Genomic DNA, 55861 nt, shown 5'->3' with positions numbered 1-55861 from the left:
ACTTGATGTCCACACCGGGGCGGACGGCGTTGGCGGACTGCATCGCACCGAGGTAGAGCCAGTGCTCACCCCGGGTGGTGGGCACGACTTGCGTGGTGGGCAGATTCTCGCGGGCCCACGCGATCGCGTCGCTGTTGTCCAGGTCAACGACCGTCAGACCGGCCCCGCCCGGGTGGTAGGCGACCGCCTCAGCTTGCAGCCACGCGCGGCGCCAGGGTCCGGAGGTGATGACGTGCGGGTCGGTGGTCGCGGCGGCCCATGCGTGGCACGGTCCGGGGCAAGCGCACGGTCCGGGGCTCTTCATGTTCGGCCGGCCGCCGCACGCGTTGTCCGCGCAGTGACGGCAGTTGCCGAACGGGACCTTCCCCGCCCGCAGCGGCAGCACCGGAATCTGCCAGGCGGCCAGTTCCAGGGCGGTGCGCAGGTGCTCGTTCATGCCGATGGGATGGGTCATGCTGGAGACCTCCAACAGGTCTGTTGTGGACTGGTTGGCCGGGGCGACTGCGGATCTTTGGCGAGAGGTGCAGTCGCCCCGGGCGGTGCTACTGAACGCCGTGGGCGTCGGGGCAGTAGCTCTCGGGGCAGTCGCAGCCGCCGCACTCGGTGCAGATGTCGCCCGAGCACTCGTCACACATGGCGTGGCCGGGGCATCCGTAGTCGGGGCACTCGTCGCAGTACTGCTCGTCCGCGTCGAACATGCGGGTTCCTTTCCTGGTCAGCCATGGAAGTGGTTGCGCTTGAAGACGGCTTTGCGGATGTTGACCGTGGTCCCGCCGTGGTGGCCGGTGGCGCCGAAGACCTGCACGGCGATCCAGCCGCCGAAGATGACGGCGGCGAGGATGACGAGCTGGTGGATGAGCGCGGCGAGCGCGGCGATGAACGTGGTCAGCAGGACCAGCCCGCCGCACACGGCGCCGAACCCGATGCCGCCGAGGGCGATGTTCACCGCCGCGCGGGACACGGCCGGCTTCGCCACGACCGGTTCGGGCTTGGCGGGCTCGACGGCGTAGCCGGTGACCACTCGCCCGTCGGGCAGGACGACGCTCGCCACGGTCGGCAGGGCGCCCGGCTGGACGGGAACGAGCGGCGCCGTGACCGGAACCGCGGGCTGTATCGGGGTGGGCGGGTGGACTTCCACGGCCCGCTGAACGGGCGCGTGGCCGGTGGTCTCGGGGTACATGCGGAATCCATTCCGGGGGTGGGGCAGGGAGGCAGACACACCCTCTGTGGGGGTGGCTGTGGAGGGGGTTTCAGGGGTGCTGACCTGCGGGCCTCCCTGCCTCCCTGAACGATCATTCGTGCAGGTCAGAGCCAGGGAGGCGGGCCAGGGAGGCATTCAGGGAGATCTCCCTGCCTCCCTGACCCGCGGGGGGTTCGACTCCCTCTACTCGGAAGCAGAAGCGGAACCCTCGCCGTCGCGGTTGGCGAGCGCTTGGGCGACGCGGTCGCGGCCGACGACCATGCGGCCGTCGGACTTGTACGGCTCGGCGCCGGCGTCGTCGAGAACGCGCTTGAGGTCGATGAACGACCAGCCGCTGTAGGCGTCCGCGTTCAGCGCGGCGAGGCGGGTGATGACTTCCTGGGTGCGCACGCGGGCATCGATGCCGAGCACGGTGGCGATGTCGGCGAGCGGGTCGCGCTTCTCGCCGCGCTCGATGGCGTGCAGGGTGGCGACGGCGTTGCCGCGCAGGGCCTTGGCGCGGTCGGTGATGGCCTTGGCCTGGTCGTCGTCGATGTAGTGCGTGCGCACCGTGATGGACGACTGGCCGGCCGGGATCTCGATCCCGTCCGAGGCGACGACCAGCGTTCCCTTGTCCAGACCCTGGCGCAGCAGGTGCGGGGCGGCCCCGCCGTCCACGGCCTTGTCGCCGAGCGCCATACGGGCCTGCGATTCGGTGCCCAGCGCGAGCGAGGCACGTGTGTGCGCACCCTCACGCACCAGCTTGGGAAGGTTCTGGTCGGTCGGGTCCTGGGTGCCTTCCCACAGGATCACGTCCACGGCGCAGCCTTGGTTGTGGACCTTGCGCACGGCCATGAAGTAGCGGGAGGTGGCCTTGGCGCCGCCGTAGGGGCGGCCGTCTTCGTCTTTGACCGGGCACATGAACGCGACCTGCGCTTCGTCCACGATGCCGATCAGCGGCGGGAACACGGCTTTCGGGTCGGCGCGGCGGGCGTCGATCCGCCGGTTCATCTCCTCGACCAGGCCCTCGACCATCTCGGTCGCCTCGATCACGTTCTCATCCGCCGGCCCCTGGATCAGGACCGTGGCGAGCCCGTCGAACATGGCCCAGTCGCCCACGCCCTTGAGGTCGGCGATGCGGAACTCCACCGTGCGATCCAGCGCCGCCCACAGAGCGAGCGCCCGCAGCGAGGCGGTCTTGCCCTGGTTGGACAGACCCGTGATGAGCAGGTGCCGCTGGTACAGGCTCAGCGCTGCGGCATCGCCGCGCAGGTCCTGACCCCACGGTGCCTTGCCGCTCTTGTAGTTCGCGGTCAGGGACTCGTCGGTGACCAGCGGAGACGGGCCGATCGGCTCATCCAGCGCCCCCGAGTCGGCGATCCATAGCCGCACCGTGCGGGCGGCGGTCGGGATGGTGATGAACACTTCGTGTTCGTGCCGGGTGAGGTTCTCGGCGAGCTTGCGGCGCCGCTGCTGCACCTCCACCGTCGACACCCCGGACGGAAGCGTCACGTCGACTTCGACGCCGCATCCGGCGATGGTGATCGGGGACAGCATGGAGGCGCCGGCGTCGCCCATCTCCTTGATGGCGTTGCGCAGCGCGGGCACCCCGAGATCCCGCAGGGCCTTGACCACGATGGACGGCGTGATGGGCTCACCCTCGCCGGACCGGACGTTGGCCGGGAGGGCCCAGTTCGGGGCGGCCTGCTGGTGGGCGCCGACCGACCACAGCGCGAGCAGGGCGAGGAACGGGCCGATCGTGATCAGCGGTCCCCACACCACCTGAACGATCGTGATCATCAGTCGGATGAACTCGACCACCGCCATGAGTGGGGTGACCACGTCGGTGATGTCCTTGTTGGCGATGGCGAGGACCACCCCGAGCGCGACCAGGGCGCCGATGCCCATACCGGTGCCGACCAGGGCGCCCTTGGCGGCGTCGACCGGGGAGTGGAGCAGGTCCATGCGGCGGCGGTGGCGGGCTTCGCGGAAGCGCTGCCCGCGCTCCTCCCACTCCGCGGCCACCTCGTAGTTCCCCGCGGCCTCGGCAGCGCGGAGCATGCGCTCGTAGCGGGCGGCGGTGCGGCCGTCCCAGGTACGGCGGGCCACGATCCGCGCGCCACCCCAGGTGTAGAGGGTGTGGCGGGCCACCGCGCGCGCGGCGGTCTTGGTCGTCTCGTGCGTTACGGCCGTCCGTATGGCGCGTCCGGAGCGCACCCACAGCGGCACGGGTGCGGTCGGCGCCGGGTCGGGGACCACGGTCAGCGTGGTCACGGTGGCCGGTTCGGCAGGCGGGTCGGTGTCCTTGTGCAGGTGAACGACGTTGTCGCTCATGATGGAAAGGTCTCCTGACTGCCCCGGCAGGGGCGGGAAGTTGGGGATGCCGGGGTGGCCGTGGTCCGTGGCAGGGTGCGGCCACCCCAGGGCGGCGGTGCAGGTCAGTGGCCGTGCCGGGCGCGGTTCTCCGCGCGGCTGAGCTGGGCCGGGTCGACGCGCGGGCCGTCGTACCAGCAGAACGGGCGGATGCCGCCGGCGGCCTTGAACACACGGATCGCGGCACCCTCAGGGGTGTCCGGCAGGACGTAGACGCGTCCGCCCTCCAGGGAGGCCAGCAGGCGGGCGGCGTGGTGCTCGCACCCGTCCGCCCCGGCGTTCCCCCTGTCCAGTACGGTCACGACGGGCGAGCCGTCACAGGGCGTCGGGTCGTCCGGGTGAGCGGCGGGGCAACGACGGTCCACGGTCACCACCAGCCGGACGAATTCTTGGCGGCCTTGGCGGCGGCGTGCTCGTTCACCACGCGCTGCCGCTCGGTGTGCAGGGCGGTGATCTCGGCGATGAGCCGGGTTTCGGCGGCCGTCCACGCGTTCTCCAAGCGGCGGTCGGCGCGGTCGGTGCTGCGGCCCCGTGCGATCCGGTAGGTGCCGCCGGCCAGCGCGGCGACGATGGCACGCCGTTCGGCGCCGTTCAGCGGCCACATCTCGCGTTCGCGGACCGCTTCCAGCTTGCGGTTGGTCTGCCGGATCTCCCGGTCCAGGCGGCGGGTGTCGGGCTTGCCCATGTCGGTCCTTCCGTCAGGCTGCTGAGCGGGTGAGGGTGTCGTATTGGCTGGAGGTGATCAGGCCGGACTCGCGCCATTCGGCGAGCAGATCGGCTTGTCCCTCGATGGCGTCGCACTTGGCGCACAGCCGCCCGGCCGGCCCGCGACGACGTGAGCCGGGCGGGCGTTGTCCCCACTTGCAGGCGGTCAGCCCGGCGGCTTCCGCTTCGCGTTCCAGCTCCCGCAGGGGCTTGGCGGCGTGGGGGTAGAAGAACTCGATTTCGTCGAGTTCGTCGGGCTTGGCGAATGCCCCGCACAGGCACTCTCCGGACATGTGCAGGTGAACGGTGACCTCGTTCAGCGGCAAAGCATCGGGGGTGCACAGCATGTGGTCGGCGTGCTGGTGGCGGATGGGGCAGCGGTAGCGGGCGCGGTATTCGCGCATGTGGGCGTCGGTCCAGTGGACGATCGGGGACACCCAGATCAGGGAGCCTTCGCGGTCGACCTCTTCGGCGTTGCGAAAGCGCCGGTCGGTCTCGGCCCACCGCATGCCGCCTAGGTAGACGACATTGCGGGTGCGCCCATGGCGGCCGATGATCTGTCCCCGCAGCCGCTGAAGGGGTTCGTCCTTCAGCCTCCGGTACATCACCGAGTGGCCGGCCGGGCCGGGGAAGCCCTTCCAGACTTGTCGGCCGATGTTCTTGCCGCGGGTGGACAGCACCCGTGCCAGCACGAGATCCCGGTAGGAGTGCTTGGGGTGGAGCTCGTGCAGGGGCAGACCCCAGGCGGCCACCACATCCCGCACGTGCTGGGTGGTCTCCGGGATGCCGGTCCCGGTGTTGACGTGCGCGATTGCGTCCACGCGGCGGCGGAAGAGGTGGTTGACGACCACGGAGTCATTGCCGCCGGAGAACAGCCCGATCGTGGCGACCACCGGGAAGGCGGCCAGCACGCGATCGAGGATCGCGAACGAGCGGCCGATTGCCTCATCCAGCGTCATGGCCTCGGGCTCGACGTCCGCCTTTGGCGGCCGGCCGATGATGCGGTCCGCCATGCCGGGGAACATGTCCCCGACCGGCTGACGCCGCTTGTTCCGGGCGGTCATACGGCCACCCGCTTCCATGCGGCCCTCAGGCGGACCTCGGAGGCGGAGTGGCCGGCCGCACGGAAACGGCTCGCCATCTCCCGGTAGGAGAGGGCGGGGACTTCGCTGTGACGGATCTCGTCGACCAGCGCGTCAAGCGCTTCATCGGTGAGCGCGGGGCTCGCGTCCAGCGCGGGAACGGGCTCCGTGGGACCCCACACGGGAAGCTCCCAGCGGGGCGTGACACCGGGCGTGACGCGGTTCGTCACGCTGGTCAGCGCCCTGCCGGTGTCCTCCCCGTCCCGTGCCGTCTCCAGCGTCGACCACGCCCGCGAGAGCGTCTGAGCGGTCTTCGCCTGGACGCGTGCGACGCGGGCACCGGCCTGCGTCACTGCCGTCAACCGGGTCTCCTCCGTGGCGGCCTCGGCCCGCAGCCGGGCACGGGCCACGGCCGCCTCGTCGCGAGCCTCCTGCTGGATACCGCGGATCGCGCCGAGCGCGGCCGGGGTGAGCGCGGTGCGCTCCCACAGCCCGTGCACCAGCCACAGCGCCTTGGCCGCGATCGGCAGCCACGCCACGGCCAGCCACGCGGCGCGAGCGGAGCCGTCGGCGGTGAGCGCGTGCGCCACCAGCACGCCAGCCGCGACCAGACCGAAGCACCACCCCACACCGGTCACCACGCGACTGTGGTCTCCCTGCGCGGCGAGACGGCGTTCGTAGGCGAGGGTGGCGAGCCATCCGCCGTCGATGCCAAGACCGACGACCAGGGCAATAAGCCACGGCACCGCCGTACCGAGCCACATCACGACCACGGCCAGCGTGAGGACCATGGACACCGCCGTCATCGCCACGGCGGGCAGCACGGTCTTGGCCTTCATGCCACACCCCCGATCGTGAGCAGGGCGGCGAGGATGAGCAGGGCACCCCCGGCATAGGTCAGGTCGACCGCGCGGCGCAGGCAGGTGAACTTGGCGACCGCCAAGCGGGACAGGCCCGCGATGTCCGCAGCCAGATCGCGCGAGACGGCGTCGCTGATCTCGTCGGGGGTGAGGGTGGCCCACAGCGGGAAGCCGTGCCGGCCGCGCAGGTTCGGGCGCACCGAGCGCAGCAGCAGCCCGGCGGCGGCCACCAACACCGCCATGCCCGCACCGCCGACGACGGCGGCGGGCAGGGGCAAGGTCAGGTCGTGGGCGACCGACCAGGCGCCGGCCAGCACCGCGCCGACGAACGCCAGCAGCAGCGCGGTCTTGTTGTCGGTCCGCGTGATCTCCGCCTTCACCTCGGCGTGCGCGGCGCTCAGGTTCCGGTCGGTGGCGCTCACGCGGCACCCCCGGGCAGCATCAGGCCGGCCGTGCGGTTGGCCAGGGCGCGGCGCTCGGCGAGCACCCGGCGACGGGCCCGGCGGATGCGGCGGGCGTCCAGCTCGGTCGGCGTGCGGTCCAACGTGATGATCTGCGCGTCGATCAGGTCGACCTCCGCCAGGATGGCGGGCATCTCCTGCTCGATCGCGTCCAGCTCCGCGTCCGTCGGTTCCATCCAGTCGGCGAACGCGGTAACAGCGTCCTGAACAGTGACGATGTGGTCCATTGGGTCGTGTGTCCTTCCACAGGTGAACGGCCCGAACGCGGCTCCCGGGAGGCACCTCGGGAGCCGCTCGCCGTTGAAGTCGGAACATCCGGCTCCCCTCAGCGCTGCTCGTACGAGACGAGCAGCGGAGGCAACCGGCCGCAGCAGACGAGCGGCGGAGAGGTCGATGCGCGACGGTGCGCGCGGGTCCGTCTTTTCGACTCGGGGAGACGGGGCCCACCTATGCAGTTCTCAAGGAACAACCAGCTCAGGGCCCCAACTGCACGAGCTATCCCGAACCGCACGGCATGAAGGCAGCGCAAAGAAGGCCCCTTCCGGCCCGCTGTCCTAGGGCTGCGAGCGGCCTGAGGAGACGATGGCACGCAGTCCTAGGACTGTCAACAGTCCTAGGACTGTGCTTCACTGGTTCGCGACGAGAGGAGTTCTGCGTGGCACCGAAGTGGCGCGACCTGGCGGACAGGTTCGCGGAGCAGATCAAGAGCGGTGAGTATCCGCCGGGCGCCCAGTTGCCCCAGATCAGAGACCTAGTCGAGGCAGGGGAAGGCTCCAAGGAGACCGTCCACAAGGCATACAAGGCTTTGGAGGCTGAAGGTCTCGTGACCTCCACGCGCGGACACGGCACCGTGGTGCGTCCGCGTACTCCGCTCAAACGGCTCGGCATCGCCCGGTACGACAAGGCCAAGTGGCGCGACGGCGACGAGGTCGCGTTCATCGCTGACCGCGTCGCCTCGGGTCGCGCATACAAGCGCGACGAGCAGACGCAGACTGTGAGCCGCGTTCAGGCGGACAGTCTCGTAGCGGCGGGGCTTGGCGTCCCAGTTGGCTCAGAGGTGTACGCGCGAGCACGTCTCGTGAAGGAGGGGACGCAGCCGACTCACACCCTGACCAGCTACTACAGGCCGGAGCACGTCGAAGGCACACGCATCGTCGACCCCACCCCGGGCCCTGCCGGCCGCGGGGGCGGGTACCGGGTCCTCTACGACGCTGGGTACGAGATCGACCACATGAGAGAGGCCCTGTTCGCACGCAACCCTACGGCTGACGAAGTGCAGCTCCTGCAGCTCCCCGCCGGTGAACCCGTAGTCGAGCTGCACAGGACCACGTACACGGCAGACGGCACGGTGGTCGAGTTCGCGGTGGGCATCCACTCGGCTTCTCGATTCGCGTGGGAGTACGACTTCAAGGTTCCGGACTCAGCACACGACAAGAAGGGGCAGGAATGATCTCGGCACAGGCGTGGGCAGATGCCCGGCTTCTGTGGGACTACCACCGCATGCACCACGACCCACGGCCCTGTTCGGTGGCGGTCGGTCTGGGCAGTCACGATCTAGGGGTGGCTGACGTGACGGCGGAGCTATATCACCAGGGCCTGGCGCCGGTCCTCGTGTTCACGGGGTCCACCAGCCCCACGACCCGGGCGCGTATGCCGCGCGGTGAGGCTGTCCACTACCGCGAGCGAGCGTTGCAGCTCGGCGTGCCCGACTCGGCCGTACTCCTCGAGCCGCACGCAACGAACACCGGTGAGAACATCGAGTTCACAAAAGCGGTGCTGGCAGAGGCCGGCGTCAAGGTCTCGTCCGTCCTGCTCGTGAGTAAGCCGTACGAAGAGCGACGCTCGTACGCCATGATGCGAAAGCTCTGGCCCGAGATCGAAGTAGTGTGCGCGTCCACGCCGATGGGCTTGGAGGACTACGCCGACTCCATCGGAGACGCTCGCATGGTGATCGACATGATCGTGGGCGCCCTGCAACGCGTGCTCGTCTTCCCCGGCTTGGGTCTGGCCATCGAACAGGAAGTGCCGGATTCCGTCGTTGCCGCCTACGAGCGGCTGTGTGTCGATGGCTTCACCAGTCGACTCCTGCCAGCCGACGTTGCCGCCCGTCCTGATGTGTGAGGCCAGCGCGGGCGGCAGGACTGCACCGACCGCCCGTGCGCCTCACGGGCGGGTGCCGGCGGCGAGCCAGCGGCTGAGCTACAACCTTCTTCACAGGTTCAAGCCCCGGCTGAGCTCCGCTCCGCCGGGCGCGCTCCCGGCTCCGCTGCGGGCGCCGCTCCTGCCTTCGGCCCGCTCCGCCCGCGCTGCGCCGACGCGCGCCCACATGTGGGTAGTGCCCGTGGCCATGAGTCGATCACCGCAGAGCGTCGCCCACGGTCAAGACGATGCCTCCGGCGGGGGATCGGCCGGCACCGGGATGGAGGGGGGGCGCCGTTCCTGGCCTCGGGTCCGTAGTGGCGTGCGCGGAGTGCTCCCATCCCGACCACCATCGACCCAGGCAGAGCCGAGCAGACGCGGCCCCTGGCGTCCAGGTCGTTCGTACAGTGGCGCGCTCCACCTGAACGCCATGAACCACGCCCGCTCCACGGTGTGTGGGTCTACGGCGGACGGGATGGGAGCTAGGTAGGTACGGGTGGAGGTGAGTGTCAGCATCCGCAACGACTTGGCACACGAAGCAAAAAAGATCTTTTGGCGAGCCAGTACTAGAGAAAAGGACCGGACACGCTCTCCCCTGGCGTGCATAATCGAGAGATGCGCGAACTGTGGGCAAGAAAGCCGTGGGGGGCGAGCAAGTGCCCAGGCGGACCGGAAATTATTCTTCCAGAAAAGCATGCTCGCCGACTTAGCAATTGGCTTACAAGGACAGACGCCGCCTACGATGAGGAGCACTGGGCAAGCGTCTTTACCTGGCTGACGCTAGCATCCGGCGTGCACGAATTGAAGATCGATCTCACCGTCAGCGAGCGCGCTAACTATATGTGCTCGGCAGCTTGGCCATACGAAGACGCCCAGAATGCGACCGCATCGAAAGTGCACCTGGAATTGACTCGGCTTCTATACGCATACTGTGCAGTAGAGAGCCTGACCCGGGCCATGGACCCCGCATATGGGGACGACGGCAAGCCAAGCTGGGAAAGCATGCTGGCCCGATACTCAAACGATATTCCGGCAGCGAGCCGTCACACTACCTATGCGTCGTGGACCATCTCTACGACCACTGCCGTAACGAACCGCGGCTAAATCGTCACAAGAAGCTGGAAGAGAGCTTCAATGTATCCCATGGCAAACTTCTGTTGCCACTTCAGATCGGGGTACAACTCCGCCATCTGCTGGCCCATGGAATTTTTCATCTACCTCCACCAGAAGCCAGCCGTGACGGATGGACGGCAGGCGGCACGAGCATGACATGCATGGCCCGAAAAGGTGCCACTTCCTTGCTCATAGCCATCCAGATGATGCTGAACGTCGCCCACGACGAGGGATTCATTACGTTTGACGAGGAAGAGATTGAGCTAGATGACCCAATTCCCACGTCGGACGACGAAGAAGAATGGACAGTATCTGTTACTCCCGGTGAGTATCTCGCAGCCTCGCACTTGTATCTTTACGGTGAGCTATAGCCGTCGGGGCACCGGCCAAAACGGCCCGGACCGATCATGATCCGGGCCGTTTTCTATCAGTCGGTCACGCAGTGCTCTGGAGGAGTGAGCTAGGAATGTCCACATAGGTGACAACACCGACATCGTTTCACCGATGTACGAGAAAGCTCGATCGCGCCGAGAAGCTCTACCAGGAAATTGAAGAGAGGCTGGAGCGTCAGGCCGCCAAGGATAGGGTCCCGGGGATCCGCAACACACACACCGACCCCGTGATTAATGCCTTGGAACACCTTCTCGACCAACGTGTCGGAGCTCCCTACTCGCCGCAGCGGCACGTGGAGGAGGTGCAGCGGGCCAAGGAGAGGGCTGACCAACAAATACCACCTGGCTATAAGGACTTTGAGGGTGGGAAGAAGGAGGACGAGGAGGCGGCCGGCGACTATCTGGTCTGGCGTCAGCTCATGGACGCGGCCCAGAGTCACAGGAAGGATGTGCTCTTCGTTACTCGGGATCTGAAGGAGGACTGGTGGCGGAAGGCTTCTGCTAAAGCCGTTCGGCTTCCGCGCATCGAGTTGGTGAATGAGCTGCGTGATCTCACTGGTCTGCGACTCTTCATGGTAGAGCCCAGCACTCTGATGCAGCAGGTCAGTAGGGTCTTCCAGTTGGAAAAGCAAGTCGACCGGAACTCGGTCGACGCCTTGCGGCACCTGGAGACAGTCGAAGCCGACGCCGACGAACTGCGACATGCCGCAACCCGTTCGCGCTACCGCCTAGCCAAGGTTCCCGGTGGCCGCAGCAATGACTACGTCGAGACGCTGTGGCTCATGGCTCAGCTGGTTGAGGAGAACCCTCAACTGAAGACGTGTCTTGAGAAGTTCATGGAGTTCTTTACGAGCGTCACTCTCGAACCCGAGGCGCGCAAAAGACTCATGAACTTGGTCTCCCTCGGATTGTCCGTCGTGCAAGGAGAGAAGATCCTTCTCACCGCCCATGGTCGCAAGTTCGTTGAGAACCGCGACGCGCAGTTGCTGCGTCGGCTTTTCATGGAGCGCATCCTGGGAGCCCAGGAAGTCCGCCAGATGCTTGACGAAGGAGCCTCGGTGACTGAGGTAAGGCACCTGCTGGACGAGCAGCCCGACCTTGACCTCAGCGCCACCCAAAGCGAACTTCTTCTACGGTGGATGGGAAAGCTTGACCTCCTTTCTACCTAGCTCTGCGCAACAGAAACCTGGAGCCGCGGGTTCCCTCCTACCTGTTGAAGTTCCCTGGGCTGCCCCACACCAGCTGTATGAAGCAATATGCCTGTTCAGTGCACTCAAAACCGGACCGCTGTAGAGCTGCTGGTGGAAGACTCTGCGGTGAAAAAGTGGGCTGAAGGTGCCGGGCCGGGTCGAGCGTAAGCGCTGCGGACCCGGCCGGCGCGGGGCGTTGTAGCCGCAGGTTGGGTGAGATGGCGTCGATCAGTCGGCGAGCGGGTCCGGAAGCTGGAACGTCGACTCGTCCTCGCCGCGTGCCTTTGCGACGCGCTCGCGCAGCTCCTTGATGTGGTTGGTGGGCAGCTTGTTGCCGACAACCAGGTAGGTGATCAAGTCGGCCGCGAGGTTGTAGTTCTCCTTCTTCGTCAGGATGTTGTGCGCGGAGTTGATCAGGACGTCGCGCCACAGAGGGTCCGTGATTTTCCAGTCGAGCTGGTAGGTGCGGTCCACGGCTTCCTCGAGGGTCAGGTTGGGGTCTGCCTTGAGGATCTGAGAGAGCGCCTGGAACAGCACGATGTGGGTTGCCGGCTTAAACAGCAGTCCGTAGTCGGCCTCCTTGGCGCGCAGCTCGGGGAGGAGCTTGGTGTTGTCCCGGCCGTACTTCAGCTTCGGCATGCCGTCCAGGACAGTCGCCCACCAGCCCTCGACGTGCTCGTAGCCCTGGTCCAGGGTGTCCTCAGAGGGGCGGACGTGAGTCTTCTTCTCGTTCAGCTCGTCCGCCATGTCGTAGTGCTCAGCGATGATGCGGACGGTCTCGTAGATGGCGCTCAGGGTGGTGAGCTGGGTGCTGCGTTCGGCGATCGTGTTGTTCTTGTAGTTGACCAGCGATTCACCCTTGTGGTTCTTGCCGGCCAGCGGACCGCCGTCATCCGCCAGGCGCCGGGTCAAGATGGCGAACCCGTCGTCCTCACTGGTGAGGATGTTGTCGCCGCGACTCGTGTTCTTGGCGTAGCGATTGACCTTGTTGAAGATCTTCCTGGTGTGCTGTGTGCTGATGCGCGGGACGATGATGACGGTCACCTCGTCGTCCCCGACGTCCTTGACGTACTCACCCTCCACGTTGCGCGTGATGAACACTTCGCGCAGGGCGGCGAAGCGGTGCTGGCCGTCGAGGATGATGCGCTCGCCGCTGTCAATGGTCAGGAAGCCGAAGGAGTCCTTGCCCATCGTGGACCGGTACGCCTTCGGCAGGCTCTTGGCCACCTCGCTGAGCGGCTCGAACTCCGGCTCCTCATCGGAGTCCAGCAGGAGGATGATGGCGCCGAAGAACCGGTCGGGGGAGTTGGCCAGGTACGGGGCGATCTCGGTGCGCACCCGAGTGTCGTTGAGCTCACGCTGCAACCGTTCGGTCAGGCCAGTGGTGGCCCACTCTTCCTGCTCGCTCGCCGGTCGGGCGATCTGAACGAGGTCGCTCACCTTCATGGTGGTCACGTAGTACGGGGTCGATCCCATCTTGGCGCGGATCGCCGCGTGCAGTGTCGGCATGTCAACCCCCAGGTCAGTCAGAGTGGTTCACGTCTAGTGGGTACAACTAGTATGCGGTGACAGCGGAGTTGTTTGCAAAGACAGCGCGGATGCGATGTACTGATGATGTGTCAGCGCTGTTCTGGTGCGTACGGTACGTCTCCTGGTATGCGTGCGTACGTTTCCTTGTAAACGTACGGCTAGAGTAGTCTGACTTTCGCGCTGCAAGATCCTCCCCTCAACTTGCTGGGCAGCAAGAGCTGTTCAGTGTGGCGCCCTGAAGGCCAGGGCTGGAGGAGAAGGAGGCGCGAAGTGGCAGGTTTCGATGGGAGGAAGCCCCGTCGGCCGTGGACCGGGCCCGAGAAGGCTCAGGTGGTCATCGGTGTGATCGGGCTGATCCTGGCGCTTGCCGCCATCGTGGTGCAGTACGTCTCCTGATTACAGAAGGCGCCACGCGCGAGTACGCCCGGCCGCGGCGGGCCGCTGGTAAAGCAGCGAGCCCGGCCTACTGGTAGGCGACCGGGCTCGTGTCTACTGCATGGAGGGCCTGGCTCTGGCAGGAGCCGGGCCCTTCTTCGTGTCAGGTGCCTTCCCGAGTGGGTGATGGCCCCAACAACAAAACTGTACACCAGATCAAAAGGCCTGGTTAGGGTACAATCCGCGGCTTCAATGGTGGCGCCTAAACCTGGCTGCACTGGGCCCAAGTCGAGCTTGAGTTAAGGCAGCTTTGTTCCGCGGCGCGGGCAAACATCTTCGGCCCAATGCCGAGATCTGTCGCGGTCGCTGAGTGATCACTGGGCCGTCAGACGGTCGCTCGTATCGGGGCGGCACCGGGAAGAACGCCTGCATCGTCTCTGTGGGGCCGTTGTGGGGGCCACATGCCTTAGACCCCTCGTAGGCGCAGGTCGCCTCCGACGAGTCGCGCGGGCTGTGAATCTGCCGTGCTGCCTTGGCCGGGCCGTCTCCGGGCCGTCCGAGGGCGGCCAGCATCAACCACTAACGACCAACAACGGCCGGGAGGGCGCGGCCGTCGGCCGCGCCCTCCCAGTGGGTCTGCCCAGCTAGACCCAGGTGTCCAGCCACATCCGCGCCCGCCAGGAGTCGATCGGGATCGCCGTGCCGGTGTACAGCGGCCAGAAGTAGATGAAGTTCCAGGCGATCAGGAGGACCAGGACGCCCGCCGCCGAGGCGCCGATCACGCGGCGGGTGTCGGTCGAACCCCGGGGGCCGAGGATCGCGCCGATCATCATCGTCACCGCCAGGCACAGGAAGGGCAGGAAGACGACCGCGTAGAAGAGGAAGATCGTCCGCTCCTGGTAGTGGAACCAGGGCAGGTACCCCGCCGCGATGCCGCAGGCGATGGCGCCGGCCCGCCAGTCCCGGCGGAACGCCCAGCGCCACAGCACGTACAGGATCGCGAAGCAGGCCGCCCACCACAGCAGCGGCGTGCCGATCGCCAGCACCTCCCGCGCGCACTTCTGGCCCGCGTCCACCGGGCAGCCGTCGGCGCCGGGGGAGGGGGACTCGTAGAAGTACGACACCGGGCGGCCCAGCACGATCCAGCTCCACGGGTTGGACTGGTACGTGTGCGGCTGGTCCAGGTGGACGTGGAAGTTGTACACCTCGTGCTCGTAGTGCCACAGGCTGCGCAGCCAGTCCGGCAGGAAGGACCAGGTGCCGCCCCTGCCGTCGGTGGCCGCCCAGTTGCGGTAGTAGCCGCCCGTGCCGTCGGCCGGGGAGAGGATCCAGCCCGTCCAGGAGGCCAGGTAGACCACCAGCGCCACCGGGACCGTCGCCAGGAAGGCGGCACCGGTGTCGTACTTGAGGACGGCGAGGTACGGGCGGCGCGCGCCCGCCACCTTGCGGGTGCCGGCGTCCCACAGGACCGTCATCACGCAGAACGCGGCCAGGACGTACAGCCCGTTCCACTTGGTGCCCACGGCCAGGCCCAGCATCACCCCGGCCGTCCAGCGCCACGGGCGCCACCCGAAGCGGAAGGTGTCGGCGACCCGCTCCTCGGGCCGTACCCGCCCGTCCGGCCCGGCCGGCAGCGCGGCGGCCAGCCGCTCCCTGGCCCGGTCCCGGTCGACGACCAGGCAGCCGAACGCGGCCACCACGAAGAACATCAGCACGCCGTCGAGCAGCGCGGTCCGGCTCATCACGAAGTGCAGGCCGTCCACGGCCATCAGCGCGCCCGCCAGGCAGCCCAGGAACGTCGAGCGGAACATCCGGCGGCCGATCCGGCACAGCAGCAGGACGGAGAGCGTGCCCAGCAGCGCCGTCATGAACCGCCAGCCGAACGGGTCGAACCCGAAGAGCAGCTCGCCCAGCCCGATGACGTACTTGCCGACCGGCGGGTGCACCACGTACGCCGGGTCCGTCGGGATCGCCAGGTGCCCGTGCTGCTGGAGCACCATGTCGTTGGCGCTCTTGCCGTACCGGTCCCAGCTGACCTCGAAGCCGCGGTGGACGAGCGCCCACGCGTCCTTCGCGTAGTACGTCTCGTCGAATATCACCGCCCGCGGGCTGCCCAGGTTCCAGAACCGCATGACGCCCGCCATCAGCGTCACCAGCAGCGGCCCGCCCCAGCCCGACCACCGGGTGAGCCGCTCGGCCAGGAGCGGCGGCACGCCGAGCGCCCGCCACAGCCGGGGGCTCGGCTCGGCGTACGGCGGCACCAGCCGGTCGCGCACGTCGCCCGAGGGCGCGTCCGTGGCCGGCGCGTACCCGAATCGGCGCAGCCGACGCTGCCACGACGGCCGGCGGTCGTGCGGTGCCTGGTCCTGCCGGAGGTCCATGGAGGACGCGGTAGTGGTCACCGCGCCATCGTAGGGAAACGTCCTGTGCGAGTCCCGTGCATGTGCGGTACCGGTCGGGACACGGTCGGCTCCGTCCCGCTCCCGGCCGCCCGGCGACGGCCCCGGGATCCCGGGCGGGCGGCCCGGGATTCCCTGGGAGGATGGGGGTGTGACTGGAACCCTTGTCCTGGCAGGTACCCCCATCGGCGACATCGCGGACGCGCCGCCCCGGCTCGCCGAGGAACTGGCCGGCGCCGACGTGGTCGCCGCCGAGGACACCCGGCGGCTGCGCCGGCTCACCCAGGCGCTGGGCGTCACGCCGAAGGGCCGCGTGGTGTCGTACTTCGAGGGCAACGAGTCGGCCCGCACCCCCGAACTGGTCCAGGAGCTGCTCGGCGGCGCGCGCGTGCTGCTGGTGACCGACGCCGGGATGCCCTCCGTCTCCGACCCCGGCTACCGCCTGGTCGCCGCCGCCGTCGAGCAGGACATCCGGGTCACCGCCGTGCCGGGGCCGTCCGCCGTGCTCACCGCGCTCGCCCTGTCCGGGCTGCCCGTCGACCGCTTCTGCTTCGAGGGCTTCCTGCCCCGCAAGGCCGGCGAACGGCTGTCCCGGCTGCGCGAGGTCGCCGGCGAGCGGCGCACCCTCGTCTACTTCGAGGCCCCGCACCGGCTCGACGACACCCTCGCCGCCATGGCCGAGGTCTTCGGCGCCGACCGGCGGGCCGCCGTCTGCCGCGAGCTGACCAAGACGTACGAGGAGGTGCGGCGCGGTCCGCTGGCCGAGCTGGCGCGGTGGGCCGCGGAGGGCGTGCGCGGCGAGATCACCGTGGTGGTCGAGGGCGCGCCCGAGACCGGGCCCGAGGAACTGGACGCCGAGGAGCTGGTGCGCCGGGTACGGGTCCGGGAGGAGGCCGGCGAGCGCCGCAAGGAGGCCATCGCGGCGGTTGCGGCGGAGGCGGGACTGCCGAAGAGGGTCGTGTTCGACGCGGTGGTGGCGGCCAAGCGCGCCGCCGGGTGAGCCGGGCCGTCGTACCGGCCCCCCGCGCCCCCGCGGAGCGCCGCCGCGCGCCCCATGAGGGGGCAAAAGGCTGGCGTCGATGGCAAAGCACAGCCGTCTCATTCGCGACCGTTTGGCAAGCGATGTCCAAATCGCCTCCAACACTCGACAGCCCTGCTGCGCCCGCGCCGGTGGAGGCGTCCACTGGTCGAAGGGACGCACCCGTCCAGAGGGACGCACCCGTCCGACAGGGAGCTGGCATGAGTGACATAGCAGGGCGGACCGGCCTTCGCGCCACAGCCACAGCCGTCGTTCACGAGTCGTACTCGTTCGCCTGCATGCGCTGCGGGCACGGCTGGGAGCAGTCGTACGAGATAGAGCACCACACGAACGCCCAGGGGGAGGAGTTCGTGCTGTACGTGGCCGACGGCCAGGTCGTGCCGTCGCCGCTGAGCCGGCCGTCCTGCCACAACTGCGACGGCCATGTCGTACGGATCATGCGCGCGGGCCAGGTCTCCGCGGTGCGCGGCACGGCCGAGCGGCAGCACCACCCGGTGCCGCAGGCCGGCCCGGTCGGCACGCCGCACCACTGGCACCTGTCCGACCTGCTGCACCCGTTCCAGCGCAAGGCGGGCTGAGCGGATCGCCGGCCGTTCGACGGCATGCCCCTTTCCGTAGGATCGGAGCATGCCTTCGAACGCCGGTCACAGCCCCAAGGACGCCGACAAGAACGCGGCACCGCCGCTGCCCCAGCCCTTGGCGGTGCCCGTCGCCGACTCCCACACCCACCTCGACATGCAGTCCGGCACGGTCGAGGAGGGCCTGGCGAAGGCCGCCTCGGTGGGCGTCACGACGGTCGTCCAGGTCGGCTGCGACCTCAAGGGCTCGCAGTGGGCCGCCGAGACGGCGGCGGCGTACGAGAACGTCCACGCCACCGTCGCCCTCCACCCCAACGAGGCCCCGCGCATCGTCCACGGCGACCCGGACGGGTGGTCGCGGCAGGGCGCCCGGGAGCCCGGCGGCGACGCGGCGCTGGACGAGGCCCTCGCCGAGATCGACCGGCTGGCCGGGCTGCCGCAGGTGAAGGGCGTCGGCGAGACGGGCCTGGACCACTTCCGCACCGGCCCCGAGGGCAAGGCCGCCCAGGAGCGCTCCTTCCGCGCCCACATCGAGATCGCCAAGCGGCACGGCAAGGCGCTCGTCATCCACGACCGCGACGCCCACGCCGACGTCCTCAGGATCCTGAAGGAGGAGGGCGCCCCCGAGCGCACCGTCTTCCACTGCTACTCCGGCGACGCCGAGATGGCCCGGATCTGCGCCCGCGAGGGCTACTTCATGTCCTTCGCCGGCAACGTCACCTTCAAGAACGCCCAGAACCTGCGCGACGCCCTCGCCGTCGCCCCGCCGGAGCTGGTCCTGGTGGAGACCGACGCCCCCTTCCTCACCCCGGCGCCGTACCGCGGACGGCCCAACGCGCCGTATCTCGTTCCGGTCACGGTCCGCGCGATGGCCGCCGTGCGCGGGGTCGACGAGGACGCGCTGGCGACGGCCCTCGCCGCGAACACGGCCCGCGCCTTCGGCTACTGACCGCCCGTTCCGGGGGCCGGACGTCCGGACGGGCCGCCCGTCCGGGGCACTGACCACCCGTTCGAGTCGCCACCGTCCGTAGTCGCGTCGCTTTGGAGAGTGACCGGCGCTCCGCTAGGTTCTGGGGGCCCGATCCGGACCCCCTGGCCCCTGGAGCGTGTCGGCGTGAGCACGTCGCCGTACGAGACGTACGACCCCTACGGCCCGGACGCCCCCGTCCCCACCGCGGAGACGCTGCCGTTCGGCATCCATGAGGACACCTACCGGCCCGCCTACGAGGCCGAGGCGTACTTCGTCACCGAGCCGGCGCCGCCGCTGCCCCGGCAGACGCCGGCCCCCGGGGCCGAGGTGTCCGAGGAGGCGGAGGAGGCGGAGGAGACCGGCGGGCGGGTCCCGCGCCGGCGCCGGACCCGCTACGGCGAGCGCCCGGACTCCACCGTGCGCCGTCTGCTGCCGCAGGCGCTGGTCGTGGCCTTCCTGGCCGGCGGCACCACCGCCTTCGTCGCCAACGACAAGGCGGTCGAGCTGAGCGTCGACGGCAGGCAGCGCAGCCTGCACACGTTCGCCGACGACGTGAGCGAACTGCTCGCCGAGGAGGGCGTACGCGTGGGGGCGCACGACATGATCGCGCCCGCCCCCGGCACGGCCCTCGCCAGCGGCGACGCGGTCGCCGTGCGCTACGGGCGCCCGGTGCGGCTCACCCTGGACGGCCGCAGGCGCGAGGTGTGGACGACGGCGCGCACGGTGGAGGGCGCGCTGGACGAGCTGGGGGTGCGCGCCGAGGGCGCGTATCTGTCGACCTCGCGCTCCCAGCGCATCGGACGCGCGGGGCTCGCGCTCGACGTGCGCACCGAACGCGCGGTCACGGTCCTGGCGGACGGCCGGACCCGCACCATCCGCACCAACGCGGCCACCGTCCGGGAAGCGGTCGAGGAAGTCGGGATCACGCTGCGCGGCCAGGACACCACCTCCGTCCCGCCGGACAGCTTCCCGCGCGACGGGCAGACGGTGACCGTGCTGCGGGTGAGCAGCACCCGGGAGATCCACGAGGAGCAGATCCCGTTCGCCGTCGAGCGGACCGCGGACCCCACGGTCTTCCAGGGCACCGAGGTCGTCGCACGGCCCGGGCAGCCCGGACTGCGCCGGACCACCTATCGCGTGCGCACCGTCAACGGCGTACGGCAGAGACCGCGGCCCGAGAGGTCCGAGGTGGTGCGCGAGCCGCGCGCACAGGTGATCAAGGTGGGCACCAAGCCCCGGCCGCCCGCCGTGAGCGACGCCGACGGCCTGAACTGGCGGGCGCTCGCCGCCTGCGAGTCCGGCGGCCGGCCCGACGCGGTCGACCCCTCCGGGACGTACGGCGGGCTGTACCAGTTCGACACCCGCACCTGGCAGAGCCTCGGCGGCACGGGCCGTCCCCAGGACGCCTCGGCGGAAGAACAGACGTACCGGGCGAAGAAGCTGTACATCCGGCGGGGGGCGACCCCGTGGCCGCATTGCGGGGTGAGGCTGCGGGGGTAGGGACCCCGGGTCCGGCGCACCTGGCAACCCGGCCCGGTACGGCCCCGTACCCTTGTCCCGTGAGCAGCCCCACCCCAAGCCCCACCCCCGATTCCCTCCTCGGTCCCGCCGACATCCGCGAACTCGCGGCGGCGCTCGGTGTCCGTCCCACCAAGCAGCGCGGCCAGAACTTCGTGATCGACGCCAACACGGTCCGCCGTATCGTCCGTACCGCCGAGGTCCGCCCCGACGACGTGGTCGTCGAGGTCGGCCCGGGGCTGGGCTCGCTCACCCTCGCGCTGCTGGAGACCGCCGACCGCGTCACCGCCGTGGAGATCGACGACGTCCTCGCCGCCGCCCTCCCCGCCACCGTCGCCGCGCGCATGCCGGACCGCGCCGACCGCTTCGCGCTGGTCCACTCCGACGCCATGCACGTCACCGAGCTGCCCGGACCGGCGCCGACGGCCCTGGTGGCGAACCTGCCGTACAACGTCGCCGTCCCCGTGCTGCTGCACATGCTCGACACCTTCCCGAGCATCGAGCGGACGCTGGTGATGGTGCAGTCCGAGGTCGCCGACCGGCTCGCCGCCGCGCCCGGCAACAAGGTGTACGGCGTGCCGTCCGTGAAGGCCAACTGGTACGCCGACGTCAAGCGGGCCGGGGCCATCGGGCGCACCGTCTTCTGGCCCGCGCCGAACGTCGACAGCGGGCTGGTGTCCCTGGTGCGGCGGGCCGAGCCGGTCAAGACCACCGCCTCCAAGGCCGAGGTCTTCGCCGTCGTCGACGCGGCCTTCGCCCAGCGCCGCAAGACCCTGCGGGCCGCGCTCGCCGGCTGGGCCGGGTCCGCGGCGGCGGCCGAGGCGGCCCTGGTCGCGGCCGGAGTCTCGCCGCAGGCGCGCGGGGAGTCGCTGACGGTGGAGGAGTTCGCGCGGATCGCCGAGCACAAGGAGGCGGGCGCGTGAGCGTCACGGTCCGGGTCCCCGCCAAGGTCAACGTCCAGCTCGCGGTCGGCGCCGCCCGCCCCGACGGCTTCCACGACCTCGCCAACGTCTTCCTCGCCGTCGGCCTGTACGACGAGGTCACGGTGACCCCCGCGGACGAGCTCCGGATCACCTGCGCGGGCCCGGACGCCGCCCAGGTCCCGCTGGACCGCACCAACCTCGCCGCGCGCGCCGCGATCGCGCTCGCCGCGCGCCGGGGGATCGAGCCGAACGTCCACGTCCACATCGCCAAGGACATCCCGGTCGCCGGTGGCATGGCGGGCGGCAGCGCGGACGGCGCGGGCGCGCTGCTCGCCTGCGACCGGCTGTGGGGCACGGGTGCCTCGCGCGCCGAACTGCTCGCGATCTGCGCCGAGCTGGGCAGTGACGTGCCGTTCAGCCTGGTCGGCGGGGCGGCGCTCGGGGTGGGGCGCGGTGAGCGGCTGACGGCTCTGGAGGCCGGCGGCACCTTCCACTGGGTCTTCGCGATGGCGGAGCGGGGGCTGTCGACGCCGGCGGTGTTCCGGGAGTTCGACCGGCTGGCCGAGGGGCGGGAGATCCCGGAGCCGGTGGCCTCGGCGGAGCTGGTGGCGGCGCTGGCGAAGGGGGACGCCGAGGCGCTGGCCGCGTCCGTCTCCAACGATCTCCAGCCGGCCGCGCTGTCCCTCTTCCCCGAGCTGGCCGGCACGCTGGCGGCGGGGCGCGGGGCGGGTGCGCTCGCCGCGCTGGTCTCGGGTTCCGGGCCTACGACGGCCTTCCTGACGCGGGACGCGGAGTCGGCGGAGAAGGTGGCCGGGGCCCTCTGGGCATCGGGGACGTGCAGGGCGGTGCGGGTGGCGGCGGGGCCGGTGGCGGGGGCGACGGTGCTCTGAGCGGTGGGCGGCTCAGAGGGAGTCGATCTCCGTCAGGTCGATGTCGATGTCGAACGGGACGGACAGCTTCAGCCGGTCGTGGTGGATGCCAGTGACGGTGTAACTCTTGGCCACCGGATCACGCTCATACACGTAGACGACCGGCCGCTCGTCCTCTCCCACCATCTCCACCAGCCAGAAGTGATCGATCCCCGCAGCTGCGTACTTGCGCGGTTTGGTGTCACGGTCGCGGGACTCCGAATCCGGCGAGACCACCTCCACGGCGAGGAGGACATCGGCGGCTCGGAACGAAGTCTGGCTGCGGCTGGCAACCGCCTCTGAACGGAGCACGGAGACGTCCGGCTCGGGCCCGTTTTTGCGGTCGATGACAACGGTCATTTCGCGGCGGACCTTGAACTTCGTAGGCACTGTACGGCGGAGGCCACTCACCAGCAGGTCGATGACAATGCTGTGGAAATCCCGCTGCGGGCTCACGAAGACCAGGCTCCCGTCGATCAACTCGGTATGCGGCGGGAGGTCGGGCAGGGTGAACAGGTCATCCACCGTCCAGCCGTTCGCCGGAGGCACCGGCCACCGCCAGGACGGCTCGTCGTCGGGCGCGGCGGCCTCGGAGATCGGCTCGGCGGTCATGGTTCCTCCCATGGACGGGATCCTGCGGCCTGCCTTCCCACCGTAGCGACCCTTTCCCGATCACGTCATCACAAAGAGTGACAACCCCCTCGCGCCCCGCCCCCACCCCCGCAGGCCCTACGCTAGAAGGCTGACCCACGCGGCGGAGCCGCACACCGTCACAGCCCCGCGCACAGGAGTGAAATGGCCGTCAACCTGGTCAATGTCGAGAACGTCAGCAAGGTGTACGGCACCCGTGCCCTGCTGGACGGTGTCTCGCTCGGTGTGCAGGAAGGGGACCGGATCGGGGTCGTCGGACGCAACGGCGACGGCAAGACCACCCTCATCCGGATGCTCGCCAAGCTGGAGGAGGCCGACACCGGGCGGGTCACGCACTCCGGCGGACTGCGGATCGGCGTGCTCACCCAGCACGACTCCCTCGACCCCGCGGCCACCGTGCGTCACGAGGTCATCGGTGACATGGCCGACCACGAGTGGGCCGGCAACGCCAAGGTCAGGGACGTTCTGACCGGGCTGTTCGGCGGACTCGACCTGGCGGGCTTCCCGAAGGGGCTGGACACCGTCATCGGCCCGCTGTCCGGTGGCGAGCGGCGCCGGATCGCGCTCGCCAAGCTGCTCATCGAGGAGCAGGACCTGCTCGTCCTGGACGAGCCCACCAACCACCTCGACGTCGAGGGCATCGCCTGGCTCGCCCGGCACCTGCAGAACCGGCGCTCGGCGCTGGTGTGCGTGACGCACGACCGGTGGTTCCTGGACCAGGTGTGCACGCGCATGTGGGACGTGCAGCGCGGTGACGTGTACGAGTACGAGGGCGGCTACTCCGACTACGTCTTCGCCCGTGCCGAGCGCGAGCGGATCGCCGCGACCGAGGAGGTCAAGCGGCAGAACCTGATCCGCAAGGAGCTGGCGTGGCTGCGGCGGGGCGCGCCCGCCCGCACCTCCAAGCCGCGCTTCCGCGTGGAGGCCGCCAACGAGCTGATCGCGGACGTGCCCCCGCCCCGGGACAGCAGCGAGCTGATGAAGTTCGCCTCCTCCCGGCTCGGCAGGACCGTCTTCGACCTGGAGGACGTCACCGTGCAGGCCGGGCCGAAGGTGCTGCTCAAGCACGTCACCTGGCAGCTCGGCCCGGGCGACCGGATCGGCCTCGTCGGGGTCAACGGCGCCGGCAAGACCTCGCTGCTGCGCGCCATGGCCGAGGCCGCGCGGACCGAGGGCGAGGAGCAGCCCGCCGGCGGCCGGATCGCCGTCGGGAAGACCGTCAGGCTCGCCTACCTCTCCCAGGAGGTCGCCGAACTCGACCCGGCATGGCGCGTGCTGGAGGCCGTGCAGCGGGTCCGGGAGCGCGTCGACCTCGGCAAGGGCCGCGAGATGACGGCCGGGCAGCTGTGCGAGACGTTCGGGTTCGGCAAGGAGAAGCAGTGGACGCCGGTCGGGGACCTCTCCGGCGGTGAGCGGCGGCGGCTGCAACTGCTGCGGCTCCTCATGGACGAGCCCAACGTCCTCTTCCTGGACGAGCCCACCAACGACCTCGACATCGAGACCCTCACCCAGCTGGAGGACGTCCTCGACGGCTGGCCCGGCTCGATGATCGTCATCTCCCACGACCGGTTCTTCCTGGAGCGGACGACGGACCGGGTGTTCGCCCTGCTCGGCGACGGCACGCTGCGGATGCTGCCGCGCGGCATCGACGAGTACCTGGAGCGACGGCAGCGGATGGAGGAGGCGGTCGCCGCGCAGACCGCCGCCGCGGCGCCCAAGCCGGTCACGCAGGAGAGGAGCGCGGCCGACCAGCGCGCCGCGAAGAAGGAACTCCAGAAGATCGAGCGCCAGTTGGACAGGATCTCCGAGAAGGAGTCCAAGCTGCACGCCCAGATCGCCGACAACGCCACCGACTTCGCGAAGGTGGCCGGACTCGACGCCCAGTTGCGGGACCTCGCCGGGGAGCGCGAGGAACTGGAGCTGCGCTGGCTGGAACTGGCGGAGGACGCCTGATCCCTGACGCCCGCTCACGCGGGGGGCGCGAGCGCCGCGTGAAGGGGGCGTGAACGCGCGTAACGACGGCATCACGGGCCGGTCGTCCCTTGGGAACAGGGGAGGACACGGCCCCGTGTGCTGTCTGTACCGGGTGATAGAAAGAGCCGTCTGAGAACAGTCTGAGAACGACCTTGAGTCCGTCACGAACCTCAGGGCGTGGCTAAAAATCAGTGAACGAGGGGGAAGAGCGCTGATGACTCAGCCGCCCGGCCAGCCGCCGCACGGCGCATTCGGCCCGCCGCAGGACCAGCCGCCGGGGGACCAGCCTCCGCAAGGCCAGTCTCCGCAGGACCAGCCGCCGCAAGGCCGGCCTCCGCAGGCCGGTGGTTTCGGCCCGGCCCCGACGCCGCCGGCGCAGGGCGGTTCCGGTGCCGCTCCCCAGACGCCGCCGGCCCAGGGTGGTTTCGGCCCCGCTCCCCAGGCCCCGCCGGTCCAGGGTGGTTTCGGCGCGCCCCAGCCGCCCGCTGGTCCTCCGCAGCAGCCCCCGCAGCCCCCGCCGGGCTACGGCTATCCGCAGCCGGGCCCGTACGGCGCCGCCCCCGGCCCCTACGGCTACCCGCAGCAGCCCGGCCCGTACGGCGCCCCGCCGCCCGGCTACGGCCACCCGCAGCAGGCGCCGTACCCGGGCATGCCCGGCGCCGCGCCCGGCGGGCCCTTGGACGGCAAGCGGGCCTCCCGGAAGAAGACCGCGCTGATCATCGGCTCCGCGGTGGCCGCGCTGTTCGTCATCGGATGCACGGTGTTCGCGGTCACCGGCGACGACAGCGGCGGGGGCGGCACGAAGAAGCCGGTCGCCCGGCAGAGCGACGACCCCAAGAACTCCGCCACCGCCTCGCCGACCACGTCCGGCGGCGCGGACCCGGAGAACCTCAACGAGGGCCGCCGGCCCGGCGAGGCGAAGGTGCTCTGGTACAAGCCGGCGCCCGACGCCCCGGCCTCCGGCGCCGACGCCCCCGGCATGTGGATCACCGGCGGCACGGCGGTGAAGGCGGCCTACAAGCAGGTCTTCGCCTTCCGTACCGGGGACGGCGGCACCGCCTGGGGGCCGCTCGCCCTCCCGCAGAAGATCTGCGCGGTCACCCCGCAGAAGTCGGCCGACGACAAGATCGTCGTGGCGTACATGAACGGCGCCGGCGACCGCGCCAAGTGCAACCAGCTCCAGCAGCTCGACCTGCGCACCGGCGAGAAGGGCTGGAGCGCCGAGGTCGCCGACGGTGGGCTGTTCGACAGCGCGCTCAGCGTCGAACTGACGGTCAGCGGCAAGACGCTGATGGTGGGCCGGTCGCAGTCGGGCACCGCGTACGACATCGACAGCGGCAAGAAGCTGTACGACAAGAAGAAGTACGGCGCGGCCTGCTTCCCGGCCGCCTTCGCGGGCGGCACCGGCCGGCTGATCCAGGTGGCCTCCTGCGGCGCCGGCACCGCCAAGGAGCACGAGGAGATCCAGGAACTCGACCCGGCGACCGGCAAGGTGCGCTGGACCCAGACGGTCAAGAAGGGCTGGGAGGTGACCCGCGCCTACTCGGTCGACCCGCTCGTGGTCTACCTGACCAACCGGGACAAGAAGGCCTGGAACATCTCCACGTTCACCGAGGACGGCACGTTCCGCTCGGAGGTGAAGGTGAACGAGAAGTTCGCCCCCCGCTGCGGCTGGGCCGTCCTCCAACGCGAGCTGCAGGGCTGCCAGGGCGTCGCGGTCGACGCCGGCATGCTCTACCTGCCCACCGACTCCACCGTCAGCGCCAACGAGATCGTCGCCATCAGCCTCTCCGACGGCAAGGCGAAGTGGCGGGTGAAGTCCCCGGCGGACCGGCCGATGGCGCCGGTGAGGGTTGAGGGCGGCAAGCTCATCGCGTACGTGCGGCCGTCGTACGACGCGGGCGGCCAGGTGGTGTCGGTGCCGGTCACCGGCTCGTCCCACAGGACCACCAGGCTCCTGCAGAACCCGCAGGGCGCCGCCGACGCCGAGGACACCTTCTACGACGGCGTCGTGGACTGGGCCGGCGGGCGGTTCTTCATCTCCTCGGGCCGGCTGTCCGGCGACGACCACTCGAAGGAGAAGCTCATGATGGCCTTCGGCAACTGAGCCCGGCGCGCCGCCCCGGCCGGCCCCCGCGCCGGCCGCGGCCCGTCCTTCCCGAGTCCCGCCCGCCGTACGGCCTTCCGAGCGTCACCGAGGTACCCGCGCCATGACCCAGCCGCCCCAGCCGCCCCCGAACCAGCCCCCCAACCAGCCGCCCGGGAACCAGCCGCCGGCCCAGCCCCCGCAGCCGCCGGCCCAGCCTCCCCAGCCCCCGCAGCCGGGGTACGGCTATCCGCCGGTCCCGCCCCCGCAGCCGCCGCAGCCCGGTTACGGCTACCCCGGCGCGCAGCAGAACCCGTACGCGCAGCAGCCCCCGGCCCCCACCGTCCCGCAATTCCCCGGCTACGGCGCCCAGCCGCACAACCCCTACGCCCAGCCCACGCAGCCCATGCAGCCGGCGCAGGGCGGGCAGCCGGGGTACGGCTATCCGGGCCAGGGGCAGCCGCCGACCGTGCCGATGGCGCCCCAGCCGGGGGCGGGCGGCGGCGGGCGGAACAACGCCGTGCTGTTCATCGTCGTCGCGGCGGCCGTCGCCATCGCCCTGATCATCGGCGGCGGCATCTGGTACGCCAGGTCCTCCGGGGACGACGGCAGGCACGGCACCGCGTCCTCCGGCGGCGGCACCGGCGGCCCGGACGACAAGGGCTCCGGGGGCACCGGCGGCGGCAAGGAGAAGGCGCCCGCCGACCCGTCCGCCCGGCTGCTCTTCGGGGTGCCGCTCCCCAAGGCGGACGACACGGTCAGCACCGCGGGCTCGTGGCTGACGGACACGGTGTACGCCAAGAGCGGCATCGCGAAGATCACCGGCTACGACCCGGTGAAGGGCACCGAGCTGTGGACGGTCAAGCTGCCCGGCCCGGTCTGCGCGGCCAGCAAGCACGTCGACGGGGACGGCCGGACAGCGGTCGCCTTCCAGCCGAGGATGCCGGCGAAGGGCTCGTCCGCGGGATGCAGCCAGGTGGCCGCGATCGACCTCACCGCGGGGAAGAAGCTGTGGACGAAGTCGGTCAAGTCCGGTGACTACCCGGTCAACTTCGCCAATGTGACGGTCGCTCAGCACACCGTCGCGGTCGGCGGCACCGACGGCGGCGCCGCGTTCGACATCGAGTCCGGCAAGACGCTGTGGCAGCCGAAGCCGGACGACACCTGCCACGACGAGGGGTACGGCGGCGGCACCCGGCTGGTCGCGGTGCGCAAGTGCGGCGCGTACGACGACCCGCAGCTCGACATCCAGACCATCGACCCGGTCAGCGGCAAGGTGATCTCCGGGTACAGGATGCCGAACGGTGTCGCGTACGCCTCCGTCGTGTCCACGGACCCGCTGGTGGTCGCGGCCGACGTCGGGCAGAGCGCGGGCGACGGCAGCGGTGTCTCGGACTACTTCTCCATCGACGACAGGACCGGCAAGCTGCTCGCCCGCATCCCGGCGCCCGGCGACACCTACGGGGGCCGCTGCGACGGCACCACCCGCATCGAGGACTGCCGGCAGATCGTGGCGGGCAACGGCAGGCTGTACCTGATGACCGAGGCGCACGACGGCAAGGGCGAGTACACCCGGACCAACGAGATCGTCGCCTTCGACCTGAGGACCGGCAAGCCGACCGGCCAGCGCGCCGAGGCCGGCGACGGCTACACGCTCTCCCCGCTGCGCATGGACGGCGGCAGCCTGATCGCCTACAACGCGCCGCCGTACAACAGGGGCGGCCAGGTCGTCAGCATCGACGGCGGCTCGTTCAAGGTGACCAAGCTGCTGGAGAACCCGTCCACCAAGAGCGTGCGGGACTCCGAGGCCAACCTGCTGCCGGAGTACGCCGAACTCCGCTTCGGCAAGGGCCGGCTGTACATGTCCGCCGTGTTCGCCAAGGAGCGGGACATGTCGTCGTACAGCAAGGAGTACCTCGTGATGGCGTTCGGCGCGGACGGCTGATCCGCCGGCCTCACCTGAATGAGTGACTTGCCGAGAAGTGCCCCGGATTTCATCGATCCGGGGCACTTCTCATGAAGAGGGGCAGCGCGACGTCGAACAAGCGTGTAGCTTCCGGGGGCATGACGGGCGGGGGTGCCGGGGGGACTGGGGGGTTGCTCTATGGGAGTGCGGCTCATGGTCGTGGACGACCATCGGCTGCTCGCGGAGGCGCTGGCGTCCGCGCTGAAGCTGCGCGGCCACCGGGTGCTCGCCGCGGCGGCGCCGGCCGCGGGCGCGGCGGACCTCGTGATCGCGCGGGCGCCCGAGGTGTGCCTGCTGGGCACGGCGGCACCGGCCGAGCCGGGGATCTTCGACCCGGTGGTCAAGATCAAGCGGGAGCGTCCGCAGGTGGCGGTGCTGGTGCTGGGCCCGGTGACGGCACCGCGCGGCATCGCGGCGGCCTTCGCCGCGGGGGCGTCGGGGTACGTGCGGCACGACGAGCGGATCGAGGGGGTCGAGCGGGCCATCATGAAGGCCCGCGCCGGGGAGGCGGCGGTGGCGCCGCAACTGCTCCAGGGGGCCTTCGGTGAGCTGCTGAACCCGGCCGCGCAGCCCGATGACGAGGCCCAGCGGCTGCTGGAGATGCTGACGCCGCGGGAGGTGGAGGTACTGGTGCGGGTGGCCGACGGGGAGGACACGCGGCGGATCGCGGCGGGCATGGGCATCGCACCGAGCACTGCGCGTACGCACGTCCAGCGGGTGCTGATGAAACTGGGCGTGGGCTCCCGCCTGGAGGCGGCGGCCCTGGCGGCCCGGACGGGCCTCCTGGACCGAGCGGGCCCCGCGCGGGGCGTCGGCGGCCCCGGATAGGCACCCGCGGCCGAGGCAGCGCCCCGAAGGCGCGCGGGGAACCGCGCGACCGGCCGCGGCGTGCCCGCGGCCGGGGACGGCCCGCACCTCTACGGCGCCACCGCCCCCGGCCGGCAGTCACTCCGCGGGGAACCGCGCGACCGGCCCCCGCGCGCCCGCGGTCGGGACACGGCCTGTCGGCCCCGGACCTACTCCTTCTCCTCCGGCAGACCCTCCGGAGGAAGCGGCGGGGGAGTGGGCCGCAGCTTCAGCCAGGCCAGGAAGAAGACGCCCAGGAGCAGCATGGCGATCCCGGTCCAGAGATTGATGTTCACGCCCTGGGCCTTGTCGATCGCGGCCTGCGAGTCGGTTATCCCGGTGATCGTGACGATGACGCCGTAGACCACGAAGAGTCCGCCGATGATGCGCCGCAGGTCGAAGATGCGCGCCGCGGTCGCCGACTTGGTCTCCAGCTCGGAGACCTCCCGCAGGACGTCGTGCTCGGTGTAGTGCTGCGGGCGACGGGCCTGCTCGGGGTGCTCAGGATGCTCGGTCATGGTTCCTCGATCCTCCCGCGTCAGAACGAGAACGGGATGTAGCAGACGGCGGCCAGCACGACCGCGCCCCAGCCCAGCAGGGCCGGCTTGCGGTACCACGCGTCGTCGCCTGCGGCGGGCGCTTCGGACATACCGGGGGAGCTGGTGCCGTAGACCAGGCCCCGCAACTCCTCCACCGGCTTCGGCTTGGTGAACAGGGACACCGCGACCATTACCACCGCGCCGGCGACGAAGCCGGCGATGGCGGAGACGAAGTTGGCGCCCTGGTCGGTCGGGAGGGAGATGATGCCCTTCTTGTAGAGGACGAAGTAGTTGGCCATCGCGGTGACGGTGCCGGCGAGCAGGCCCCAGAACCCGGACTTCGCGGACGCCCGCTTCCAGAACATGCCGACGATGAAGACGACGAACATCGGCACGTTGAAGAAGGAGAACAGCGTCTGGAGGTAGCTCATGATGTTCGAGAACGAGGACGCCAGGAACGCCGTGCCGACGGAGGCGCAGACGCCGATCGCGGTGATCAGCCGGCCGAAGCGGACGTAGTAGCCGTCCTCGCGCCCCCGCACCACGTACTTCGCCCAGATGTCGTTGGTGAACACCGTGTTGAAGGACGACACGTTGGCCGCCATGCCCGCCATGAAGGCCGCCAGCAGACCGGTGACGGCGATGCCGAGCACGCCGTTGGGCAGCAGTTCCTGCATCAGGAAGGGGATGGCGTCGTTGTACTGGTAGCCGGAGCCGGCGCTGCCGAACTTCGGGACGATCGCGGCGGCGACCAGGCCGGGGATCATCACCAGGAAGACGATGAAGATCTTGGGGTAGGCCGCGATGAGCGGCGTGCGCTGACCCGCCGAGAGGTTCTTCGCGGACAGGGCGCGCTGCACCTCGGCGAAGTTGGTGGTCCAGTAGCCGAAGGAGAGCACGAAACCGAGGCCGAGGACGATGGTCAGCCAGTTCGCGCCGAGCGGGTTGGCGTGCCCGATGCCGGTGCCGCCCCAGGCGGTGGTGAAGTCGGCGCCGTGGGCCGCGGTCAGCTTGTCGGTCAGGCCGCCCCAGCCGCCGACCTTCTTCAGGCCGAGGATCGTGATCGGGATGAGCGCGGCCAGGATCACGAAGAACTGGAGGACCTCGTTGTAGATCGCCGAGGACAGGCCGCCCAGGGTGATGTACGCGAGGACGAACGCGCCGGCGACGACGATGGCGACCCACTGCGGCCAGCCGAGCAGGGCCTGGACGACGATCGCGAGGGCGTAGAGGTTGACGCCCGCGATCAGGATGGCGGCGAACGCGAACAGGACCGACGCGAGCAGGTGGGCGCCGCGGTCGAAGCGCAGCAGCAGGAACTCGGGGACGGAGCGGACCTTGCTGCCGTAGTAGAAGGGCATCATCACCAGGCCGAGGAAGACCATGGCGGGGATGGCGCCGATCCAGTACCAGTGGACGGTGTAGGCGCCGTACTGGGCGCTGTTCGCGGCCATGCCGAGGATTTCGGTGGCCGCCAGGTTCGCCGAGATGAAGGCGAGGCCGGTGATCCAGGCGGGCAACGAGCGTCCGGAGAGGAAGAAGTCGAGGCTCGTCTTGACCGAGCGGCGGGCGGCGAAGCCGATGCCCAGGACGACGACGAAGTAGATCGCCAGGATCGTGTAGTCCAGCCAGTTGGTGGGGAGCCGTAGCTCCGCCGCCAGGTAGGTGGGGGCGTATGTGGGGGTTTGCATGAGAACTCGCTTCGTTGCGCGAACTGATCCAGAGCGGAACCTACGCCGCCGTGTTCGATATTTGAACACTCTGGCTGGTGTTCTTTGTTTGATTGTGATCGACCGAGGAGTTGTGGAGTTGTGGTCTGTTATGTTTGTTTGTGTTGAGTGATTGGGTGCGGACACACCCGTAGGGCCCGAACAAGGAGTCCGGCGTGAAGAAGACCTCGACCCGGCTGGCCGACGGTCGTGAGCTGATCTACTACGACCTGCGGGACGACACCGTGCGCGACGCGGTCGACCGGCGCCCGCTGGACCGTACGGTCACCACGTCCGAGATCCGCCGCGATCCGCTGCTCGGCGACTCGGTCGCCGTGGCCTCGCACCGCCAGGGCCGCACCTACCACCCGCCCGCCGACGAGTGCCCCCTGTGCCCCACCCGCGGCGACCGGCTCAGCGAGATCCCGGACTCCTCGTACGACGTCGTCGTCTTCGAGAACCGGTTCCCCTCCCTCGCCGGCGACTCCGGCCGCTGCGAGGTCGTCTGCTTCACCTCCGACCACGACGCCTCCTTCGCGGACCTGAGCGTCGAGCAGGCGCGGCTGGTGCTGGACGCGTGGACGGACCGCACGTCGGAGCTGTCGCATCTGCCCTCCGTCGAGCAGGTGTTCTGCTTCGAGAACCGCGGCGCCGAGATCGGCGTGACCCTCGGTCACCCGCACGGGCAGATCTACGCCTACCCCTTCACCACCCCGCGCACCGCGCTGATGCTCCGCTCCCTCGCCGCCCACAAGGAGGCCACCGGCGGGGAGAACCTGTTCGACGCGGTCCTGGAACGGGAACTCGCCGGCGAGCGGGTCGTCCTCGAGGGTGAACACTGGGCGGCCTTCGTGCCGTACGCGGCGCACTGGCCGTACGAGGTCCACCTCTACCCCAGGCGCCGCGTGCCCGACCTGCTCGCGCTCGACGAGGCCGCCCGCACAGAATTCCCCCAGGTCTATCTGGAACTCTTGAGGCGCTTCGACCGGATCTTCGGCGAGGGTGAGCCTGCGACGCCGTACATCTCGGCCTGGCACCAGGCCCCGTTCGGCGCGCTGGAGGAGTTCGACGGTGTCACGCGCGACGACTTCGCGCTGCACCTCGAGCTTTTCACCATCCGCCGTACTTCCGGCAAGCTGAAGTTCCTCGCGGGTTCCGAGTCCGGCATGAGCGTGTTCATCAACGACGTGCCGCCGGAGCGCGCGGCCGAGCGACTGCGAGAGGTAGCGAGTTCATGAAGTACCTGGTGACGGGTGGCGCGGGATACGTCGGCAGTGTCGTGGCCCAGCACCTGCTGGAGGCCGGCCACGAGGTCACCGTCCTCGACAACCTCTCCACCGGCTTCCGCGAGGGCGTCCCGGCCGGCGCGGCCTTCATCGAGGGCGACATCCGCGACGCCGCCAAGTGGCTCGACCCGTCCTTCGACGGCGTGCTGCACTTCGCCGCGTTCTCGCAGGTCGGCGAGTCGGTGGTGAAGCCGGAGAAGTACTGGGACAACAACGTCGGCGGCAGCATGGCCCTGCTCGCCGCGATGCGCGAGGCCGGCGTCCGCAAGCTGGTCTTCTCCTCCACCGCCGCCACCTACGGCGAGCCGGAGCAGACCCCGATCCCGGAGACCGCGCCGACGCGGCCCACCAGCCCCTACGGCGCCTCCAAGCTCGCCGTCGACCACATGATCACCGGCGAGGCGCACGCGCACGGCCTGGCGGCGGTCTCCCTGCGCTACTTCAACGTGGCGGGCGCGTATGGCGCGTACGGCGAGCGGCACGACCCCGAGTCGCACCTGATCCCGCTGGTCCTCCAGGTCGCCCAGGGCCGCCGCGACGCGATCTCGGTCTTCGGCGACGACTACCCGACCCCCGACGGCACCTGCATCCGCGACTACATCCACGTCGCCGACCTGGCCGAGGCCCACCTGCTGGCCGTCCGCGCCGCCACCCCGGGCGAGCACCTGATCTGCAACCTCGGCAACGGCAACGGCTTCTCCGTCCGCCAGGTCATCGAGACCGTCCGCGAGGTCACCGGCCACCCGGTCCCCGAGGTGGTGGCCCCGCGCCGGGGCGGCGACCCGGCCGTCCTGGTCGCCTCCGCGGACACCGCCCGCGAGAAACTGGGCTGGAACCCGACCCGCGCGGATCTCGCGGGCATCGTCGCGGACGCGTGGCAGTTCGCGCAGAACATCTCGAAGGAGCACTAGTGGGTGCAGAGCAGGTCGCGGAGCGCTTCGCCGAGCTGTACGGGGCCGGACCGGAGGGCGTGTGGGCGGCGCCCGGCCGGGTCAACCTGATCGGTGAGCACACCGACTACAACGACGGCTTCGTCATGCCGTTCGCGCTGCCGCACCAGGCGGTCGCCGCGGTCTCCCGCCGCGACGACGGCGTCCTGCGCCTGCACTCGGAGGACGTCGAGGGCGGGGTCGTGGAGCTGCGGCTGGACGCCCTCGCCCCGGGGACCGACCGGGCGTGGACGGCGTACCCGGCGGGCGTGGTGTGGGCGCTGCGCGAGGCGGGTCACGAGGTGACCGGCGCCGACGTCCACCTGTCCTCCACGGTCCCGACGGGCGCGGGCCTGTCCTCGTCGGCCGCGCTGGAGGTCGTGATCGCCCTGGCCCTGAACGACCTGTACGACCTGGGCCTGCAGCGCTGGCGGCTGGCCCGCCTGTGCCAGCGGGCCGAGAACGTCTACGTCGGCGCGCCGACCGGGATCATGGACCAGACGGCGTCGGCCTGCTGCGAGCAGGGCCACGCGCTGTTCCTGGACACCCGTGACCTGTCCCAGCAGCAGATCCCCTTCGACCTCGTGGCCGGGGGTCTGCGCCTGCTGGTGGTCGACACCCAGGTCAAGCACGCCCACAGCGGCGGCGAGTACGGCAAGCGGCGGGCCGGCTGCGAGAAGGGCGCGGCCCTGCTCGGCGTCGACGCCCTGCGGGACATCCCCTACGACGGCCTGGACGCCGCCCTCGCCCGCCTCGGCGACGAGGAGGAGATCGTCCGCCTGGTCCGCCACGTCGTCACGGAGGACGAGCGGGTGGAACGCACCGTCGCGCTCCTGCGCGCCGGCGACACCCGCGCCATCGGCCCGGTCCTCACCGAGGGCCACGCCTCCCTGCGCGACGACTTCCGCATCTCCTGCCCGGAGCTGGACCTGGTCGTCGACACGGCCCTCGCCACCGGCGCCCTGGGCGCCCGCATGACCGGCGGCGGCTTCGGCGGCTCGGCGATCGTCCTGGCGGAGGCGACCGACGTCGACACCCTGACCAAGGCGATCGAAGAGGCGTTCGCCACGGCGGACTTCACGACTCCCCGAGTCTTCGAAGCGGTCCCCTCGCCGGGGGCCCGGCGACTGAGCTGACGCCCGTCCTCCCGACCGGCCCCGTACTCGATCACCGTGTACGGGGCCGGCGCCGTCACCGGCCCCATGCCCCCGAGGCCAACTGCCCTGTCCTGCACGGGATGTGGGCGCCCAGTAAGGTGCATGCCTGTCACCGCCGTGCCCGGCGGTGGACCAGGAGAGGCGGGGGAGACCACACATGGCGTGGGAGGAGTGGGACCAGCTGAAGGCCCAGGCGGCCGCTCGGCATTCCACACGCATGCAGCTCAACCAGTACCCGGCCGGCCAGGGCGGGGGCGGTACTCAGGGAGACCTTGTCGTAGGACACAAGGATCTCGAAGAGGTGGGCAAGGCCCACGAGCTTTCCGACGGGATCGGCTGACTTTCCCGCACACCTGCCGCGCTACGGGGACCGCTGATGGAGGACGACGAGATCCGCTCACGCTTCGACGGCCGGGGCCACGTCGAGATCAGGGGCCCGGTGTCCGTGAAGGCCCGGGCCGAGGAGATCGCGGACGCGCTCGGCTACCGGCTGGTCGCCACGGAGGAATCGCGCGGCGCCGGGCTCGCGCTCGGGTTTCGCACTCCGCTCAGCGTGCGGCTGCTCTTCCGGCGCGACGACGACCCCCGGGCTCGCCGCCGGGCCCAGCGGACCATCGAGCGGCTGCGGGCGGGCGGCCCGATCCTCGGGGGAGAGGAACTGCCGCCGCCCCCACCACCGGCCCCGCCCCCGCCGCTGACTTCCCGGCAACCGGCACCTCGCCCCCGGCGCTCGTTGGAGCCCCAGCCGCCTCCGCCCGCACCGTCGGGCCCGCTCGGCCCCCGGGTTCCGTCCCGACCGCCCTATCCGCCTCCGCCCCCGCCGCCCCCGCCGGCAGCGGTGGAGTGAGTCCCGTCAGCCCAGTCGCTTCGTCAGTGTGTACTCCGTGATCCCCGGCGGGTAGTCGGGGATCACGCACACCACCTCGTAGCCCTGTCTCCGGTAGAAGTCCGGGGCCTGGAAGTTCCAGGTCTCCAGGCGGGACGCCGTGCAGCCGCGGTCGGTCGCGGCGATGCGTTCCGCCTCCGCCAGCAGGCGGGTGCCGAGGCCCGCGCCGCGGTGTGCGGTGTCCACCCAGAGGTAGGTGACGTGCAGCCAGGTCGTCCAGGTGTGGCCGACCAGGCCGCCCGCCAGGTCGCCCGCGGTGTCCAGGGCCCACAGGTGGAGGGGCGTCTCGCGTTCGCCGGGCGTGCCGCGCAGCGCGGCCAGGACCGGGGACGCCGCCGTGTTGGTCTCCCGCAGCCGTGCACGGAGCAGATCACGTCGCTCTTTGTCGACTTCCGCCTCAATACGAAACATGCGGCACACCATAAACGCGCCGGACGGCCAGTTCTGCAATTCGCCTTCCGCTGCGTGCTGCCATCCGTACTCTGTGGAGCAGCACCGGTGGGGGCCGGTGCCGCTCAGGGGGCGAGACAGGCGGGTACGGCGCCCGCGGTGGGGGTAACAGTGTCCGCAACGGCGGCGGCCGTGCGGCGCGCGTCCCCTGTCCGCGGGTGCGGTACCCGCGCCGGTCGTCGCTTTCCGGATCCATTCCGGGCTTTCCGGACCCACCAATTCCACAGCTTTCCGGACCTTGGGTATCCCCTGCTCCACGCGGAGTCTGGGGAAGGGGGTTACGTGGTTCGCATCCGAGTCCTGGTCGTGGACGACCACCGCATCTTCGCCGAGTCGCTGGCCGCCGCCCTGGCCGCCGAGCCCGACGTCGACGTCTCCGCCGCCGGCAGCGGCCCGGCCGCGCTGCGCTGCCTGGAGCGCGCGGCCGGCGAGGGCCGGCGCTACGACGTCCTGCTGGTCGACGCCGACCTGGGCGGCCGGCTGCCCGGCGCCCGCCCGGCCGTGCCGGTGCAGGCGGGCGACGAGGAGGGCCTGGTCGACGGGATCTCGCTCGTCACCGGGGTCCGGGCCGCCCACCCCGCCGTACGGACCGTCGTCCTCGCCGAGAAGGACGACCCGCGCCGCGCCGCCCTCGCGCTCCAGGCCGGGGCGTCCGGCTGGGTCGCCAAGGACTGCTCGCTGTCCCGGCTGCTGACGGTGATCCGGGGGGTGCTGCGCGACGAGACGCATCTGCCGCCCGCGCTGCTCACCGGTGTGCTGAAGGAGCTGACGGCGGCGCGCAAGCACCGCACCGAGAGCGAACGGCTGGTGGAGTCCCTCACCCCGCGCGAGCGGGAGGTGCTGCGCTGCATGGTCGCGGGGCTCGGCCGCAAGGCCGTCGCCGAGCGGCTGTTCCTCTCCCCGCACACCGTCCGCACCCACATGCAGAACGTCCTCGGCAAGCTGGGCGTCCACTCCACGCTGGCCGCCGTCGCGCTGGCCCGGCGGGCCGGAGTGGGACCGGTGGACCTAACCGGGGATGTTGTCGAACGGGGCGGTCAGCTGGCGTAGCAGGCCGGCCAGTTCGGCGCGCTGGGCGCGGGACAGCTCGGCGAGGATCGCCCGCTCCTGCTCCAGCAGGCCCGCCAGCGCCTGGTCCGCGCGGTCGCGGCCCTCGTCGGTCAGCCGGACCAGCACGCCCCGCCGGTCGCTGGGGTCGGGCAGCCGCTCGACCAGGCCCTTCTTCGCCAGCCGGTCGATGCGGTTGGTCATCGTGCCCGAGGTGACCAGCGTCTGGGTGAGCAGCTGGCCGGGCGAGAGCTGGTACGGCGTGCCCGCGCGCCGCAGCGCGGTCAGCACGTCGAACTCCCAGGGCTCCAGCTGGTGCTCGGCGAAGGCGAGCCGGCGGGCGCGGTCGAGGTGCCGGGCGAGTCGGCTCACCCGGCTGAGCACTTCCAGCGGCTCCACGTCGAGGTCCGGACGCTCCCGGCGCCACGCTGCGACCAGCCGATCGACCTCGTCCTCCATGGAGATCAGTGTAGTGGTTGTGTCGACGTGAAGTCTCTTGACGTCGAGTCTCTTGACATCGAGAGAAATGGGCGGGGACAGTGGTGCCATGACGACGCCCAGCTGGGACCCCGCCCAGTACCTCCGCCACGCCGGGCACCGGGCCCGGCCCTTCGCCGACCTCCTCGCCCGCATCCCGAGCCTGCCCGGCGACCCACCCCGCATCGCCGACCTCGGCTGCGGCCCCGGCAACGTCACCGCCCTGCTCGCCGACCGCTGGCCCACCGCCCGCATCACCGGCTACGACAACTCGCCGGAGATGCTCGACAAGGCCCACGTCGACCACGAGGGGCCCACGACCGGGGGCGGCCGGCTCGACTTCGCCCACGCCGACGTGCGGACCTGGACGCCCACGGAGCCGTACGACCTGATCGTCTCCAACGCCACCCTCCAGTGGGTGCCGGGCCACGCCGACCGCTTCGCCGACTGGATCGCCGCCCTGCGCCCCGGCGGCACCCTCGCCTTCCAGGTCCCGGACAACATCGACGCCCCGCTGCACGCCCTGATGCGCGAGCTGGCCGGCACCCCCCGCTGGCGGGGCCGCCTCGCCGGCCTGCTGCGCCGCACCGACTCCGTGCACGCCCCCGGCGCCTACCTGGACCGCCTGGCGCGCCTCGGCTGCACGGCCGACGTCTGGCAGACGACGTACTTCCACATCCTGCGGGGCGACGACCCGGTCCTGGACTGGGTCAAGGGCACCGGCCTGCGGCCCGCCCTGATCGCCCTCGCCGACGACCCCGAGGCACGCGAGGCGTTCCTGACCGAGTACCGGGACCTGCTGCGGGAGGCCTACCCGAGCGCGCCGTACGGCACGGTACTGCCGTTCCGCCGGCTGTTCGCCGTGGCCGTGAAGGACGCCTGAGCGCGGTGGAAGAGGCCGGCGTGGTCAGGAAGCCGGCGTGGTGAACGGGGCCTGAGCGCGGGGGACCCCGTCGGCAACCGCCTGGAGTTCCCGGAGCCGGCCCCCCGGGTGCTCAGCTCTTGCGGTGACCGATCAGGCGCGGCTTCTGCTCCAGCCCGTCCAGGCCGTGCCACGCCAGGTTCACCAGGTGGGCCGCCACCTCCGCCTTCTTGGGGCGGCGCACGTCCAGCCACCACTGGCCGGTCAGCGCGACCATGCCGACCAGCGCCTGGGCGTACAGCGGGGCGAGCTTGGGGTCGAAGCCGCGCGACTTGAACTCGCGGCCCAGGATGTCCTCCACCTGGGTGGCGATGTCCGAGATGAGGGACGCGAAGGAGCCCGTCGACTGGGGGATCGGGGAGTCGCGGACCAGGATGCGGAAACCGTCCGTGTACTCCTCGATGTAGTCCAGGAGCGCGAACGCCGCCTGCTCGCACAGCTCACGCGGGTGGCCGGCCGTCAGCGAGCTGGTGACCATGTCCAGCAGGCGCCGCATCTCGCGGTCCACGACCACCGCGTACAGCCCCTCCTTGCCGCCGAAGTGCTCGTACACCACCGGCTTGGACACCCCGGCCTTCGCCGCGATCTCCTCCACCGACGTGCCCTCGAAACCCTTGGTGGCGAAGAGGGTGCGACCGATCTCCAGCAACTGCTGGCGGCGCTCGGCACCGGTCATACGGGTCCGGCGGGTCCGCCGCTGCTTGTCGTTGCCTGAGGTGCTGCTGGAGTCGGTCGCCACGGCGTCAATCATGCCGCCTCGGCCGTCTCCCTCCCGCGCGGGGAGCCGCCTTCCCCGGTGTCACGGCGCGAATCGATACGCGAGCGTGACGGCCAGCGCACGTCGTACGCCCAGCCCAGCAGCTCGAACCACCGGATGAACCGGGCCGAGGAGTCGATCTGGCCGCGCATCACACCGTGCCGCGCCGACGTCGGGTCGGCGTGGTGCAGGTTGTGCCAGGACTCGCCGCAGGACAGCACCGCCAGCCACCACACGTTGCCCGAACGGTCCCGCGACCTGAACGGCCGCTTGCCGACCGCGTGGCAGATGGAGTTGATCGACCAGGTCACGTGGTGCAGCAGCGCCACCCGCACGAGTGAACCCCAGAAGAACGCGGTGAACGCGCCCCACCAGGACATCGTCACCAGACCGCCGATCAGCGGCGGCAGCAGCAGCGACACGGCCGTCCACAGGACGAACAGACGGGAGACCGTCCGGATCGCCGGGTCCTTGATCAGATCCGGCGCGTACTTCTCCTGCGGGGTCTGCTCCTCGTCGAACATCCAGCCGATGTGCGCCCACCACAGGCCCTTCATCAGCGCCGGAACCGTCTCGCCGAACCGCCACGGGGAATGCGGATCGCCCTCCGCGTCGGAGAACCGGTGATGCTTGCGGTGATCGGCCACCCAGCGCACCAGCGGCCCCTCGACCGCCAGCGAACCCATGATCGCGAGCGCGATCCGCAGCGGCCGCTTCGCCTTGAACGAACCGTGGGTGAAGTACCGGTGGAAACCGATCGTGATGCCGTGGCACCCCAGGAAGTAGAAGAAGACCAGCAGGCCCATGTCGAGCCAGCTCACCCCCCAGCCCCAGGCCAGCGGCACGGCCGCCACCAGCGCCAGGAACGGCACGGTGATGAACAGGAGCAGCGTGATCTGCTCGATCGAACGCTTCTGCTCGCCGCCCAGCGTGGCGGAGGGAGGGGGTGTGTCGGTGGCCTTACGGGCTTCTTCGATCACATCGGAACTTGAGGTCATGCGCGTCCCCTGTGGGGTCGATGGTCGAGGCAGATGCCGGGTACCCGGGACCGCACGGGCACTCTCCGGTGCTTCCCTACGGTTCCGTAACCTACGGCATCGTAAGTATGGCAGCGTGTCGCGCGGCGGCAAGAGCCCCAGACCCTGCGCGTCCACATGGCCACCTATCCTTGGACTCGGTCGGACAGCGCGGTCCGCTGAAGTTTCCTTCCCGGACCCTCCGGCCCGTATGCGGCACCCGCCGTGTGTGGCAGCCGGCCGGGTTCCCTCCCAGACGAGCTTCAACACTGCAAGGAGCCGCACCTGTGAGCAGTGCCGACGACCAGACCACCACGACCAGCAGCGAGCTGCGCGCCGACATCCGCCGGCTGGGTGATCTCCTGGGGGAGACCCTCGTCCGGCAGGAAGGCCCCGAACTCCTGGAACTGGTCGAGAAGGTCCGCCGCCTCACCCGCGAAGACGGTGACGCCGCCGCCGAGCTGCTGCGCGGCACCGAACTGGAGACCGCGGCCAAGCTGGTCCGCGCCTTCTCCACCTACTTCCACCTCGCCAACATCACCGAACAGGTGCACCGCGGCCGGGAACTGCGCGCCCGGCGCGCCGCCGAGGGCGGTCTGCTCGCCCGCACCGCCGACCGGCTCAAGGACGCCGACCCCGAGCACCTGCGGCAGACCGTCCAGAACCTCAACGTCCGCCCGGTCTTCACCGCGCACCCCACCGAGGCCGCGCGCCGCTCCGTCCTCAACAAGCTCCGGCGCATCGCCGCGCTCCTGGACACCCCCGTCCTCGAATCCGACCGCCGCCGCCACGACGTCCGCCTCGCCGAGAACATCGACCTCGTCTGGCAGACCGACGAGCTGCGCGTCGTGCGCCCCGAACCCGCGGACGAGGCCCGCAACGCGATCTACTACCTGGACGAACTGCACGCCGACGCCGTCGGAGACGTCCTGGAGGACCTGACCGCCGAACTGGAACGCGTCGGCGTCAAGCTCCCCGACGACACCCGCCCCCTCACCTTCGGCACCTGGATCGGCGGCGACCGCGACGGCAACCCCAACGTCACCCCCCAGGTCACCTGGGACGTCCTCATCCTCCAGCACGAACACGGCATCAACGACGCCCTGCAGATGATCGACGAGCTGCGCGGACTGCTCTCCAACTCCATCCGCTACACCGGCGCCACCGAGGAACTCCTCGACTCCCTCAAGACCGACCTGGAACTGCTCCCCGAGATCAGCCCCCGCTACAAGCGCCTCAACGCCGAGGAGCCCTACCGGCTCAAGGCCACCTGCATCCGGCAGAAGCTGGAGAACACCAAGCAGCGCCTCGCCAAGGGCACCCCGCACGAGGAAGGCCGCGACTACCTCGGCACCGGCGAACTGCTCAACGACCTGCGCATCATCCAGGCCTCCCTGCGCGAACACCGCGGCGGCCTGTTCGCCGACGGCCGCCTCGCCCGCACCATCCGCACCCTCGCCGCCTTCGGCCTCCAGCTCGCCACCATGGACGTCCGCGAACACGCCGACGCCCACCACCACGCCCTCGGCCAGCTCTTCGACCGGCTCGGCGAGGAATCCTGGTGCTACGCCGACATGCCCCGCGAGTACCGGGCCAAGCTCCTCGCCAAGGAACTGCGCTCCAGAAGGCCGCTCGCCCCCACCCCGGCCCCCGTCGACGCCGCCGCGCAGAAGACCCTCGGCGTCTTCCAGACCGTCAAGCGCGCCCTGGAGGTCTTCGGCCCCGAGGTCGTCGAGTCCTACATCATCTCCATGTGTCAGGGCGCCGACGACGTCTTCGCCGCCGCCGTCCTCGCCCGCGAGGCCGGCCTGCTCGACCTGCACGCCGGCTGGGCCAAGATCGGCATCGTGCCCCTCCTGGAGACCACCGACGAGCTCAAGGCCGCCGACACCATCCTGGAGGACATGCTCTCCGACCCGTCCTACCGGCGCCTGGTCGCGCTGCGCGGCGACGTCCAGGAGGTCATGCTCGGCTACTCCGACTCCTCCAAGTTCGGCGGCATCACCACCAGCCAGTGGGAGATCCACCGCGCCCAGCGCCGGCTGCGCGACGTCGCCCACCGCTACGGCGTACGCCTGCGCCTCTTCCACGGCCGCGGCGGCACCGTCGGCCGCGGCGGCGGCCCCTCCCACGACGCCATCCTCGCCCAGCCCTGGGGCACCCTGGAGGGCGAGATCAAGGTCACCGAGCAGGGCGAGGTCATCTCCGACAAGTACCTCATCCCCTCCCTCGCCCGGGAGAACCTGGAACTGACCGTCGCGGCCACCCTCCAGGCCTCCGCCCTGCACACCGCACCCCGCCAGTCCGACGAGGCCCTCGCCCGCTGGGACGCGGCCATGGACGTCGTCTCCGACGCCGCCCACGCCGCCTACCGCCGCCTGGTCGAGGACCCCGACCTGCCGACGTACTTCCTCGCCTCCACGCCCGTCGACCAGCTCGCCGAGCTGCACCTGGGCTCGCGGCCCTCCCGCCGCCCCGGCTCGGGCGTCTCGCTCGACGGCCTGCGCGCCATCCCGTGGGTGTTCGGCTGGACCCAGTCCCGGCAGATCGTGCCCGGCTGGTTCGGCGTCGGCTCCGGCCTCAAGGCACTGCGGGAAACCGGCCTGGACACCGTGCTCGGCGAGATGCACGAACAGTGGCACTTCTTCCGCAACTTCATCTCCAACGTCGAGATGACCCTCGCCAAGACGGACCTGCGGATCGCCCAGCACTACGTCGACACCCTCGTCCCCGACGAGCTCAAGCACGTCTTCGACACCATCAAGACCGAACACGAGCTGACCGTCAGCGAAGTCCTGCGGATCACCGGCGAGCAGGAACTCCTGGACGCCCAGCCGGTCCTCAAGCAGACCTTCGCCATCCGCGACGCCTACCTGGACCCCATCTCCTACCTCCAGGTCACCCTGCTCAAGCGGCAGCGCGACGCCGTCGCGGCCGGCACCGACCCCGACCCGCTGCTCTCCCGCGCCCTGCTCCTCACCGTCAACGGCGTGGCGGCGGGCCTGCGCAACACCGGCTGACCCGCCGGGAAAAAGGGGGTGCCCCCGAGGTCGTACGACCCCGGGGGCACCCCCCGTCCCGCTCACTCTCACTGCAACGCCACGAACGCCGCCGTCAACAGCACCGCACCGGACAACCCCAGCACCCACGCCACCCGGGCCAGCCGCATCCCGCCCGCCACCACCACCGAGGCCAGCAGCAGCGCCCCGCCCAACGGCACCCACGCGTACAGGATGCCCGCCGGACCCGACCGCACCGCCTCCCCGGTACCGGGCTTCAGCACCACGGAGTACGTCGACCCCGTGCGCACCGCCACCGACTTCCCGATCTCCACACGCGCGCGTGGCCGCGCCCCCGCCGACGACGGCACGAACGGCCCCGTACAGGTGTCCCCGGCACACCGCGTCACCGTCACCGAGCCGGACTCACGCCCCTTCGCCAGCATCACGTGCTGGGCGGTCCCCCAGGACCCCCGCACCCCGGCGAACACGATCAGCGCGGCGAGCGCACCCGTCGCCGCCACCCGTCCGAACCGCAACGCGGACACGGACGCCTGACGAGCGGTACTGGCTGAGGCAGGCATGGCCGGGATCATTGGCCATACCCCCACGGCCGGTCAACTCCCCGCGGGGCCAAGCCCGGACAAGTCAGGAGTTGTACGCGCTCTGCGCCCGCTCCAGCCCCTCCGCCACCAGACACTCCACCGCGTCCGCCGCACGGTCCACGAACCAGTCCAGCTCCTTGCGCTCCGCCGACGAGAAGTCCTTCAGCACGAAGTCCGCCACCTGCATCCGGCCCGGCGGCCGGCCGATCCCGCACCGCACCCGGTGGTAGTCCGGCCCCATCGCCTTCGTCATCGACTTCAGACCGTTGTGCCCGTTGTCACCGCCGCCCAGCTTCAGCCGCAGCGTCGCGTAGTCGATGTCCAGCTCGTCATGGACCGCGACGATGTTCCCCACCGGAACCTTGTAGAAGTCCCGCAGCGCGTTCACCGGACCACCGGACAGGTTCATGTACGACATCGGCTTCGCCAGCACCACCCGACGGCTCCCCGGCCCCGCCGGACCGATCCGCCCCTCCAGCACCTGCGCCTGCGCCTTGCCCGCCCGCTTGAACTTCCCCCCGATCCGCTCCGCGAGCAGGTCGGCCACCATGAAACCGATGTTGTGCCGGTTCATGGCGTACTCCGGCCCGGGATTGCCGAGCCCGACGATCAGCCAGGGATCACTGGCGGCGGTGGTCACGTCCATGTCTCCTTGATACGCGCCAGCCGCCGCCCCCGGCGAGGGAGGCGGCGGCTGAACAGATGATGACGACGGCGAGGATCAGGCCTCGGCCGCCTCCTCGCCCTCGGCGCCCTCACCCTCGGTCTCCTCGGCCTGGGCGGCCAGGACCTGCAGGACGACCGTGTCCTCCTCGACGGCCAGCGTGGTGCCGGAGGGCAGGGGGATGTCCTTGGCGAGGATGGAGGCACCGGCCTCAAGGCCCTCGACGGAGACGGTGACCGACTCGGGGATGTGCGTGGCCTCGGTCTCCACCGGCAGCGCGTTCAGAACGTGCTCCAGCAGGTTGCCGCCCGGCGCCAGCTCACCCTCGGTGTGGACGAAGATCTCGACCGTGACCTTCTCGCCCCGCTTGACCAGCTGGAGGTCGACGTGCTCGAGGAAACCCTTCAGCGGGTCGCGCTGCACGGCCTTCGGGATCGCCAGCTCGTTGGACTTGCCGTCGATGTCCAGGGAGATCAGGACGTTCGGCGTACGCAGCGCCAGCAGCAGGTCGTGGCCCGGCAGGGTCAGGTGCAGCGGGTCGGAGCCGTGGCCGTACAGAACGACCGGCACCTTGTTGTCACGGCGGATGCGGCGGGCCGCACCCTTGCCGAACTCGGTGCGGGTCTCGGCGCTGAGCTTCACCTCGGACATATGGATCACTCCTCGTAGAAAATCGGAACGGACGTGGTCACCCGGCCACGAACGGCCTGCTACGAAGAGCGCGTCGATAACGGACCGCCGTACACGAGTACGGCCTCCCTCGCCGAGCAACTGCAGCAGTCTACTCGGAGGGGGAGGCCGTACCCAAAACGATCACCTACGGGTGCGCACGGGCGTGCGGAAGTGAGCGCAGAAACCTCACTGCTCGTCGAAGAGGCTGGTCACCGAGCCGTCCTCGAACACCTCACGCACCGCACTCGCGATCGTCGGAGCGATCGACAGCACCTTGATCTTGTCCAGATCCGCCGCCAGCTCACCCGGCGTCGGCAGCGTGTTCGTGAACACGAACTCACTCACCCGCGAGTTCTTCAGCCGATCGGCCGCCGGACCCGACAGCACACCATGCGTCGCCGTCACGATGACATCCTCCGCACCATGCGCGAACAACGCGTCAGCGGCCGCGCAGATCGTGCCACCGGTATCGATCATGTCGTCCACCAGGACACACACACGACCCTCGACCTCACCCACGACCTCGTGGACGGTCACCTGGTTCGCCACGTCCTTGTCACGCCGCTTGTGCACGATCGCCAGCGGCGCACCGAGCCGGTCACACCACCGGTCCGCCACCCGCACCCGGCCCGCGTCCGGCGACACCACCGTCAGCTTGTCCCGGTCCACCTTCGCACCCACGTAGTCCGCCAGCAGCGGCAGCGCGAACAAGTGATCCACCGGACCGTCGAAGAAACCCTGGATCTGATCCGTGTGCAGATCCACGGTCAGGATGCGGTCCGCACCCGCCGTCTTCATCAGATCCGCGATCAGACGCGCCGAGATCGGTTCACGACCCCGGTGCTTCTTGTCCTGCCGCGCGTAACCGTAAAACGGCACGATCACGGTGATCGACCGCGCCGAAGCACGCTTCAGCGCGTCGATCATGATGAGCTGCTCCATGATCCACTTGTTGATCGGAGCCGTGTGGCTCTGGATCAGAAAACAATCCGCACCACGAGCCGACTCCTGGTAACGGACGTAGATCTCACCATTCGCGAAGTCGAAGGCCTTCGTCGGGACGACCCCGACACCCAGCTGCTGGGCGACCTCCTCGGCAAGCTCGGGGTGGGCGCGGCCGGAGAAGAACATCATCTTCTTCTCGCCGGTCGTCTTGATCCCGGTCACAGCACAGTCTCCTCAGAGGTTGTCTCAGCCAGCCGGCTGCTCGGCGACCTCTCGGCTGGGCGTGAGAGGCCGAATCAGCTGGTAAGGGTGCAGGATGCACACGTGCGGATGTGCACTTATCACGGTACGCCGTGTTTGGCGCACGCGTTTCCGGTCAGTCCTCGCCCCCACCCTGCCCGGACGACGCCTCGGCCGCCTTCGCCGCCGCGCTCCCCGGACGCTTCCGGGCCACCCAGCCCTCGATATTCCGCTGCTGACCACGGGCCACGGCCAACGAACCGGGCGGCACATCCTTCGTGATCACCGACCCCGCCGCGGTGTAGGCACCGTCCCCCACCGTGACAGGAGCCACAAACATGTTGTCCGCACCCGTCCGGCAGTGCGACCCCACCGTGGTGTGATGCTTGTCCTGACCGTCATAGTTCACGAACACGCTCGCCGCGCCGATGTTCGTGTAGTCACCGATCCGCGCGTCCCCCACGTACGACAGGTGCGGCACCTTCGTGCCCTCCCCGATCGACGCGTTCTTCGTCTCGACGTACGTCCCGATCTTGCCCTTCGCCCCCAGCCGGGTCCCCGGCCGCAGATACGCGTACGGCCCCACCGACGCCCCCGCCCCCACGACCGCCCCGTCCGACACCGTGTTGTCCACCCGCGCCCCCGGACCCACCTCGGTGTCCTTCAGCCGGCTGTTCGGCCCCACCTCGGCACCCTCACCCAACCGCGTCGACCCCGTCAGCTGCGTCCCCGGATGCACCACCGCGTCCCGCTCGAAGGCCACCGTCACATCCACCCACGTCGTCGCCGGATCGACGATCGTGACCCCCTCCAGCATCGCCCGCTCCAGCAGACGGTCGTTCAGAATCCGCCGCGCCTGCGCGAGCTGCACCCGGTTGTTGATCCCGGCGATCTCACGGTGATCGGCCGCCACCGACGCCCCCACCCGGTGCCCGGCCTCCCGCAGAATCCCCAGCACGTCCGTGAGGTACTCCTCACCCTGGCTGTTGTCCGTCCGCACCTTCTTCAACGCGTCCGCCAGCAACTGCCCGTCGAACGCGAACACACCGCTGTTGATCTCCCGGATCGCCCGCTGCGCCTCGGACGCGTCCTTGTGCTCCACGATCGCGGTCACGGCACCCGTCGACCCGTCCCGCACGATCCGGCCGTAACCGGTCGCGTCCGGGACCTCGGCGGTCAGCACGGTCACCGCGTTGCCGTCCGCGTGGTGCGTCCCCGTGAGCCGCCGGAGCGTGTCCGCGGTGAGCAGCGGGGTGTCCCCGCACACCACCACGACGGTCCCGTCGACGGACCCGCCCAGCTCCTCCAGACCCATCCGCACGGCGTGCCCGGTCCCGTTCTGCTCCGCCTGCACGGCGGTCCTGGTGGCCGGGTCGATCTCGGCGAGGTGCGCGCCGACCTGCTCACGGGCGTGGCCCACGACGACGACGAGGTGCTGCGGGTCCAGCTCACGGGCGGCGGCCAGCACGTGTCCGACCAGGGAACGGCCGCAGATGTCGTGCAGGACCTTGGGTGTGGCCGACCTCATACGGGTGCCCTCACCCGCTGCGAGAACGACGACGGCGGCCGGGCGGATGGCGCTCACGGGGTTGCCCTTCGGCTGTGGGTGGGTGGGGGTGACAGCCGCAGGATACCGGGGTGGGTTGAGGGGGACATGAGCGCGGGCCCTGACGGTGGTGTCAGGGCCCGAACCTAGGTCTTGTGTGCTGTGGCTCCCCCGCAAGGATTCGAACCTTGTCCTGCTGGTACCAAAAACCAGTGTGCTGCCAGTTACACCACGGGGGACAGCGCTTCAGACCTTACCCGAGACGTGCCTCGGCCTGGGCCACGATCCCGTTCCACCATCCTTCGATGCGGTTGTAGAGATGGGCACTTCTGGCTACGCCGATGACCAGGCACCCGTGGTAGTCGTCTCCGGTGTTCTTGCGGACCGTTTTGGGGTTGTGCCGCTTGAGCGTCGGCTTGGCGAAGACCCCCGGGTCGACGCCGGCGATGTCCGCCCAGTGGCGATGGGCAGCCGCGATGTCCGCCGACTCGTGGATGAGCACGCGGAAGGTCAGGCGCTCGCGGTCCACGCCGAGCAGGTCCAGCCATGCCAGGTAGGTCTCGATGACTCCGGGGTCGCTGTTGACGAAGATCGCGCGTTCGCGGCGGTCGTACGGCTTGCTCTTAGACCCTTCCGCCCAGTACAGGGCGATTCCCACCATGAAGAGTTCGCGGTCTGTGAGCTCACCGACCTCTCGGAGGGCTGCCGCTTTCTTCAGCTCCCGCTTCTCCCGCTCGGCAGCACGGCGCCTTGCCAGGCCCTCCTGCATCAGGGCCCGTTGCTCCTCCGGTGTGTACCTGGGTGCGGGCCTGGGGAGATCCCGCACCCACAGCGAGATCGAACTCTTCGAGCAGCCCAGTTCCACCTGGATCCGGTCGTAGGTCCAGCCCTGGAGCCGTAGTTCCCGTGCCCTCTCCCGCAGGTCGTCCTTCGCGTTGGGGCGCTTCGTCCATTCCGGCGGCGGCTCGCCCTCCAGGAGCCGGTTGAGGATGTCGTTGTTGTCGACGTGCAGCCGGTCGCGGATCTGAAGTCGGTGTATTTGCCCAGTGAATGTGCCATACGCATACCGTCCGGACGGAATGCTGGGTTCCGGGGTCGAACGGCTGAGGTTCACCAGTTCGAGGGAAAGCGGGTGGTTTCGAGGTCGTTCGGTCACGGAGGGTGGCGTGTGGTGGTAGGCGAAAGTCACCGGAAATGCCGCACCGCTCGCCCGTAGGCTGGAGCCATGACCACGACGGGGGAAGACCACGAGAGGGCGTTGACCGGCCCTTGGTGGTGGGTGAGGCGGCGCAGCGCGGTGTTCGACGGGGGCCTCGCGCTGGTGTCCGCCCTGGAGTGTGCGGCGGAGGGGATTCCGTTCGCGCGGGACGCGGGGATTCCGGCGTCCGTGGGGATCGTGTTCGGTCTGGTCGCCGGTTCGGTGCTGCTGGTGCGGCGGAAGTGGCCGATCGCGGTGGTGCTGGTGGCGATCGCGATCACACCGGCCCAGATGGGTTTTCTGATGGGCGTGGTCGGTCTGTACACGCTGGCCGCGTGTGAGCTGCCGCGGCGGATCATCGGGGCGTTGTCGGGGATGTCGCTGCTGGGGACGGCGGTGGTGACGTTCGTGCGGGTGCGGCAGGACATGTCGCGTGGGGACCTGACGCTGGGTGACTGGTTCGTGCCGTTCGCGGCGGTGACGACGGCGTTGGGGCTGACGGCTCCGCCGGTGCTGCTGGGGTTGTACGTGGGGGCGCGGCGGCGGTTGATGGAGAGTCTGCGGGAGCGGGCGGACAGTCTGGAGCGGGAGCTTCAGTTGCTCGCGGAGCGGGCGGAGGAGCGGGCCGAGTGGGCGCGCAGCGAGGAGCGGACGCGGATCGCCCGGGAGATGCACGACGTGGTCGCGCACCGGGTGAGTCTGATGGTGGTGCATGCGGCGGCGTTGCAGGCGGTGGCCCGGAAGGACCCGGAGAAGGCGGTGCGGAACGCGGCGCTGGTGGGGGACATGGGGCGGCAGGCGTTGACGGAGTTGCGGGAGATGCTGGGGGTGCTGCGGGCGGGGGAGGGCGCGGGCGGGCGTGCGGCGTCGGTGCCGTTGGCGGCGGTGGGGGAGGCGGCCGCGGCGGCGGCTTCCCGGGTGGCCGAGGTGGAGGGGGCGGTGGAGGGGCCGTGTCTGTCGGAGCTGGATGAGCTGATCGGGCAGTCGGCCGCCGCGGGGATGGTGGTGGAGCTGTCGGTCGAGGGGGAGGTGCGGTCGTATGCGGCGGAGGTCGAGCAGACGGCGTACCGGGTGGTGCAGGAGGCGTTGACGAACGTCCACAAGCACGCGGCGGGTGCGAAGACGCGGGTGCGGTTGGCGCACCGGGTGTCGGAGATCGCGATGCAGGTGGAGAACGGGCCGCCGCCGGAGCCGGCGTCGGCGTCGGCGGCGGGGTTGCCGTCGGGTGGGAACGGCTTGGTGGGGATGCGGGAGCGGGTCGTGGCGCTGGGTGGGGTGTTCGTGTCGGGTCCGACGGACGCGGGGGGTTTCCGGGTGTCGGCGGTGATCCCGGCGTAGCCGGTGCGGGGGCGGGTCGCCGGGCACTGGTGCCGGCGGGGTGACGCGTGTGTGCCGGGGGTCAGCCGGCTGTGAGGCGGACCGGTTGGATGCCGGTGATGAGGGTGGCGAGGGCGTGGTCGATGTCGGGGCCGAGGTACCAGTCGCCGGTGTGGTCGATGGTGTAGACGCGGCCTTCGGCGTCGATGGCGAGGAGGGCGGCGTTGTCGGTCTCCTGGCCGAGGGGGCTGAGTTCGGTGCCGAGGGCGCGGCCGAGGTCGCCGAGGGTGCGGGCGTGGTGGAGGCCGTGGAGGGGGTCGACGCGGAGGCCGGCGGGGGCGATCTGGCGGCCGGGGCCGGTGGGGGTGATGCTCAGGCCGCCGAATTCGGCCCAGGCTTCGACGGCGGCGGGGAACACGGTGTGCCGGTGTCCGGCGGGTGAGGTGTGTTCGCGCAGGGCGTCGGCCCAGAACTCGGCTTGCTTTATGTCCCAGCGTCCGGGTTGCCAGCCGGCGGCGCGCAGGGCGGCGTCGACGGGTACGGGGAAGCGGGTGGTGGAGGTGCGGTCGGGGTGCATCTGCCCTTCGATCGTCGTGCGTGCTGGTGGTGCCGGTGGTGTTGCTGGTCGCCGGGGGTCAGTCGGCGGTGGGGGTGGGGTCGACGATGCGGACGCCGAAGTGGGCGCTGAGGGCGGTGCAGGCGCGGCAGGGGGTGGCGAAGCTGCCGTGGAGGGGGTCGCCGTCCTCGCGTATGCGGCGGGCGGTGAGTTTGGCGTGTTTGAGGGCTTTGCGGGCTTCGCCGTTGGTCATGGGTCTGCGGGCGGCGCGTTTGCTGCGGGTGGCGTCGGCGGCGGCGATGTGCCGGGAGATGAGGATGGTTTCGGCGCAGCGGCCGGTGAAGCGGTCGCGTTGGTCGCTGGTGAGGGTGTCGAGGAAGTCCTGGACGAGGGGGTGCAGGGCGGGGGGCTGGTCGCTGCGGGCGGCGGTGCCGGTGAGGGTGGCGCCGCGGACGGAGAGGGCGGCGGCGACGGTGGGCAGGATGCCGTCGCGGCGGTGCCGGAGGGTGGGGGCGGGGGGTGTGTCGGTGCCGCTCCAGTCGATGCGAGGGTCGCCGGCCCGCACGTCGGTACCTCCGGTCTGCAGAGCGTTCATGATCGTTCTTCCCTCCCCGGGCGTCCCCCCGAAGGACACAGGGTGCCAAATGCCGTGGCTGGTGTGGAAGCTGGGGCGTGCGACACGCCCGTGTCCGGGCGGGCTGTGACGGTGGGGTGACGGCTGGTCACGAAGGGGGCGGGCGGGTGCCGGGGCGGGGTCGCGGTGGGCCGGTGACCGGGGTTGGCGCACGGCATAGGCTGTCGCCATCCGCGATCGACACCGCCGTTCAGGCCAGAGAGAACGCCGCAGGGGGCAACCGCCATGACGACAGGTCGGCTCGGGCTGGGTGTGCCGCCCAGCGGCCAGGCCGGTGGGCAAGCCGCGCCGCCGAACGCGGCCTACGCCGGGCAGGTCGTGCATTTTCCGGATCCGGTGCGGGCGGCACGTCACCCGAGAGGGGTACGGGTCGATGAGCGGGGTTACCCGGATTTCTCGCCGTACGCGCGCGTGGCGGTGGAGATCGCCGAGCCGCCGGAGGGGTTCGGGGTCGACGAGTTGCGGCTGACGGACTGCGTGTCGGCGAACGCGGCGCTGGCGGCGGCGGGGCACGAGTTGTGGGACACGGTGCCGGATGTGGCGACGCCGCACGGCTGGACGTGGCATCACGTGGCGGGTACGCGGCGGCTGGAGCTGGTGCCGGTCGAGGTGAAGGCGTTGCTGCGGCATCACGGTGGGGTGGCGACGGCGCCGGTGGACCACGGCAAGCGGGGTACGCGGCCGTTGCAGGAGTCGCGGCCGGCGCACTTCGGGCTGCCGAAGTCGGGCGTGGCGGTGACGGAGGCGCAGGTGCAGGGGGTCGAGGAGGACCTCGGTTACCGGTTGCCGGGCGCCTACCGCTCGTTCCTGAAGGCGGCGGGCGGGTGCGCGCCGGTCGGCACGGCGCTGGACGCCGGGTGGGGGCTGCTGCTGGACCAGCCGTTCTTCACGGTGCGGGACGAGGCCGCGGTCAATGACCTGGTGTACGTGAACAAGTGCCTGCGTGACCATCTGACGAAGGACTACCTCGGTGTGGCCTTCGTGCAGGGCGGGCTGCTCGCGGTGAAGGTGAGGGGCGAGCGGGTCGGTTCGGTGTGGTTCTGCGCGTATGACGACGTGCGGGACGTGGATCCGTCGTGGTCGCCGGAGGAGCGGGTGGAGCGGTTGCTGCTGCCGTGCGGTGACGACTTCGACGCGTTCCTGTCCCGGTTGGCGGGCAGTCCGCCGGAGTTGGAGACGGTGGCCCGTCTGATGGTGGACGGCGGTTTCGCCCGTGTCGTGCCGGTGGCTTCCGGCTCGGCGTCGTCCGGCCCGGTGGGGGAGTGAGCGGCGAGCGATGGTGACGTACGCGCAGGCGCAGGAGCGCGCCGAGGAGTGGATCAACGGCGACGTGCCCGCGTACCAGCACCGTGAGGTGCGGGTGCGGGAGTTCGAGCTGGGGTTCGTGGTGTGGGGCGAGGACCGGGCGGAGGGTCCGCGTTCGGACGCGGGCGGGCAGCGGCTGGTCATCGCGCGGGACAGCGGGGAGGCGACGCTGTGGCCCGCGCTGCCGGTGGGTGAGGTGATCCGCCGGTACGAGGAGGAGTACGGCCGTGCGGACGGGCCGCGGGAGGCGGTGCCGGCGCCCGCGGCCGCGCGGTTGGACCTGAACCAGACGTCGTTCCTGCTGACGCCTCCGGAGTGGTTGCAGGAGGCGGCGGACAAGCTGGGGCTGGGGGAGCGGCGCGCGGAGGGGGCGGATGTGCCGGGTCCGGCCGCGCAGGCGTCCGCCGACGGTGGGTCGGCTCCGGTTGCCGGTGCGGCTGCCGGCGGGGGTACGGCGGGTGGTACGGCGTCCGGTGCGGCGGCTTCGTCCGGCGGGAGCGGGCCGGCCGGGACGCGGGCCGGGGTGCCCACGGGAGCGGACGTGCCCGTGGGGGCCACGCCGTGGGCCGGTACCGACACGAACGCCGGGCCCGGTGAGGACGACCGTTCGGTGCCGCTGCCCGCGACGGTGTTCGCGCCGCCGCTGGGCGACGCGGACGAGGCGCCGCGTCCGCCGGCGGTGGCGCCGGACGCGCCGACCGCGCTGATGTCGGGCGGCAGCCAGCTGCCGCCGACGGCCGTCGCGCCGGCGCTCGATCTGCCGGGTGTGCAGGGCGGCGCACCGGGGGCCGCCGTCCCGCCGGGTGCGCCGGGCGTCGGCCAGGGCAGCGTGCCCCCGCCGCCGCCGGGCACGCCGGCGTACGGTCATCCGCACGTTCCGCCGGCGCAGGGCACGCCCCCGGCGGACGTACCGCCCTATCCGCCGGCGCAAAGCACCCCGCCCGCCCCGCCCGCCGGTCCGGCGGGCGCCCCGGCGTACGGCTATCCGCAGGGGTCCGGGGCTCCGGGGTACGGCTATCCGCCGGCGCCGGGCGGCGCGCCGCAGGTGCCGCAGTCTCCGGCGGCCCCGGGTGGGCCCGAGCGGCGGCTCGCGCCGAACGCGGGGGAGATCGCGGACGCCGCGACGAGCAAGGCGGCGCCGCCGAAGAAGGGGCGCGGTGGGGCCGGCGCGCCGCCTCCGCCGCCTGGCGCCCCGGGTACGCCGGGCGCGCGCCCGGGGAGCGCGGCGGCGCCGCCCCCGCCGGTGGGCGGTTACGTGCCGACGCGGCTGGTGCCGGCGGTCGGGACGGAGGGCCCCGAGGCGCAGGACGGACCGGGGAACGCGGGCGGGACGCAGCCGCCGGGCGGTGCGCACCACGCGGCCACGGTCCTGGCCGGCCCGAGCCGACCGAACGGACCGGCACCGCAGTCGCCGGGCGCGCCGGGTGCCCCGGGTGCCTCGGGCATGCCGGACCCGGCCGGCGGCCCTGCGGCTCCTGGCGGTCCGAGTGCGCCGCAGCCGCCCGGTGCGCCGGGTGGGCAGGGCGTCCCGGGCGGCCCGACTGCGTCCGGTGCCCCGGCGGCTCCGGGCGCCCCCGGCATGCCGGGCGCCCCGGGCGGCGCGCCGAACGTGCCGGGAACCCCCGGCGCGCCCGGCGCGCCCGGCGCGCCCCAGCCTCCGGCCGCTCCGGGCCGTCCCGCCGCTCCCGGCTTCCCGCAGCCGCCGAACGCGCCCGGAACCCCCGGAACGCCCTCCGCTCACGGTGCCGTGCACCACGCGGAGACCGTGCTGGCCGCTCCGCCGGTGGCCGGACCGGGCGTGCCCCCGCCGCCGGTACCCGGTGCTCCCGGCATGCCGGGCGCCCCGGGCCTGCCCATGCCGCCCGGCGTCCCGGGCGTGCCCCCGGCACCGGGTGCCTCCGCCATGCCGCCCGGCGCCCAGCCGCCCCCGCCCCCCGGCGCCCCGGGCACCCCCGGGATGCCCCCCGCCGCTCCCGTCGCGCAGCCCCCCGTGCCTCCGGGTGCCATGCCGCCGCCGGGTGGTCCCATGCCTGGGCAGGCAGCCGCGTACGGGTATCCGCAGCAGGGGCGGCCGACGGTCGGTCCCGGTTATCAGGCCGTGCTGCGGTACCGCGCGCAGGACGGGTCCGAGCAGCAGTTGATCCGGCGTTCGGCGCCGGGGACGCCGCACCCGGAGTGGCAGATCTTCCACGAGCTGCGGGCCATGAACGTGCCGCCGGACCAGGTGCTCGAGCTGCACACGGAGCTGGAGTCGTGCGAGCTGCCGGGGGCGTACTGCGCGCGGATGATCCGGGAGCAGTGGCCGCAGGCGAGGATCGCGAGCATCGCGCCGTACGGCACGGACCAGGCGAGCCGGCAGCAGGGCATGCGGCAGTTGCTGGCGCACCAGGGCGAGTTGCACCAGGTGGCGGACGGTCCCGCTCGGCCGGCGCCGGTGCGGGCGCCGCTGCCGCCGGTGCAGGCCGCGCCGCCGGTGCCCCCGGAGGGGATCGCGCAGGAGCTGGCCGGGGCGTTCGGCCCGGGTGTCTTCCGGTTCGAGCAGCAGGCGGTGTCCCGGCAGGGCGTGCCGCCGATCGTGGCGCACACGCTGGTCGTGGCGGGGCTGCCGCTGGACATGGGGCCGTTCTTCTGGGCGCAGGCGCAGCCGGGCCGGCCGGTGCCGACGCTGGCGGAGCTGGCGGCGGAGCGCGGGGTGCGGCCGGCGGCGGACGCGGGGTCGTACCTCGTCATGGGCACGGACTTCGGCA

At 70.9% G+C, this 55861-nt stretch carries 53 protein-coding genes and 1 tRNA gene (2 of these 54 only partly in view); 26 read left to right on the top strand and 28 right to left on the bottom strand.

The window, feature by feature from the left end; all coding sequences use genetic code 11:
- The 10 genes from AB0947_RS09525 to AB0947_RS09480 all read right to left on the bottom strand — a co-directional run.
- Positions 1-436: the 5' portion of a bifunctional DNA primase/polymerase gene (locus tag AB0947_RS09525; protein WP_366749946.1), read on the bottom strand. 404 nt of this gene lie to the left of the window's left edge; 436 of the gene's 840 nt are visible here — the first part of the coding sequence; it begins with the start codon at positions 434-436; the stop codon falls past the left edge of the window.
- 106 nt (positions 437-542) lie between these two features.
- The gene (locus AB0947_RS09520; protein ID WP_366749726.1) at positions 543-698 is read right to left on the bottom strand and encodes a hypothetical protein; all 156 of its coding nucleotides are present in this window, start codon (positions 696-698) and stop codon (positions 543-545) included.
- 17 nt (positions 699-715) lie between these two features.
- On the bottom strand, positions 716-1180 hold the full coding sequence (locus AB0947_RS09515) for a hypothetical protein (RefSeq protein ID WP_366749725.1): 465 nt from the start codon (positions 1178-1180) through the stop codon (positions 716-718).
- Between the two features lie 204 nt (positions 1181-1384).
- Positions 1385-3514, bottom strand: a complete 2130-nt coding sequence (locus AB0947_RS09510) for an FtsK/SpoIIIE domain-containing protein (protein ID WP_366749724.1) — start codon at positions 3512-3514, stop codon at positions 1385-1387.
- 104 nt (positions 3515-3618) lie between these two features.
- Positions 3619-3855: a hypothetical protein gene (locus AB0947_RS09505; RefSeq protein WP_366749723.1), complete on the bottom strand. Its 237-nt coding sequence runs from the start codon at positions 3853-3855 to the stop codon at positions 3619-3621.
- A 65-nt stretch (positions 3856-3920) separates the two neighbouring features.
- Positions 3921-4238, bottom strand: a complete 318-nt coding sequence (locus tag AB0947_RS09500; RefSeq protein ID WP_366749722.1) for a hypothetical protein — start codon at positions 4236-4238, stop codon at positions 3921-3923.
- A gap of 13 nt (positions 4239-4251) precedes the next feature.
- On the bottom strand, positions 4252-5322 hold the full coding sequence (locus AB0947_RS09495; protein WP_366749721.1) for a phosphoadenosine phosphosulfate reductase family protein: 1071 nt from the start codon (positions 5320-5322) through the stop codon (positions 4252-4254).
- Positions 5319-6179 (bottom strand): protein spdB, encoded by an 861-nt coding sequence (locus AB0947_RS09490; protein ID WP_366749720.1) that lies wholly within the window; start codon positions 6177-6179, stop codon positions 5319-5321. The genes AB0947_RS09495 and AB0947_RS09490 overlap by 4 nt, the downstream gene beginning before the upstream one ends.
- The gene (locus tag AB0947_RS09485; protein ID WP_366749719.1) at positions 6176-6622 is read right to left on the bottom strand and encodes a Pycsar system effector family protein; all 447 of its coding nucleotides are present in this window, start codon (positions 6620-6622) and stop codon (positions 6176-6178) included. The genes AB0947_RS09490 and AB0947_RS09485 overlap by 4 nt, the downstream gene beginning before the upstream one ends.
- The gene (locus tag AB0947_RS09480; RefSeq protein ID WP_366749718.1) at positions 6619-6888 is read right to left on the bottom strand and encodes a DUF6284 family protein; all 270 of its coding nucleotides are present in this window, start codon (positions 6886-6888) and stop codon (positions 6619-6621) included. The genes AB0947_RS09485 and AB0947_RS09480 overlap by 4 nt, the downstream gene beginning before the upstream one ends.
- 428 nt (positions 6889-7316) lie before the next feature.
- Here AB0947_RS09480 and AB0947_RS09475 point away from each other — a divergent pair, with 428 nt between their 5' ends.
- The 4 genes from AB0947_RS09475 to AB0947_RS09460 all read left to right on the top strand — a co-directional run bounded on the left by AB0947_RS09475 (position 7317) and on the right by AB0947_RS09460 (position 11474).
- The gene (locus tag AB0947_RS09475; RefSeq protein WP_366749717.1) at positions 7317-8111 is read left to right on the top strand and encodes a GntR family transcriptional regulator; all 795 of its coding nucleotides are present in this window, start codon (positions 7317-7319) and stop codon (positions 8109-8111) included.
- Entirely contained in the window at positions 8108-8782 is a 675-nt protein-coding gene (locus AB0947_RS09470) for a YdcF family protein (RefSeq protein WP_366749716.1), read from the top strand. The genes AB0947_RS09475 and AB0947_RS09470 overlap by 4 nt, the downstream gene beginning before the upstream one ends.
- 1079 nt (positions 8783-9861) lie before the next feature.
- Positions 9862-10284 (top strand): hypothetical protein, encoded by a 423-nt coding sequence (locus AB0947_RS09465; protein WP_366749715.1) that lies wholly within the window; start codon positions 9862-9864, stop codon positions 10282-10284.
- Positions 10285-10391: 107 nt separating this feature from the next.
- Positions 10392-11474: a PIN-like domain-containing protein gene (locus AB0947_RS09460; protein WP_366749714.1), complete on the top strand. Its 1083-nt coding sequence runs from the start codon at positions 10392-10394 to the stop codon at positions 11472-11474.
- A gap of 249 nt (positions 11475-11723) precedes the next feature.
- Here the strand turns inward: AB0947_RS09460 and AB0947_RS09455 are convergent, their stop codons facing one another.
- Positions 11724-13004, bottom strand: a complete 1281-nt coding sequence (locus AB0947_RS09455; protein WP_366749713.1) for a DNA sulfur modification protein DndB — start codon at positions 13002-13004, stop codon at positions 11724-11726.
- Positions 13005-13295: 291 nt separating this feature from the next.
- Between AB0947_RS09455 and AB0947_RS09450 the strand changes: the two genes are divergently transcribed.
- Positions 13296-13421 (top strand): hypothetical protein, encoded by a 126-nt coding sequence (locus AB0947_RS09450; RefSeq protein WP_366749712.1) that lies wholly within the window; start codon positions 13296-13298, stop codon positions 13419-13421.
- A 623-nt stretch (positions 13422-14044) separates the two neighbouring features.
- On the opposite strand, the gene AB0947_RS09445 is transcribed toward AB0947_RS09450, so the two are convergent.
- Positions 14045-15802, bottom strand: coding sequence for a phospholipid carrier-dependent glycosyltransferase (locus AB0947_RS09445; RefSeq protein WP_366749710.1), 1758 nt, complete (start codon positions 15800-15802; stop codon positions 14045-14047).
- Between the two features lie 148 nt (positions 15803-15950).
- Here AB0947_RS09445 and rsmI point away from each other — a divergent pair, with 148 nt between their 5' ends.
- The 6 genes from rsmI (at position 15951) to AB0947_RS09415 (ending at position 21717) form a co-directional block, all read left to right on the top strand.
- Complete coding sequence (gene rsmI / locus AB0947_RS09440; protein ID WP_351790207.1) at positions 15951-16799, top strand: 16S rRNA (cytidine(1402)-2'-O)-methyltransferase; 849 nt, start codon at positions 15951-15953, stop codon at positions 16797-16799.
- Between the two features lie 239 nt (positions 16800-17038).
- Positions 17039-17416 (top strand): hypothetical protein, encoded by a 378-nt coding sequence (locus tag AB0947_RS09435; protein ID WP_366749709.1) that lies wholly within the window; start codon positions 17039-17041, stop codon positions 17414-17416.
- A gap of 49 nt (positions 17417-17465) precedes the next feature.
- Positions 17466-18365, top strand: a complete 900-nt coding sequence (locus tag AB0947_RS09430) for a TatD family hydrolase (RefSeq protein WP_366749708.1) — start codon at positions 17466-17468, stop codon at positions 18363-18365.
- Between the two features lie 165 nt (positions 18366-18530).
- On the top strand, positions 18531-19886 hold the full coding sequence (locus tag AB0947_RS09425) for a ubiquitin-like domain-containing protein (RefSeq protein ID WP_366749707.1): 1356 nt from the start codon (positions 18531-18533) through the stop codon (positions 19884-19886).
- Positions 19887-19945: 59 nt separating this feature from the next.
- Positions 19946-20827, top strand: coding sequence for a 16S rRNA (adenine(1518)-N(6)/adenine(1519)-N(6))-dimethyltransferase RsmA (rsmA, locus tag AB0947_RS09420; protein ID WP_366749705.1), 882 nt, complete (start codon positions 19946-19948; stop codon positions 20825-20827).
- Positions 20824-21717, top strand: a complete 894-nt coding sequence (locus tag AB0947_RS09415; protein ID WP_366749704.1) for a 4-(cytidine 5'-diphospho)-2-C-methyl-D-erythritol kinase — start codon at positions 20824-20826, stop codon at positions 21715-21717. The genes rsmA and AB0947_RS09415 overlap by 4 nt, the downstream gene beginning before the upstream one ends.
- Before the next feature lie 12 nt (positions 21718-21729).
- On the opposite strand, the gene AB0947_RS09410 is transcribed toward AB0947_RS09415, so the two are convergent.
- Positions 21730-22347, bottom strand: a complete 618-nt coding sequence (locus AB0947_RS09410; RefSeq protein ID WP_366749703.1) for a Uma2 family endonuclease — start codon at positions 22345-22347, stop codon at positions 21730-21732.
- Between the two features lie 183 nt (positions 22348-22530).
- Here AB0947_RS09410 and AB0947_RS09405 point away from each other — a divergent pair, with 183 nt between their 5' ends.
- From AB0947_RS09405 to AB0947_RS09390, 4 genes are all read left to right on the top strand, one after another.
- On the top strand, positions 22531-24339 hold the full coding sequence (locus tag AB0947_RS09405) for an ABC-F family ATP-binding cassette domain-containing protein (protein WP_366749701.1): 1809 nt from the start codon (positions 22531-22533) through the stop codon (positions 24337-24339).
- Positions 24340-24574: 235 nt separating this feature from the next.
- Positions 24575-26467, top strand: a complete 1893-nt coding sequence (locus tag AB0947_RS09400; protein WP_366749700.1) for a PQQ-binding-like beta-propeller repeat protein — start codon at positions 24575-24577, stop codon at positions 26465-26467.
- Positions 26468-26570: 103 nt separating this feature from the next.
- Positions 26571-28391 carry a PQQ-binding-like beta-propeller repeat protein gene (locus AB0947_RS09395; protein WP_366749699.1) on the top strand — a complete coding sequence of 607 codons (1821 nt, stop codon included), beginning with the start codon at positions 26571-26573 and terminating at the stop codon, positions 28389-28391.
- A gap of 159 nt (positions 28392-28550) precedes the next feature.
- Positions 28551-29240, top strand: a complete 690-nt coding sequence (locus tag AB0947_RS09390) for a response regulator transcription factor (protein ID WP_366749698.1) — start codon at positions 28551-28553, stop codon at positions 29238-29240.
- 188 nt (positions 29241-29428) lie between these two features.
- Here AB0947_RS09390 and AB0947_RS09385 read toward each other — a convergent pair whose 3' ends face one another.
- Together AB0947_RS09385 and AB0947_RS09380 are read right to left on the bottom strand one after the other, a co-directional pair.
- On the bottom strand, positions 29429-29776 hold the full coding sequence (locus AB0947_RS09385) for a hypothetical protein (protein WP_366749697.1): 348 nt from the start codon (positions 29774-29776) through the stop codon (positions 29429-29431).
- Positions 29777-29796: 20 nt separating this feature from the next.
- Entirely contained in the window at positions 29797-31488 is a 1692-nt protein-coding gene (locus tag AB0947_RS09380; RefSeq protein ID WP_366749695.1) for a sodium:solute symporter family protein, read from the bottom strand.
- 194 nt (positions 31489-31682) lie between these two features.
- On the opposite strand from AB0947_RS09380, the gene galT reads away from it, so the two are divergent.
- The 5 genes from galT (at position 31683) to AB0947_RS09355 (ending at position 35725) form a co-directional block, all read left to right on the top strand.
- Positions 31683-32744: a galactose-1-phosphate uridylyltransferase gene (gene galT / locus AB0947_RS09375; protein WP_366749693.1), complete on the top strand. Its 1062-nt coding sequence runs from the start codon at positions 31683-31685 to the stop codon at positions 32742-32744.
- Positions 32741-33703 (top strand): UDP-glucose 4-epimerase GalE, encoded by a 963-nt coding sequence (gene galE / locus AB0947_RS09370; protein WP_366749691.1) that lies wholly within the window; start codon positions 32741-32743, stop codon positions 33701-33703. The genes galT and galE overlap by 4 nt, the downstream gene beginning before the upstream one ends.
- Positions 33703-34857, top strand: coding sequence for a galactokinase (galK, locus tag AB0947_RS09365; protein WP_366749690.1), 1155 nt, complete (start codon positions 33703-33705; stop codon positions 34855-34857). Before galE ends, galK begins: the two co-directional genes overlap by 1 nt.
- Positions 34858-35035: 178 nt before the next feature.
- Positions 35036-35218 carry a hypothetical protein gene (locus AB0947_RS09360; protein WP_366749688.1) on the top strand — a complete coding sequence of 61 codons (183 nt, stop codon included), beginning with the start codon at positions 35036-35038 and terminating at the stop codon, positions 35216-35218.
- A 36-nt stretch (positions 35219-35254) separates the two neighbouring features.
- Positions 35255-35725, top strand: coding sequence for a hypothetical protein (locus tag AB0947_RS09355; protein WP_366749686.1), 471 nt, complete (start codon positions 35255-35257; stop codon positions 35723-35725).
- 6 nt (positions 35726-35731) lie between these two features.
- Here AB0947_RS09355 and AB0947_RS09350 read toward each other — a convergent pair whose 3' ends face one another.
- Positions 35732-36187 (bottom strand): N-acetyltransferase, encoded by a 456-nt coding sequence (locus AB0947_RS09350; RefSeq protein WP_366749945.1) that lies wholly within the window; start codon positions 36185-36187, stop codon positions 35732-35734.
- Between the two features lie 309 nt (positions 36188-36496).
- Between AB0947_RS09350 and AB0947_RS09345 the strand changes: the two genes are divergently transcribed.
- On the top strand, positions 36497-37264 hold the full coding sequence (locus tag AB0947_RS09345; RefSeq protein ID WP_366749685.1) for a response regulator transcription factor: 768 nt from the start codon (positions 36497-36499) through the stop codon (positions 37262-37264).
- Here AB0947_RS09345 and tamR read toward each other — a convergent pair.
- Entirely contained in the window at positions 37223-37720 is a 498-nt protein-coding gene (gene tamR / locus AB0947_RS09340; protein WP_014673201.1) for a MarR family transcriptional regulator TamR, read from the bottom strand. The genes AB0947_RS09345 and tamR overlap by 42 nt on opposite strands.
- Positions 37721-37808: 88 nt before the next feature.
- Between tamR and AB0947_RS09335 the strand changes: the two genes are divergently transcribed.
- Positions 37809-38621, top strand: coding sequence for a trans-aconitate 2-methyltransferase (locus AB0947_RS09335; protein ID WP_366749684.1), 813 nt, complete (start codon positions 37809-37811; stop codon positions 38619-38621).
- A gap of 112 nt (positions 38622-38733) precedes the next feature.
- Here the strand turns inward: AB0947_RS09335 and AB0947_RS09330 are convergent, their stop codons facing one another.
- Together AB0947_RS09330 and AB0947_RS09325 are read right to left on the bottom strand one after the other, a co-directional pair.
- Positions 38734-39411 carry a TetR/AcrR family transcriptional regulator gene (locus AB0947_RS09330; RefSeq protein WP_366749683.1) on the bottom strand — a complete coding sequence of 226 codons (678 nt, stop codon included), beginning with the start codon at positions 39409-39411 and terminating at the stop codon, positions 38734-38736.
- Entirely contained in the window at positions 39408-40415 is a 1008-nt protein-coding gene (locus AB0947_RS09325; protein ID WP_366749682.1) for an acyl-CoA desaturase, read from the bottom strand. The genes AB0947_RS09330 and AB0947_RS09325 overlap by 4 nt, the downstream gene beginning before the upstream one ends.
- 305 nt (positions 40416-40720) lie before the next feature.
- Here AB0947_RS09325 and ppc point away from each other — a divergent pair, with 305 nt between their 5' ends.
- Positions 40721-43453, top strand: coding sequence for a phosphoenolpyruvate carboxylase (gene ppc / locus AB0947_RS09320; RefSeq protein WP_366749681.1), 2733 nt, complete (start codon positions 40721-40723; stop codon positions 43451-43453).
- A 68-nt stretch (positions 43454-43521) separates the two neighbouring features.
- On the opposite strand, the gene AB0947_RS09315 is transcribed toward ppc, so the two are convergent.
- From AB0947_RS09315 to AB0947_RS09285, 7 genes are all read right to left on the bottom strand, one after another.
- Complete coding sequence (locus AB0947_RS09315) at positions 43522-44028, bottom strand: hypothetical protein (RefSeq protein WP_366749944.1); 507 nt, start codon at positions 44026-44028, stop codon at positions 43522-43524.
- Between the two features lie 52 nt (positions 44029-44080).
- Positions 44081-44683, bottom strand: coding sequence for an aminoacyl-tRNA hydrolase (gene pth, locus AB0947_RS09310; protein ID WP_366749680.1), 603 nt, complete (start codon positions 44681-44683; stop codon positions 44081-44083).
- A 75-nt stretch (positions 44684-44758) separates the two neighbouring features.
- Positions 44759-45352: a 50S ribosomal protein L25/general stress protein Ctc gene (locus AB0947_RS09305; protein WP_366749679.1), complete on the bottom strand. Its 594-nt coding sequence runs from the start codon at positions 45350-45352 to the stop codon at positions 44759-44761.
- Positions 45353-45559: 207 nt separating this feature from the next.
- Complete coding sequence (locus tag AB0947_RS09300) at positions 45560-46540, bottom strand: ribose-phosphate diphosphokinase (RefSeq protein WP_366749678.1); 981 nt, start codon at positions 46538-46540, stop codon at positions 45560-45562.
- A 154-nt stretch (positions 46541-46694) separates the two neighbouring features.
- Complete coding sequence (gene glmU / locus AB0947_RS09295) at positions 46695-48143, bottom strand: bifunctional UDP-N-acetylglucosamine diphosphorylase/glucosamine-1-phosphate N-acetyltransferase GlmU (protein ID WP_366749677.1); 1449 nt, start codon at positions 48141-48143, stop codon at positions 46695-46697.
- A 124-nt stretch (positions 48144-48267) separates the two neighbouring features.
- Positions 48268-48343: transfer RNA gene (locus AB0947_RS09290), tRNA-Gln, on the bottom strand.
- Positions 48344-48357: 14 nt separating this feature from the next.
- A complete protein-coding gene (locus tag AB0947_RS09285) occupies positions 48358-49218 on the bottom strand; it encodes a hypothetical protein (RefSeq protein WP_366749676.1) in 861 nt (286 codons plus the stop codon).
- A gap of 111 nt (positions 49219-49329) precedes the next feature.
- On the opposite strand from AB0947_RS09285, the gene AB0947_RS09280 reads away from it, so the two are divergent.
- Positions 49330-50640, top strand: coding sequence for a histidine kinase (locus AB0947_RS09280; protein WP_366749675.1), 1311 nt, complete (start codon positions 49330-49332; stop codon positions 50638-50640).
- 61 nt (positions 50641-50701) lie between these two features.
- On the opposite strand, the gene AB0947_RS09275 is transcribed toward AB0947_RS09280, so the two are convergent.
- Positions 50702-51196, bottom strand: a complete 495-nt coding sequence (locus AB0947_RS09275) for an SUKH-3 domain-containing protein (protein ID WP_366749674.1) — start codon at positions 51194-51196, stop codon at positions 50702-50704.
- Between the two features lie 58 nt (positions 51197-51254).
- Positions 51255-51770 carry a YwqJ-related putative deaminase gene (locus tag AB0947_RS09270; protein ID WP_366749673.1) on the bottom strand — a complete coding sequence of 172 codons (516 nt, stop codon included), beginning with the start codon at positions 51768-51770 and terminating at the stop codon, positions 51255-51257.
- 264 nt (positions 51771-52034) lie between these two features.
- Between AB0947_RS09270 and AB0947_RS09265 the strand changes: the two genes are divergently transcribed.
- Both AB0947_RS09265 and AB0947_RS09260 read left to right on the top strand, forming a co-directional pair.
- On the top strand, positions 52035-53075 hold the full coding sequence (locus AB0947_RS09265; protein WP_366749943.1) for an SMI1/KNR4 family protein: 1041 nt from the start codon (positions 52035-52037) through the stop codon (positions 53073-53075).
- 10 nt (positions 53076-53085) lie between these two features.
- Positions 53086-55861, top strand: the 5' portion of a protein-coding gene (locus AB0947_RS09260; RefSeq protein ID WP_366749672.1) for an SUKH-4 family immunity protein. It continues 296 nt past the right edge of the window; the window shows 2776 of its 3072 coding nt (coding positions 1-2776); the start codon lies at positions 53086-53088; its stop codon lies off the right edge, out of view.

The sequence above is a fragment of the Streptomyces sp. NPDC047841 genome (assembly GCF_040704085.1).
GTDB classification, from domain to species: domain Bacteria; phylum Actinomycetota; class Actinomycetes; order Streptomycetales; family Streptomycetaceae; genus Streptomyces; species Streptomyces argyrophylli.
Note: the sequence above shows the minus strand (reverse complement) of the source record. Positions and strands in the feature narration are given on the sequence as shown.

What these genes read in the sequence shown, in the direction of transcription:
- AB0947_RS09520 (WP_366749726.1), bottom strand. Translation starts at nt 698, where the DNA reads ATGTTCGACGCGGACGAGCAGTACTGCGACGAGTGCCCCGACTACGGA.
- AB0947_RS09515 (WP_366749725.1), bottom strand. Translation starts at nt 1,180, where the DNA reads ATGTACCCCGAGACCACCGGCCACGCGCCCGTTCAGCGGGCCGTGGAA.
- AB0947_RS09510 (WP_366749724.1), bottom strand. Translation starts at nt 3,514, where the DNA reads ATGAGCGACAACGTCGTTCACCTGCACAAGGACACCGACCCGCCTGCC.
- AB0947_RS09500 (WP_366749722.1), bottom strand. Translation starts at nt 4,238, where the DNA reads ATGGGCAAGCCCGACACCCGCCGCCTGGACCGGGAGATCCGGCAGACC.
- AB0947_RS09495 (WP_366749721.1), bottom strand. Translation starts at nt 5,322, where the DNA reads ATGACCGCCCGGAACAAGCGGCGTCAGCCGGTCGGGGACATGTTCCCC.
- AB0947_RS09490 (WP_366749720.1), bottom strand. Translation starts at nt 6,179, where the DNA reads ATGAAGGCCAAGACCGTGCTGCCCGCCGTGGCGATGACGGCGGTGTCC.
- AB0947_RS09480 (WP_366749718.1), bottom strand. Translation starts at nt 6,888, where the DNA reads ATGGACCACATCGTCACTGTTCAGGACGCTGTTACCGCGTTCGCCGAC.
- AB0947_RS09470 (WP_366749716.1), top strand. Translation starts at nt 8,108, where the DNA reads ATGATCTCGGCACAGGCGTGGGCAGATGCCCGGCTTCTGTGGGACTAC.
- AB0947_RS09455 (WP_366749713.1), bottom strand. Translation starts at nt 13,004, where the DNA reads ATGCCGACACTGCACGCGGCGATCCGCGCCAAGATGGGATCGACCCCG.
- AB0947_RS09435 (WP_366749709.1), top strand. Translation starts at nt 17,039, where the DNA reads ATGAGTGACATAGCAGGGCGGACCGGCCTTCGCGCCACAGCCACAGCC.
- AB0947_RS09430 (WP_366749708.1), top strand. Translation starts at nt 17,466, where the DNA reads ATGCCTTCGAACGCCGGTCACAGCCCCAAGGACGCCGACAAGAACGCG.
- AB0947_RS09410 (WP_366749703.1), bottom strand. Translation starts at nt 22,347, where the DNA reads ATGACCGCCGAGCCGATCTCCGAGGCCGCCGCGCCCGACGACGAGCCG.
- AB0947_RS09405 (WP_366749701.1), top strand. Translation starts at nt 22,531, where the DNA reads ATGGCCGTCAACCTGGTCAATGTCGAGAACGTCAGCAAGGTGTACGGC.
- AB0947_RS09400 (WP_366749700.1), top strand. Translation starts at nt 24,575, where the DNA reads ATGACTCAGCCGCCCGGCCAGCCGCCGCACGGCGCATTCGGCCCGCCG.
- AB0947_RS09395 (WP_366749699.1), top strand. Translation starts at nt 26,571, where the DNA reads ATGACCCAGCCGCCCCAGCCGCCCCCGAACCAGCCCCCCAACCAGCCG.
- AB0947_RS09390 (WP_366749698.1), top strand. Translation starts at nt 28,551, where the DNA reads ATGGGAGTGCGGCTCATGGTCGTGGACGACCATCGGCTGCTCGCGGAG.
- AB0947_RS09385 (WP_366749697.1), bottom strand. Translation starts at nt 29,776, where the DNA reads ATGACCGAGCATCCTGAGCACCCCGAGCAGGCCCGTCGCCCGCAGCAC.
- AB0947_RS09380 (WP_366749695.1), bottom strand. Translation starts at nt 31,488, where the DNA reads ATGCAAACCCCCACATACGCCCCCACCTACCTGGCGGCGGAGCTACGG.
- galE (WP_366749691.1), top strand. Translation starts at nt 32,741, where the DNA reads ATGAAGTACCTGGTGACGGGTGGCGCGGGATACGTCGGCAGTGTCGTG.
- AB0947_RS09360 (WP_366749688.1), top strand. Translation starts at nt 35,036, where the DNA reads ATGGCGTGGGAGGAGTGGGACCAGCTGAAGGCCCAGGCGGCCGCTCGG.
- AB0947_RS09355 (WP_366749686.1), top strand. Translation starts at nt 35,255, where the DNA reads ATGGAGGACGACGAGATCCGCTCACGCTTCGACGGCCGGGGCCACGTC.
- AB0947_RS09350 (WP_366749945.1), bottom strand. Translation starts at nt 36,187, where the DNA reads ATGGTGTGCCGCATGTTTCGTATTGAGGCGGAAGTCGACAAAGAGCGA.
- tamR (WP_014673201.1), bottom strand. Translation starts at nt 37,720, where the DNA reads ATGGAGGACGAGGTCGATCGGCTGGTCGCAGCGTGGCGCCGGGAGCGT.
- AB0947_RS09335 (WP_366749684.1), top strand. Translation starts at nt 37,809, where the DNA reads ATGACGACGCCCAGCTGGGACCCCGCCCAGTACCTCCGCCACGCCGGG.
- AB0947_RS09330 (WP_366749683.1), bottom strand. Translation starts at nt 39,411, where the DNA reads ATGATTGACGCCGTGGCGACCGACTCCAGCAGCACCTCAGGCAACGAC.
- AB0947_RS09325 (WP_366749682.1), bottom strand. Translation starts at nt 40,415, where the DNA reads ATGACCTCAAGTTCCGATGTGATCGAAGAAGCCCGTAAGGCCACCGAC.
- AB0947_RS09315 (WP_366749944.1), bottom strand. Translation starts at nt 44,028, where the DNA reads ATGATCCCGGCCATGCCTGCCTCAGCCAGTACCGCTCGTCAGGCGTCC.
- pth (WP_366749680.1), bottom strand. Translation starts at nt 44,683, where the DNA reads ATGGACGTGACCACCGCCGCCAGTGATCCCTGGCTGATCGTCGGGCTC.
- AB0947_RS09305 (WP_366749679.1), bottom strand. Translation starts at nt 45,352, where the DNA reads ATGTCCGAGGTGAAGCTCAGCGCCGAGACCCGCACCGAGTTCGGCAAG.
- AB0947_RS09280 (WP_366749675.1), top strand. Translation starts at nt 49,330, where the DNA reads ATGACCACGACGGGGGAAGACCACGAGAGGGCGTTGACCGGCCCTTGG.
- AB0947_RS09275 (WP_366749674.1), bottom strand. Translation starts at nt 51,196, where the DNA reads ATGCACCCCGACCGCACCTCCACCACCCGCTTCCCCGTACCCGTCGAC.
- AB0947_RS09270 (WP_366749673.1), bottom strand. Translation starts at nt 51,770, where the DNA reads ATGAACGCTCTGCAGACCGGAGGTACCGACGTGCGGGCCGGCGACCCT.
- AB0947_RS09265 (WP_366749943.1), top strand. Translation starts at nt 52,035, where the DNA reads ATGACGACAGGTCGGCTCGGGCTGGGTGTGCCGCCCAGCGGCCAGGCC.